Below are 55,991 nucleotides of genomic sequence, written 5' to 3' on the forward strand. Positions count from 1 at the left end.
CGGGCGGGTGGTCGCTCCCGGGGGGGGGGGTGCTTTATTTGTATTTTTTTTTTTTTCTTTATTTTTTAACTTTTTGGCTACAAAATTCCCCGCGGCCCCCCCCGGGGGGGGCCCCCGGGGAGGTTGGGGGGCAGTCAGGCCGTTACTGACTGTTCAAGGTCCAGGGTGGCCAGGTGTTTGACCATGGCATCGCGGATGGCAGGCAGATCGCAGGCGCGGTACAGCTTGGATGCCTTCTCGGTGGCCACATGGGGGAAGCCCAGCTGCGCCAGGCCGGCGGCGTCGATGCTCAGCGGCGCGATCAAGGTCTTGATCTGGCCCAGGGTGACGCGTGTAGCTGGATCCACTACGGCGGCCGGCGCGCAATCCGTGCTGCTGGCAGGCGCTGCCGGCGCCGCAGCGGCGGCGTGAGCGGCAGATTGCGACATAGCGGCAGGTGCTGGGCGCGCGACGGCGGCGGGCGCCGGCGCAGGTGCCGCCACTGGTGCCGCTTGCGGCGCGGGCGCCATGGCCTCACGCTGGCGGGCCAGCTCGGCGGCTCGTTCGTCCAGCAGGCGCTGCTGCGCGGCCAGCTCTGCCGCCACGCGCTCGTTTTCCACCCGCTGAGCCTCGGCCGCGTCAGCTGTGCGGCGGTCGGCCGCCATCTGCTCCAGGCGGGCGATGGTCGCGGCCTTCTCGCCAGCAGCGCGCTCGGCGAACTCCTCAAACACCGCAGCGCTCACGTCGATGCCGCGCACGTAGGTAATGCCCGCCTCAATGCGCTCCACCGCCAGGCCGCGCGCCTTGTCAGAGTAGCCCGCAATCGTGGCGATGGCATCGGTGTGTTTCTGCAAGCGCGCGGCCTCGGCCTTTTCCTTGGCGGCTTTCTCGTCAGCCAGCTTCTGCTCATGGGCCTTGATCTGCTTGTCGATTGCGACCTCTGCGGGCTCCACGATGGCAATCAGGCGGGTAGCCTCAGTCTCGATCACCGTCTTGCAGTCGTTCAGGTGCCCCTTAGTCTGGTCGCGCAGGCGCTGGATGGCGAAGCGGCCAGACTCGCGCAGCTCCAGGCGCGCATCGCGCGCAGCCTTGGCTCCCTTGGTGGTGGTCATGTCGTAGGCCACGTTGCGGTACTTGGCGGCCAGGACGGTCATGTCCGCCTCCAAGGGCGTGAACAGGGCCAGGGCGGCGTCGTTGATGCTGGGGGTGCCCAGGGCGGTGGTGGTCAATTCGTTGCTCATGGCGTCCTCATGCGGCAAATGGGTCGGCGATCACGGCGTTTCGAGCCTCATGGGCTTCAGCCGGTGTCACGGGGGAAGAAATCACGCTCGTTTTGATGTCGCTGGGCCGCCAGATCATGCTGGTAGTGCTTGTGGGGCGGCGCAGGATATTGAGGTTTGCGTCAACCATGTGAAGAAACTCGACCAGGTCAGATTCAAGCTCTTCAATAGCGTCTTCATCGCGGAAGATCCGTTTGATGAACAGATCCTTGCCTACGGACTCCAGCCAAGGGCAATACACCACCAGATCACACCATTGGCGGCCCGTAATCCAGAGGCCGCCGTTGATCTGGTCGATGTATTCGAGGTGGGCGCTTTCTGGGTTGGCCCATACCTGGCCCAACTTGTCGCATGCCATTGGGCACTTGATTTCGATCAGGCCATCACTGTCCACGGTGCCGTCAGCGCTGTATCCGAAGCGGGAGTCCTCGGTCAAGATAAGGCTGACTTCTTCAACCAACGCCCCGGTCCTGGTTTCATAGATCATGCGGGCCTGGGGCTCAAGTTCGCGCCCTCGTCGCATGGCATAGGTGACGAAGGAATCGTCCAGTGGAGTGCCGCTGATAGTCTCCATGGCGATCAGCCAGGCATACTTCACTGCTTCGGATCCAGGCTCGTCAGTGCGCTCCCCGGCAAGCGCTTTGCTTATGCTTCCCGCGCTTGGCTTGGCCTTGTAGCCCGCCTTGGTGCGCGCTTCGAGTTCGGGCAGACCTGCTTTGAGTGCATCGACATAGGTGCGCTGTTGTTCCGTGAGTCCACCGATGCGCTGCCGAGCATCGGAAAAGCGCGAGGCGGTGCAAACACCCGTCCGTGCACGCAGCCAATCATCGGAGCCTTGGGGGTAGTTGAGGGTGATCATTACTGCAGACCTTTCCGATGTCCGATGATTGCGGTTTTGAGGCGCTCGTACAGATCGCGCCGCTTGAAGTTGGCCAGCACCACCGATCCCTCTTGCCACAATCCTGCGGCCTCGGAATCGCTACAGCCGCTGATCCTTTGCATGTAGCCGTCAAATGCGATCTGTGCTTCAGAGGTGCGGGTATCGGTGTAACCAGCAGCGTTGCCGTCGTCGTCGTCTTCGCCCACCGCCACGTTGAAGATGTCCTTGAGCAGGTAGCGCTTGCCGTAGCTCTTGCCCGAGCCCACGGCGTGCGTGCGGGTCATGACATCGCCGCCCTTGGCGCCCTTGCCATCGGCAGGGATGTCACAGTGGTAGGTGCGGGTGTGGCCGCCGATGTGGGCCACGTAGCAGACCACGCGCACAAAGCCTTCCGCTGCGCCTTCGCCCTCGTCAAAGCTGAGAGAAAAGCCCGAGGCCGTGTACAAGGGGCGCAGGTAACGGTCCAGCTGCGCGTAGCTGGCATACTGGCTGCGCGTCTGCGGGTTCACTGCGTCTGCAGCGATCCGGCCCATCTGCGACTGCGCGCCCACCATGGCTGTGTTGAATTGCTGCTCGGCCTCCTTGGCCGTGATGCGTTCGTGCAGGTCCAGCAGGCGCTCCATCTTGTCCATCTGGATTTCTGGATTCTTCGCCGCGGCGATGATGGCTCGGGTCAGCTTGGCGGCTTCACTGTTGTCCTGCTGCAGGGGCAGGGCAGGGGCTGGGGGGCGGGTGGTGACTTCGTTCATGGCGTTACAGGAATGCGATGTTGGTTTTGGCGATGAGGTGTACGGCCGCGATGGCCGTCACGTTGACCGCGATATAGAGCAGGACCCAGAGGGGGAGCTTCATTGATCGGTTCCTTTCTTGGTGCTCAGCGCCACCTGCTGGGCGGTGTGCACGGCGTCCTGCACATCGGCAGCCGTGGCTTGTTCGACGGCCAGGTCAGTGCCTGGGTCGGAAAAGAAGATCACCGCCAGCAGGGCGGCCAGCATCCAAGCTGTGTGGATTGCGTTTTTACGCATAGCGGCTCCAGATAAATGCGATCAGGACCAGCGCGGCGGCCAGGCCCAGCCAAAAGAAAGGCCGCTTGTGCAGCGGCCTGGTGTAGCGTTCAAACGGGTCAAAGTAGGCGGCGCCCCGGCCCCATGCTTCTTCCATCGTTCGAGGGGTGGAGCGGTTCAGTGGATGACGCACGCGAGATCCTCCTGCAGCTCACCCAGCACGCGGCGTACACGGTGGCCGCCGGCCGGCGTCACGCGGTCCAGCTTGTCCGCTGCTTCGGTGCCAATTTCCTGGTAGGCCTTGATGATTGCCAGCAGCTGGGCATTTTGTTCTTCCAGCCGTTCACGCTCTGGATCAGTAGGTGGATCGTCGGGCAGCATTCCGTCATAGCCGGCCTGAGCGCGGGAGAGTGCATAGGTCATATGAAAGCCCCAAATAAAAAAGCCCGCTGGAGGCGGGCAAGGCGCTGAATGTTCCGAAACAGCGCTCCTTGGACAAAAAAAAGCCACCGGTGAAAGTGGCTTAAGCGCCTGTGGGGTCACAGGCGGGAGGGTCTTGGTTCTTTAACTGGACGATGTCGTTCAATCGTAACAGAGTATTTCTTGGATGAAATCAGAAGCACCGGCATCCGAAGCTTTTGATTTGCCCCTGTCGCAAAGGGCAGTGCGTTTTCACGCTGGGATTTCCTTTTCTCGGCAACCCTGTTTGCCTCACCCCGTACACACCCAGGGACCGGTGCCGCAGCTGCCATCTCGTTCGTTTGTTTCCCCGTATCCACGGTCCTATCTGGTTTCTCACCAGCCTACTAGCCTTAGCTGCGTGATCCTTTCGCCCCCATGCGGGTTCTAGCCCGTCTCTTAGAAGCCCGGGCGATCCCCCCGGGGTCTTCGGGGGCTGGTGATCCTGGCTCCCTTCGCCGCAGTTACTGCGTCGATGGGTGAACTTTAGCAAAAGGCTAAAAGTCATGTCAATAGCTTATAGCTACATTTCTTGAAAATTTGCTATCAAGACGTGAAAAAGCCGCCTTGGAAGGCGGCTGGGACGGCTCAATAGTTTTCGCAATGCTACCGAGGTCTCATTGTTGGCATCTAGGCCTATACTTTAGAAATCATGCAGTTGTTTAGCTTATATATGGTTGTTTTTAATAGGTAAATGAGTGATTTTAATTTTTCTCGTGACCCAAAGACGGAAAGATCTGGCTGAGGATGCTGACAGCTAACCAGGAGGGGACCAAAAAACAAACTCCCGCAATGGCAGCTAACAAGAGATCGCTACGATCGCAAAAAGCACCCGCTTGAACGCAGGAGGCTTCCCCTGAAAAAACGAATGAGAGAACGAGCCAGACTATTCCAGCTACAACGATTCCTCGTTTGGAAAGTGCGATCATTTGTAGTTAGGTCCGCCGGAAACGACGACGATGCTCGGTCATCGTTCCAATGACAACTAGATGATGCTCATCACTTCTTAGGATTGGGTAGTCAGGATTGAGTGGTACAAGCTCGAAAATCTCTTGTCCACTTTCATCGATACCCCGTACCCGATACTTTTTAAAGGTGGCTTCCTGCTTGGTGTTGCGGGCGGCTACGAAATCGCCGGGTCGTGGAATCACGTCCGGGTCGATTCGCACGCGATCTCCGGGTCTGAAATCAGGCAGCATAGAGTCTCCCTCGATTTGCAGGAAGACTGCCCAAGAAGAGGCGTCGTCATCACCGTACTCTATATCGAATCCATCACCTGGGGCATAGGGGTCAGAAATCTCTTTAAGTAGACCAGCCTGTATCAAGGAAATTACAGGATAGCTACGTACGCCCACTGGAACCATCTTCACGTTGCTATCGAATTGTCGTTTCCGATCCTTGTCGGATAACGCTTCATTAGAGTGATCAGTGTCAAGCCAACCGGGGCGCACTCCGGATTTCTCCTCAATGAACCGTGCGGTTTCAGTGCGCATACCGCGTGGCTTGCCTGTAGCGGAGTTGATTGCACCATTTTTCCATTGAGAGACCTGTGATTCGCTTCGCTCCAAGGCGTCAGCAAGATTTTTCAAGCTTCCGAACTGGCGCTCCAGTGCTTGGAGATTTTCACGGCGGATGTCATCAATGCTCTTCATGGCTAGATTAAATAGCATTTGGCTAACAAATTGAATGAGCAAAAAGCTTGAGTGACATTTAGCATAAGGCTACAATGCACTGCATGACCCTATCCGACTACATCAACGCCCAGGGCAGGGGCGCAATTACCGCCCTCGCAAAACAGATCGGCGCACCGACCCCCGACGTGTCACGTTGGGTGTCTGGGGAACGTCCCGTACCAGTCGGGCGCTGTGTAGCCATTGAAGCTGCAACCTCTGGCGTGGTGACGCGGAAGGATTTGAAGCCCAGTGACTGGCCTCGCTTCTGGCCAGAACTTGCCAGCCAAGAGGAGGTGGTCCATGGCTGAGACAAGCCGTCCCAATATGAATGCCGACTTTGCAGTCAATGTCGAAGAGCATGGGATCAGTTTCGGTGCCTTGACAGATGACGAGGTATTGCTCACCCGCCTTCGCTGGCAGGCCTTTGAGGCAGCTCGCCTGCTGAGTGCGGTGCCAAGTGTCCGCCAGCAAATTAAGGATGCGCTGGTGCTTCTGCCAGCCATGCAGCGCTGGGCAGCAAACCCATTGCTGCGCTCACGTTTGGCGTGCGTACTGGTTCGAGCCTGCTCTGATGCTGAGTCTGCGCACCAAGCAATCGAGCTTGCTGAGCAAATTTTCAGTTTTTTGTCTGGCGAATCTGATCGACCTGCTGCTGGAGGTCGTTGATGGCTGCTTCTACCGCGTTCATGTATTGGGCCAGTCGCTCCCGAAGAAAGTGGTTGGCTTGTCCGGTCAGCTGTTGGTTGATGAGTGCATCGAGCTCCAACCTTGCTTGCGGAATCGTCAGTTTTTTCATGTCTGCCCCTCCTGGGGATGGTCGTTGTGGAACTTCCATTCTGCCCCAGGAGGTGGTGGGCACCCGCCTTCATAAACCGCCGCATTGACGGCGCATTCGACGTGAGAGCGCTCTACGGGCAGCGCTGCTTGCGGACACGTTCTCACCAACAAATTCAAACCGATACGCGGGCCGAGCTACGCCCGCGCTGTCCACAAGGATCACGCTATGACAGACGATTTCACCCCGATCCCATTCTCTCGCTCCCTCATTGGCGGCAAGAAAACTGAGAAGTTGGAGTCTCGGATTTCCGACGAGCTCAAGGAGCTTGCGCGCCGCAAATGGATGGACGAGGGATTCCAGTCCGAGTCCGAGTACCTCGAATTCGTCGTCGCTGTTGATGTGTGTGGTGTTGACCATGTACGCAGTCTGATCCAGCAACGCTACGGCCGGGTCTTCTCTTTGTCTGACAAGCGCCAGACCGGTGAGGGGAGCGGCCAACAATGATCGAAACTCCGTACCAAATACACAGCGACACATCCCGCTCAGCGGCCGAGGCCATCGCTGATGGCGCGCACACCTTCAAGGCCAAGGTGCTGGACGCCATCCAGAAGGCAGGCGTGCACGGCATGACTGACGAAGAGTGCGCCCACAAGCTAATGATCGGGCCGAACACCCAGCGCCCGCGCCGCGTGAAGCTGGTGGAAGAAAAGCTGGTGGTGGACAGCGGCCAACGCCGCAAGACCCTGGGCGGACGCAATGCGATCGTGTGGGTGTCGGCGCAGATCAAGGGGAACGCATGAGCACCCCTTTGCCATGGTTCCGTGCCTACACGGAAATGATTGATGACGAAAAGCTGCGTCTGCTGGCCTTTGAGGACCGCTGGCACTTCATGGCTCTGCTGTGCCTCAAGGGGCAGGGCGTGCTGGACGACGCCGGTCCGCTGCTGCTGCGCAAGGTGGCCGTAAAGATGGGCATCGACACCCGTACGCTCGAAGAGGTGGCGCGCCGCCTGGCCGAGGTCGGTTTGGTCGAGCGCGAGACGCTGCAGCCGCTGAACTGGAACGCCCGCCAGATGCGCAGCGACACAGACCCCACCGCTGCCGAGCGCAAGCGCCGCCAACGGGCCAAAGCTAAGACTGGTGCGGCTTCCGAAGGCGTCACGGACAAGTCACGCGTGACCGGTCACGATGTCACGCGTACAGATATAGATACAGATATAGATAAAGAAAAAGAAGAAGTAGTTAAAGAACTAGCAGATGTTGGTGGTGGTCCTGCTGCCGCTGACCCTCCGCCTGCAGCTCCGGCAAAAACGCCAAAGACCGCTACCGCTACCCGCTTGCCTGATGACTGGACCCTGCTCAAGGCCTGGGGCGACTGGGCACTGCAGGCACGGCCCGACATGACGCCTGAGGACGTGCGCCGGGAGGCTGATTGCTTCGCTGACTTCTGGCGCGCAAAGGCTGGTGCCGATGCCAAAAAACTGGACTGGGCAGCCACCTGGCGCAACTGGATCCGCCGCTGCGATGGACCTAAGCCCAGCTTCCGAGGCGCGGCCCACGGCCCCGCTACATCCCTGAACAAGCAAGAAGCGCTGGAGGCACGTAACCGCGCTGTCGGCCAGTCGTGGGTCGACAAGATGCGCGGTGGCCGGTCTATGGGAGGTGCTGCAAATGCGTGATTCCGAACTGGAGGGCTTCCGCGACCTCCTCACCGACGTGATGGCCTACTACGGCAAGGACTGCAGCGAGTTCATGCTCACCGTCTGGTGGGAGGCGCTGCATACCTTCGAGATGGCGCAGGTCAGCTCTTCGCTGCGCCGGCATGCGACGGATCCAGATCGCGGCCGGTTCGCGCCCCGAGTGGCCGACATCATCAAGGTCCTGCAGGGCACCACGACAGATCGCGCTGCGCTGGCCTGGGGCAAGGTGCTGGGCGCAATGTCTTCGATCGGCGCATACACCGACGTGGTGTTTGACGACCCTGCGATCCATGCCGCCATCGAGGACCTGGGCGGCTGGCCCAAGGTGTGCCGCACCGAGACGGCCGAGCTGTCCTACCTGCAGCACCGTTTCCAGGAAGCACACCGCGCATACACCGAGCGCGGCCAGTTTGAGTACATGCGCCGTCTGCCGGGCGACCGCTCGCCAGACCATGAGTACACCAGCCATGGGCTGAAGCTCCCTCGTCCTGCGCTGGTAGGGGTCCGTGAGAAGGCCATCGCAGTGCTGCAGCACGGCAATGCCGGCGGCAAGACCCTGATTTCTTCGCTGCCAGCGCATGCCATGCACTTGCTGGCCAACGCTTCCGGACAGGAGCTGCAGGCATGAAGACGATTCCCCCCCGCCAGCTGGAGGTGCTGACCTTCATGCGCGCCTTTTTTAAGGACAACGACCAGACCCCGCCGATGTCGGTGATTGCCCGGCACTTTGGCTTTCGCTCGCCCAACGCGGCGCAGTACCACGTCGACTGGCTGCTGCGCCATGGCTACCTGGAGCGCAACAGCCAGGGCAACCTGAAATTTTCCCGAGACAGGACAACCCAGCCATGACAACAGAAATCACCCTCAAAGAGATCCACGACCGCTGTGACGAAATTGGCACCTGCTGGATCTGGCGCGACGCTACCAGCAAAGGCGGCTATCCCATCATCAAGCGCGGCGGCCCGTGCCTGTATGTCCGCCGCGTGGTGGCGGAGCTGAGCGGAAATCCGCCGGCGCCCCGTCAACCCGTCATCACCACCTGCAACGACAAGTTGTGCTGCAACCCGCTGCACGTCGAATGCTCGACCACGGCGAAGGTAGGCCAGGCCGCTGCCAAGCGTCGCGCGTTTTCTTCGCTGTCGCGCCGCATGAAGGTGGCCGCCGCCAAGCGAGCCAGCCCATCGGCCAAGCTGACCATGGAAAAGGCCAGGGAGATCCGTCTGTCCACCAAGACAGGCAAGGAGCTGGCCAAGGAATACGGCGTGCACCTGAGCGTTATCAAGGGTGTCCGTCAAAACCGGATGTGGGTGGACTTCAGCAGCCCTTTCGCGGGACTAATGCGATGAACCAGAAAAATGACCGAATTCCAAAGGACACGCGATTGGCTGGTGACGCTGGCCATGACTCCGGGATGGTGGCACTACAGCAGGGAGCAGGCCGCCCAGCTGGAGAACGACGTGCAAGCGGCCGGGGCCTGGGCGGGGATGCGGGAGGCAGTGCGGGCCCAGCTCAAGGCCAAGGGGTTCCGGCCGCAGCCGGCGGAGCTGGAGCCGATGTGGTGATCGTCCGGGTCACGCTGCCCTGGCCGCCCAAAGACCTGAGCCCAAATGCGCGGGTTCACTGGTCCCGCCTGGCCAAGGCCAAGAAGGCCTACCGCGCGGCGTGCGCGCTGCAGGCGCAGGTTCAAGGCGTTCACCGTCTGGCTGTCGCCAAGCTGCATGTGCACCTCACGTTCTACCCGCCCACGCGCCGCGCCTTCGACCTGGACAACGCCCTTGCGCGCATGAAGTCCGGCCTCGATGGGCTGGCCGATGTGCTGGGAGTGGATGACAAGCATTGGAGCTTCGGCATTGAGCGTGCCGGGGAAATCGGCGGGATGGTGAAAGTGGAGGTGCGACATGGCTGAGCTTCTTTTTAGGACCGAGTGGCACAACGCCGAGCAGGGAAGGGCGAATTGCAAAGGCGCGTTTCTTCCATGGGTTGGGCAGCAGCTGGCGGCCGGGCGCGCGCTTGTGATCGAGGCAAGTCTTTGGGAGGACGCCAAGACTGACCGCCAGCGCAAGTACTACCACGGCGTGGTGCTCAAGACCATTGCGCAGCAGGCCAGAAATACCCTGGGCCAGGCCTACGACCTCAAAACTTGGAAGGAGTATTTCCGCAACGAATATCTGGGGCACAAGACCGTCACCACGGTTAACCCGCTCACCGGCCGCAAGTCTCGCCGCCGCCAGCGCGTCAGCACCGAAGACCTGGGCATCCGGGGCTACAGCAAGTTGATCGATCGCGTGCAGGCCTTCGCGGCCACTGAGTTGAAGGTGACCTTTCCGGCTACTTACGATCAATGGGAGGCGGCAATTGCTCGCGGCGATGTGGATCCGGATACAGGGGAGATTCTCGGATGAAGCGCAGCGGATTCAGGCAAACCGCCTGGGCCCCTGCGCCCAAGACCGTGCACCAGCCTCTGGCCAGCGCCCCAAACTATGCGAGCGCGGCCGGCGCCACGGTGCCACCGATCAAAAAGGGCGAGCATCTGCGCAATGAGGACTACCGCCGTGCCGTGGCAAGCCTGCCATGCTGCGCGTGCGGCATCGTGGGGTTCAGCCAGGCCGCACACGCCAATCACGGCAAGGGCGCAGGCCTGAAAACCGACGATCGCACCTGCTTTGCGCTGTGCTGCGACCGGCCAGGCGTGAAGGGGTGCCACCCGAAGTTCGACCAATACGAGCTGTACCCCAAGGCAGCCGCTGCTCTGGTGGCCGAGGCCTGGGGCGCGGACACAAGCCGCAAGATCCAGATGATGGGTCTATGGCCAAAGGATCTGCCAAAACTGCAGGAGGTGGCTGATGTGCTTGAACGGTGACGGTATCAGCTGGATGGCTGGGCAGTTGGGGTCGAGGGCCGAGCCCCCCAAGAGCCGCGCGCACAACCCCCGGCCGCCGGGCGTGATCCGGCCAGGTAGCGGGACCGATGTGCTTCTGCGCTTCCTGCGGGCCAGCCCCCATCGCAGCTTCTACCATTCCGAGCTGGTCCTAGCTCTGGGCCGCTCCAAGGGGGAAGTGGATTGGGCGTTGGTGTATCTAAAGGAGAGTCGGCTGATCGTTGCAGTTGAGGTTGAGTTGCCGGGTCGCAAGCCGGTGAAGCGGTACCAAATTTCTGACCAAAAGTAGTGCAAAATGTTTCAATTAGTATTTTGAAACTTACAAGTCATGAGTGTGCAAATTTCGTCCATCGAGCCAAGTGTTTTGCATAAGAAGGTGAGTGATGTAGGCGCCAGTGCAGGCGGGTTGAATCTGGTATTGGCCATTGAAAAGAATGATTCTATTCAAGATTTTTCATATAAATACCAAGAGCTACGTAATTTGATTTCTGGTTTTGAATCCATCAATTCTATATCAACCTTGAATCATAATGCTTTGGTGATGGCGGATAATATTGCTGATCTTGGACTTGAAATGGCAACAATTCTAAGTAGGTCACAGCTTTTTAGCGGCCCAAGATTCAAGGAAATCGCATCCCTTGCTGAATTATCCAATGACTTAAAAAGCTACTGCGGTAGTGGCGCAAGACTTCCAAATTCAGCTGGTTATAGGATTAGAAATGGGTTTATAGCTAGCGAAGGTAACGAGGGTGACGACGAATCTCGATTAGCAAGATTGAGAGCACAAATCGAAGATATGGACCGCTCGTTCATTGCTATGGATGCAAGGCTAAAAGCGATGAGCGAAAGTTCCGATAGAGCTGTGGCGCGGATAGAGGAATTGACAGGGCAGCAAGCGGATGCTATGCGGGCTGCTCTCACGCGAGAAGTTTCGAAACTCCAAGAGGAATTCAACAACACTAACGATGCGCTAAAAAAGCGGTTAGAGGAATTTGATGGTTATAAAGATCAAGCTATTGAGCTAGTAGGGCAGTTGGCATCTGAAGTGTTATCCAAAGGGCATATTGGTAGCGCGCAGACGGAAGAGAAGTCGGCAGATCGACATCGAATAGCTGCAATGGTATCGATGGCGGCGGCAATAATTATAATTGGATTAATGTTTTATTTCTATAGAAACCAGCCATTTACATGGGAGAGTTCTGCGAACAAGGTGCTTATCGCTTTATTGTTCGCAGTGCCAACAGCTTTTTTAGCTAGAGAATCCGCCAAACATCGGGCTCAAGCGATTGAATTGCGGCGAACCTCATTAGATTTCGCAGCTCTAGATCCATTCCTAAAAGGCCTCGAAGGGGAAGAAGGGCTGAAGGTCCGCGCTGAACTTGCGCGTCGGGCTTTTTTCGCTGGTAGCCCCGCAGATTCATCTTCTTCTTATGGAGTGGATCTGCAGCCAGTGCTGGTGAAGCTTGTAGACACATTGGCAGATGTTGCAAAGAAAAAGACTTGATAGTTTGGTCAGAAGTTGAGGACATGAAGCCTGGGAATTTTGCCCAGGCTTTTTTTTGAGTTCGTGCCAAGCATGCCACTCTCAGTTCATGAAGAATACGCATGCAACGCAGGAAAAACCGGATTGGGAGCGCATCGAGCTGGACTATCGAGCTGGGATCAAGAGCCTGCGCGAGATAGCGGATGGGTCAGGGGTGAGCCACGTCACCATCAGCAAGCACGCCAAGAGGAATGGCTGGGTGCGCGACTTGTCCGCCAAGATTCAGGCCAAAGCGGATGATCTGGTTAACAGGGCATCGGTTAACAAGCCTGTTAACAGTGCGAGCGCTGTTTCTGAGCGTGAGATGGTGGACGGTGTGGCGAAGGAGCGCGCATCAGTGCAACTGGCTCACCGCAAGGACATCGGCCGGGCGCGGAAGTTGACGAATGCACTGCTCGATGAGCTGGAAGGCCAGACCGACCCTGCGACCTTGGAGCTGCTGGATCAACTGGGCGAGCTGCTGTACAAGCCAGACGACAAAGGCCGCGACAAGCTGAACGACCTGTACCAGGCGGTTATCTCCCTGCCTGAGCGGTCCAAGACCATGAAGGTTCTGGCCGAGAGCCTGGCCAAGCTGGTGGACCTGGAGCGCACGGCGTTCGGCATGGATTCAAAGGAGCTGGTCGGCGTGGCTGCCCGGGCCGGCGCGCGCATCGCCGTCGAGTTCGTCAAGCCTGGACCGGTGGAAGATGACGATGATTGAGCCGCCACACGCCCGGCTGCAGCTGCCGGAGAAGATGGCTGACATCTGGCTGCCGTGCCGCTACAAGGTGATGTACGGCGGCCGGGGTGGCGGTAAGTCCTGGTCGGTGGCCTCGGTGCTGCTGGTGATGGCGGCCGAGAAGCCGCTGCGCATCCTTTGCGCCCGCGAAATTCAGAAGTCCATGCGCGACTCGGTGCACCGGCTGTTGAAGGATGCCATTGTGCGGCTGGGCCTGGAATCGTTCTTTGAGGTGCTGGACACAGAGATCCGGGGCGCCAATGGCTCCCTGTTCCTGTTCGGCGGCCTGCAGAGCCACACCGTGGACTCGATCAAGTCCTTTGAAGGTGTGGACATCGTCTGGGTGGAAGAAGCGCACAGCGTAAGTAAGAAGTCCTGGGACGTGCTCACTCCCACCATCCGGAAGGAGGGCAGCGAGATCTGGCTGACCCTCAATCCGGACATGGAGACGGACGAGACATACAGCCGCTTCATCAAGACCAAGCGCGATGATGTCTGGCTGTGCGAGATCAACTGGCGGGATAACCCGTGGTTTCCCCATGTGCTGGACCTGGAGCGCCGCCAGTGCAAGCTGCTCGACCCCGACAACTACTCGAATATCTGGGGCGGGAAGCCCAAGCGGACTGCGGCCGGCGCGATCTACGCCAAGGAGATCGAAAAGCTCTACCAGCAGGGCCGCGTGTGCCGCGTCAGCTACGACCCGCGCTTGCCCGTGCATACCGTGTGGGACTTGGGCTGGGCCGACTACATGGCCATCTTGCTCATTCAGCGCACGCACATGGACTTCCGCTGCATCGCCTACTACCAAGACAGCCATCGCACGGTCGAGGACTATGTGATCCAGCTGGAGAACGAGTGGGATGTGATCTGGGGTACCGACTTCCTTCCGCACGACGCGCGCACCGGTGACCACAAGAGCGGCACGACCGTGGAGGGCATCATGCAGGACATGGGCCGCACATCGCATGTGCTGCCGGTGTCTGGCATCGAGGCAGGCATACGCCTGGCGCGATCGCTCTTCCCCAAGGCCTACATCGATGAGGAAGAGTGCGATGTGTTCCTGGACTGCATGAAGCGCTACAAACGGATGATCGACCCGCGCACCGGTGAGCCAGGCGCGCCGCTGCACGATGACGCCAGCCACGGCGCCGACGTGTGGCGCTATGCCGGGCAGGCCGTGCCGCTGATGGACAACGGCGTCACCACCAGCGCAAAAGCACTGCGCCGGCGCGGCGGTGCAATGGCTCGATAGCGTGCCAAGCCTGCCACTGTGGCGGGCATGCCTGCATGTATCGACCTGCGCAAAGCGCACATTCACCGCCAGCACGGGGACTTGCTCGCCGTGTACACCTGGATCAACGCCGAGCGGGCGCTGGTCCTGATCCCTGCTTACCGCTCGAAGTCGCCGTGGTACGTGCTCATGGAGAGCGCGGCCTACAAGTACGACGACCCCAAGTACCTGGCCAGCCAGTGCAAGGTCGCCTGCGATGTCCTGGGCATCGAGCCCAGCCGGGCAAACTGGGTTCGAGTAGCCACCATCCTGAACGAAGGCCTGCCCGATCTGTACCGCATGCCGTCTGAGCCTGTCTGGAGCAAGCCAGAGTCCGGGCGCGAGTTCGGTGAGCTGATCGTCAAGCAGGACGGAAAGGAAGTGGCCCGGGAAGCTCTGACCGTGCCGGAAGACAAGGGGGCGGAATATGCCTGACTTTGAATTCCGCCCTAACCGCGCCTATGCGCCTGGTGAGAACGTCGTCAACGTGGACGAGGGCGCCACAGAAGAGGGCAGCGAGCAGCCGGCACACGTCCTGGACCGCCCCGAGGCCCGCAAGTGGCACCAGAAGCTTATGGGCTGGTACTACCGTGAGCGCGAGATTCAGGCCGAGAACCGCATGCAGATGGCGGTGGACCACGATTTCTACGACGGGGACCAGTGGGACTTCGCCGACGCGGCCGAGCTGGAGGAGCGCGGCCAGGCCCCGCTGGTGTTCAATGAGGTGGCCCCCATGGTGGACTGGCTCATTGGCACCGAGCGCCGGGCACGCGTGGACTGGAAGGTGCTGCCGCGCACCGAAGACGACGTGGAGATGGCCGATGTGAAAACAAAGGTCCTGAAGTACGTCACGGACCTGAACCGCAGCCAGTACAACCGCTCCCGCGCATTCGAGGATGCTGTCAAGGTGGGCATCGGCTGGGTGGACTCTGGCGTGCGCAACGACCCCACCAAGGATGTGATCTACGACAAGTACGAGGACTGGCGCAACGTCATCCACGACTCGTTCTCGCTGGAGCCCGACCTTTCCGATGGACGATATATCTTCCGCTCCCGCTGGACGGATGAAGATGTAGCCATGGCCATGTACCCGGAGCGGGCAGACATCCTGCAGCGCGCCTCGATGCACGATGACCAGTACAGCGCCACGCAGTGGACTGAGGACGAGTTTTACTACCAGGGCGAGGTGAAAGGCTCGCACACCAGCGATACCACGGGCAGATTCCTGTCCTCGGGCCGGGGCAACCTGGGCGGTGAGCCGCGCAAGCGTGTCCGCCTGATCGAGGCGCAATTCCGCATGCCGGTATCGGCGCGCGTGGTATCCAGCGGCCCATTCAAGGGCTCCTTTATCGAAGAGTGGGACAAAGCCCTGAATGCGGTGGTGATGGCCTTTGGCGGCTCGATCACTGACTGCGTGGTGATGCGCATGCATGTGGCCGTCATGACCGAAGAGCGCCTGCTGGCCATGGGCCCTATGCCCATGCGCCACAACACCTTCACCCTGACACCAATCTGGTGCTACCGGCGCGGCCGGGACCGCATGCCCTATGGCGTGGTGCGCCGTGTGCGTGATCTGCAGATGGACCTGAACAAGCGCGCCAGCAAGGCGCTGTTCACGCTGAGCACCAACCAGATCATTGCCGAAGAGGGCGCGGTGGCGGACATCAACGAGACGCGCGAGGAGGCGAATATGCCCGATGGCGTGATCATCGTGAAGCCAAACAAGAAGCTGGAGCTGCACCGCGACAGTGAGCTGGCTGCCGGCCAGGTGCAGATGATGACCCTGGACGCGCAGGCCATCCAGAAGAATGCCGGCATCTCTAACGAGAACCTGGGCCGCCAGACCAATGCCAGCAGCGGCGAGGCCATCAAGGCCCGGCAGATGCAGGGTAGCGTGGTGACCACCCAGCCATTCGACAACCTGCGCTTTGCCGTGCAGGTGCAGGGCGAAAAGCTCCTCTCCCTGGTGGAGCAGTGGTACACGGAAGAAAAGGTCATCCGCCTGACGGGGCACCGTGGCGCCTTGGAATGGGTGAAGGTCAACCAGCCCGAGCAGCAGCCTGATGGCTCGGTGCGCTACCTGAACGACATCACCGCCAGCCTGGCCGATTTCGTGGTGTCTGAGCAGGACTACTCGGGCACTCTGCGCCAGGTGATGTTCGATGCGCTGAACCAGATGGCCGGCCGCATGCCACCAGATGCGGCCATGCGCCTGCTGACCATCGCCATGGAGTACAGCGACCTGCCCAACAACGACGCGATCGCGGACGAGCTACGCAAGCTGACGGGCGAGCGCGACCCCAATAAGCCGCTGACGCCCGAAGAGCAGCAGCAAATGCAGGAGCAGATGCAGGCCCAGGCCGAAGCCCTGCAGCTGCAGCAGCAGCAGGCGCGCGCGGCGCTGGAGGAGCAGGTGGCCAAGGTGCGCGAGGTCAATGCCCGCGCCCAGAAGCTGGAAGCCGAGGCCGAGCAGCTGCGCACGGGCGGCGGCAATGCCGAGCTGGCCCAGCAGATGGAGGGTGTGGCCGCCACTGTGAAGCGCGATGCCGACCTGGAGCTGGGCCAAGTGCAAAAGCAGCTGGCCAAGGCACAGGCTGACCTGGCCAACAAGACCCTGCAGATCAAGAGCGACGGCGATGTGCGGCTACAGGTAGCCCGCATCGAGGCGGATTCGCGCGAGCGTGTAGCCGAGATCCAGGCCGCCAGCCGTCAGCGCATGGACGGAATGAACAAACAACTGAGCCAATTCGAGGTAACACCCAAATGAGCAATGCAGTGGAAACAGGGGCGATTGCCTCGGGCAAAGCAGCCGCATACGGCGGCGCGGTCGGGGCTGTGGTCAGCGGCCTGACCATCTCTGAGTGGGGAGTGATCGGCGGTCTGATCATCGGTGTCATGGGCTGGTTCTGCACACAGTATTGGTCCTGGCGCAAGACCAAGCGCGAAGAGCGCGAAATGGAGATCCGGATGGCCCACGAATTCGGCACGGAATGGGACAAGGTATGACCGTACCAATGCCAAAGGCACCAAGCATCCCCGCATCGGTAGCGCGCAAAGGGGTGATCCCTGCTGCACTGCTGGCTGCGCTGACAAGCCCGCTGGCCTACAACACGTTGGAGCGCTGGGAGGGGAACATCCTGCGGGTGTATGCCGACAGCCTGGCCCGGGGCCTGCCCACCTTCTGCGCCGGCCGCACGGACTGGCAGGCCACGGTGGGCGACAAGCTCACCGATGACCAATGCCGGGAGGTGAACAAGACCACCCTGCTGGAGTATGGGTTTGCCGTGCTGGGCTGTGCCAACTGGGACTACCTGACGGCCAAGCGCCTTATTGGCCTGACGATGTTCGCCATCAACGTCGGCAAGACAGCCGCGTGCGGCTCCCAGGCCGTGCAGAGCATCAACGCCGGGCGGGTAGAGCAGGGCTGCAACCTGATCGCCCGCACGCCCTCTGGCGCGCCCAACTGGTCGACCGCTGACGGCAAGTTTGTGCAGGGCCTGCAGAACCGCCGCCAGGCTGAGCGCGCACTGTGCCTGGAGGCTGAATCTTGATCGGCGGCCTGTACACCCACCTCATCGCTGCCGGCGTGGCCTTAGCAATTGGCGCGACCGGTGCCGCCTATGTGCAGGCCAATCGCTACGAGCTGCAGATTGCCCAGCTGAAGCTGGATGCGTCTGGCCAGGATCTGCAGGAGGCCCGGAAGGTGCTGGGCGACATGGCCGGTTTTCAGAAAGGTTTTACTGATGCTCTCTCCAACTTCCAAGCGGGCAACAGCGCCAATGCGAAAGCGCAGCAAGAGCTGGGCACTCTCATTCTTGACGTGCGCGGCACTGCTGCAGGGCTGCGGGGCGACTTTGCCAAGCTCCCCCAGCGCATCACTGACGCTGCCCGACCCGCCCTCGCAGAGTACGCCACAACCTGCACAGCCGTATTCGAAGCAATGGCAGCTGCAGGTGGAAGACTGGCAGAAGGTGGTGCAGGAATCGCGCGCCAAGCTGAAGGGCACGCTGCTGATGCGCGACTGATGCAGGAGGCCTGGCCTCGTACCAAGCCTGCCATTGTCGTGACACCGTCCGCGACTGAAAGACTGAGCAACGCGGCAATCGCAAACCAATAGGAGCGCACATCATGACCACCGAAGATCGCAACCGTCTGCTTTCCGCCGAAGAGCTGGCAGCCATGGATGACAACGACTACGACGCCGACGCGGACAACGCCGCTGCGCTGGCGGCCCTGGGCCAGGGTCCGTTGGACGGCGACGACAAAGACGACGACGATAACGACAACGACGACGATCAGAACGACGATGACAAGGCTGGCAAGGGCAAGCCTGATGACGGCGACGACGCTGACAAGGGTGGCAAGCCTGATGGCGGCAAGCAGCCCGAAGCTGACAAGAAGCCCGAAGGTGGCGAGCCCGAGAAAAAGCCTGAACCTACCGACAAGCCCGACGAAGATGCTGGTGCAGCTGGCAAGGATGCGGCGACGCCAGCGACGAAAGCCAAGGGCGGCTACTCGGTCACAGTCCCGGATGACCTGGACACGCAGCTGGCCGACAATCGCAAGGCCATGCACGCCCTGCGCCGCAGCCTCAACGATGGCGACATCGATGCCGATGAGTACGAGGCGAAGCTCGATGAGCTGGAAGACAAGCGCGACAGCCTGCGCGACCTGAAGAACCGCGCGAGCATCGCCGAAGAGATGCGCCAACAGTCCCAAGCCGATGCTTGGCTGGACGCCATCAACACCTTTGTCGCCGATGCCGCCAAGTCTCCCGAGCTGGGCATCATCGACTACACCAAGGACACGGCTAAGCAGGCGGAATTCGACACGTTCCTGCGTGCCATCGCGGCCCAGCCAGGCAACGAAAACCGCGCCTCGCGCTGGCTGCTGGAAGAAGCGCACAAGCGCATGGTGGTGCTGCACAGCATTCCGACCACGGCGGCGAAGCCCGGCGCAGCCAACCGCAAACCCGACACCTCCAAGGTGGTGAACACCCTGGCCGATGTGCCAGGCGGTGCAGGTGATGCAGATCCGATCAGCAATGAGTTTGCCGAATTGGACAAGCTGGAAGGCCTGGAATATGAGCGCGCGCTGTCGGACTTGAAGACCCGTTCACCCGAGAAGCACGCGCGTTACCTGCGCTCGGCCTGAAGGGTGCAATGACTTCGGCTGACAAGACCCCCCAAACCCGGCGCATCTCCATGGAGCTGCGCACGGGTGACGTGCTGACCATCGGCGGCGTGCGCATCGAGCTGGAATACAAGAAGGGCAAGACCGCCCGTATGGCCATCTCGGCGGACTCTGACACCGTCATCAAAAAGAACACAGCAGCTGCAAGGCCCGTGCCAAGCCTGCCATCGTAGCTTCTGTCAGGCCCCGCACCATGGGGCTGATGAATTTCAAACCGGGGCGCTGGAGTGCTCGCAACCACTAGGAGCAATCCATGGGTAAAACCATTGTGGGCGTGAACAGCCCCCGTGCCGTCAAGCGCTTTTCCGGCGAGTTGACCCTCGAAGCTTCGCAGGCTTCCTACTTCGGCAAGAAGTTTTCTGCCGTGGGCCAAGGTGCCCGCGTGCCTATCCAGGTGCTGACCGATCTCGAATCGGAACAGGGCGACCTGATCACCTATGACCTGCTGGCCGAACTGCGCATGGCGCCGGTCGAAGGCGATGACACGCTGGAAGGCAAGGAAGAGGCGCAGCGCTTCTACACCGACCAGCTGTACATCGACCAGGCGCGCGGCGGTGTGAACACCGGCGGCCGCATGACCCGCAAGCGCACGCTGCACAACCTGCGTGAGCGCGCCAAGACCCAGCAAGCCAGCTGGTGGGGCCGTTTCCACGATGAGCTGAACTTCACCTACCTGTCTGGCTCGCGTGGCGTGAATGAAAACTTCCTGCTGCCGCTGGGCTACCAGGGCCGGGCCGGCAACCCTCTGACTGCACCCTCGGTGTACGCGCACTTGTTCGGCGGCGATGCTACGGCCGTGGCCAACATCGACGCTACCGACAAGATGAGCCTGAAGGTGATCGGTGCTGCCAAGACGCGCGCTGATGTGCAAGGCGGTGGTGCTACCAACGTGCCCGTAATGCAGCCTTGCATGGTGGACGGCGAAGAAGTCTATGTCATGGTGATGCACACCTGGCAGGAAGACGACCTGCGCAACAACTCCGCCACCGGCGAATGGATGGACCTGCAAAAGGCCGCCGCTGGTGCGCTGGGCTCCAAGTCGCCCCTGTTCAAGCAGGCGCTGGGCATGCACCGCAACGTGATCCTGCACAGCCACCGCAACGTGATCCGTCACAACAACCACGGCGCTGGCGGCAACGTCGAAACCGCGCGCGCACTGTTCATGGGTGCGCAGGCTGGTGTGATCGCGTTCGGCTCGCCTGGCACTGGCATGCGCTACGGCTGGCACGAAGAAACCGCCGACCGTGGTAACCAGGTGATCATCACCACCTCGTCCATCTTCGGGGTGAAGAAGTCCACCTTCGACTGGGACGGCACTGCGCACGACCAGGGTCTGTTCGCTGTGGACACTGCGGCTGCCCGCCGCTAATCCGGCCACCCCCTCAACCAAGCAAGGAGAAAGAAATGCCTGCTTTCAAGCAACTGAGCGCGGTGGCCGCCGGTCACCAGAACCCTATCACCCCTGGCGGTCCAGAGCTGGTGCGCTCCCAGTTCGGCCAGCCTATCGCGGTGGCAGACCATGCAGTAGGCGTCATCGGCCAGATTGGCACGCTGCCCGCCGGCACGCTGCCAGTCACGCTCTACGTGCGCGCCCCTGCCGCTCTGGGTGCTGGCTTCAAGGCCTCTGTGGGCCTGGCCAATGCCGATGGTTCCGACTTCAGCGCTGATGCTGCTGACGGCGGCGCAGCCTGGATCGTGGACAACGACACCGGTGTGGCCGGTGGCTATGTGCAGTTGGTGCCGGCCGCCTTTGGCAAGGTCACCCCCAGCCAAGTGGATCGCAAGATCCTTCTGAAGATCACCGGCGCTGGCACTGCCGATGGCATTTTCGGCATCGACCTGGTGTACGCCAACGCCTGATGTGCGCGGCCCTGTGGGCCTTCCTACCCCGGCAGCTTGACACCTGCCGGGGCTTTTTGAACCGCTGGAGAAGAATATGAAACTGCTTACAACGCTGCCCGCGCGCAAGGATGGCACCCTGAATGTGGTGCTGAATGACGGATCTGCCTACAAGTTCACGGGCGAGCCCCTGGCTTGCGAGGTGGAGGACGAAGGCCATGTGGACGAGCTGAAGGTGCTGGGCTTTATGGACGAAGAGGAATTCGACATCGAGCAGAAGTTCCAGAAGCAGCGTGCAGAGCGTCAAGCACGTCTGTCCGCCCGTACCGGCAAGGCAGCAGCCAGCGCACCCGCTGACTCTGGCGACGGCGAAGACGATGACTTCACCACCGGCACCGGCTTGCCTCAAGAAGAGCAGTCCAAGCCATCGGGCCGCGTGCGCCGCGCACCCAAGTAAGGGGCAGTCATGGCGTCATGGGATAACTGGTTGCCTGAGCTGCAGCTGGTGGCACCAGCTGCGCCAGTGCCGCTGATCTACCAGTGCATCAACCGGGCTGCGCGCTCCTTCCTGCGCCAGACCCGCGCCTGGCAAGAGTGGCTTGAGCCCGTCGATGTGACGGGCGAGGCCTTCAAGGAATACACCTTCGATTTGCCCCAGGGCTCGGAACTGCTGCGCATCGAGCGCGCCACCGGCGACGGTCGCCCCATCACTGTGGCCAATGGACGGGATCTGCCGTCCGATCCCTGGCGCCACGCCCAGCGCGGCTGCGCCTACCTGGTGTCGACCGACCTCCGGAACTTCACGGTGGGTGCATCCGGCGTCTCCAGCCCTGTGCAGGCCTATGTGTCCCTTGTTCCCACAACGCGGGCCACCTCGGTGCCCGATACCGTGGGCACGCTGTACCACGAAGCGATTCGGGACGGGGCCAAGGCTGAGCTGCTGAACACCCCCGGCACCACCTATTACCTGCCCGACCAGGCCGCCGTCGCCGTAGCGCTGTTCCAGCGTGCGGTTGAGCAGGGCTCCACCGATGTGTGGCGCTCGAGCACTGGCCGGGTGTCACGCGGGAGAACGCGATGGCTTTGACCGTTGCCCAATTGATCAGCGATGTAGCACGCGAGGTCCAGGACGAAACGCATCTGCGCTGGACCCGTCCGGAGCTGCTGGACTACTTCAACGCCGCGCAGCGCACCTTCGCCGAGCAGCGGCCCGACCAGTTGGTGCAGGAGCTGGATCTTTCCATTTCGGGATGGCGGCACGAACTGGCGCCGAACGTCCACACCCTGATGGACATAACCAACAACGGCAACACGGCCCGCAAGCGGATCACCAAAACCGATTTGTGGGTGCTGGACGCTACGGTGCCGGGCTGGCGTGCGCAGGCCCCGCAGCGTGAAGTCCTGCACTTCATGCACGACATCCGTAGCCCGCGCGAAGTGCTGTTCTACCCGCCTGCCGTTGCTGGGACCGTTGTTCGCTCTGTCGTGCAGCTGGCTATCGCGGACCTTGCTGACGAGAGCGAAGCGCCCTCGATCCCGGAGCGCTGGATGGACGCGCTGCGCCACTTCGTGCTGTTCCGCGCCTGGAGCAAGGATGCCGAATACGGCGGCAACAAGGAACTGGCGGCCAGCCACCTCATGCTGTTCAACCAGATCCTGGGCGTGCAGAGCAAGGCTGCAAACGAAATGGCCCCGGCCATGTAGCGTGCCAAGCCTGACACGCTGGACGCATCACTGTAATTGGGGCGCTGGAGTGCTCGAAAACCTAAAGGACTGTCATGTCTGGATTTTCGACCTCCATGGCGAACGCGATTATCAATGCCACGCTGCGCGGCCAGGCCTTCCCTGCGATCCGCACGCCGTACTACGCCTTGTTCACTGCTGACCCCACGGACGCCTTTACCGCTGGCACGGAGGTGGCCGCAGCCTGGTATCAGCGAGTGCCCACCGGCGCATTCGCGGCACCTGGCAATGGCGCCTCTTACAACGCCACGCGTGCCGAGTTCCCGCCCGTGACTGGTGCGCCTGTCACCGTGACCCACATCGGCATTGTTGAAGGCGACTCGGCCGGCGATGCTACGGCAACGCTCATGTACTCCGAGCCGCTGGCAGCGCAGCGCATTTTGCAAATCAATGATGTGTTCGTGGTGGACAGCCAGGCCCTGACAGGTGACTTTGTCCTGCAGCTGCTCTAACGGCGAGGAGTAGGGCGTGAACCGAGGGCTCATCAACGGCGTAATGATCAACGGGCGCAAGGCCGACCCGGTGGTGCGCGTGCGCGTTGACGCCCGGGGTGTTGCCCGGATCCGTACTACCGACCGGGTGCTTGCATATTGCAAGCTCACGGCCCAGGCGAAGGCGGCTGTAGTCGGCAATCTGGGCAGGGTTGAAGGGCATTTGGCGGTCGCCGCCCAAGCGCGAGCTGTTGTCGACGGGGTTATTGGCCGGGTGGATGTTCGGTCGTTGATCGCGGCGACTGGTCGTGTGGTGATTGAGGTAACGCTTCCAGCGGTGCGTGGACGTGCCAAGGTGGTGGCCAAGGCCAAGAGCACCATCAAGGCGCATGTGCTTGCCCGCAGTGCTGTTCAAGCCCAGGGCATTGCCAAGTTCACGCCTGTCACTCGCCGCGTAATCCGCGGCCCTGTGAAAAGCAAAGGTGAAGTTCGGGCCCGAGCCGATGGGACTGTCTATGTGCGCCGATGGCTTCGCTCACCGGTGCAAGGTAGGGCACAAGCCTTCGTTGTCAGCGCCAACCGCATCGAGGCCCGCTTGCACGCTCTGGTGCAGGCCAGGGCGAAAGGTGTCCCCACGGCTCGCGTGCTGCGCAGGGCGCTGGTGCACAGCCAGGGCATTGCCCACATCGACATCAACCCCGAGATCCACAAGCGTCTGCCATTCGATGAGCCGGCGCCGGACTCCCGCGTTTTCATCGTGCAAGCCAGCCAGCTTGTTTTCTATGTGACGGAGTAACAGCATGACCATTTTAGGAACCGTCACCCAACAGCCGGCGGACGTTCAGGACTACGACATTGAATTCGGCGAGTGGTTTCCACCAGGCGACGAGATTGTGGACTGCGCGATCAGCGTCAAGCCAGCGATGCCCATGCCACCCAGCTATGCGATCCAGGGCCAGCGGGTAAAGGTGTGGATCTACGAGGGCGGGACTACTGGCGTCAAGTACCAGGTCAGCATCTGCCCGTCTACCAATGACGGGCGCAAGAAGGAGGTTGAGCTCTTCGTCCGGATCAAGGAGCTCTAAGACATGCCACAGCTATATCTCAACAATTTTCAGACGGTCTTCATTGCGGCCGTCAAGGCTGCACCAGCTTCTTCAGCGCCGGCAACCGAGCTGGACTATGGTGTGCTGCGTGTGTCGGATGGCGCTGCAGGCCAGCTTGTCTCGCCGGCAGCCGGTGACTGGTACGTGCTCACGGCGTACAAACGCGAGGGATCGCTTGAATCCAACATCGAGGTGATGCGCGTCACTCTGGTGGACAACTCAGTGGTGGGCGAATGTCGCCTCACCGTCTTGCGCGGTCAAGATGGCACCATGCGACAGGCCTACCTGCCTGGCGACATGATCGAAATGCGGGTAACAGCTGGCGGCATGCGGGAGTTTGTACAGAATGCCGACCCTCGATTGACGAACTCACGGCCACCTACCGGCGCCGCTGGTGGGGTGCTTTCAGGCAACTACCCCAACCCAGGCTTTGCTCAGGCAATGGCCACAGCTGCAGACCTGACAGGGAAAGTCGACAAGGTGGCGGGCAAAGGGCTATCCGCTAACGATTTTGCCAACGCGGATGTGGCGAAACTGGCCGGGATCGCCGAGCAGGCCACCAAGAATGCAGCTGATTCACAGTTGCGCGATCGCAGCACGCATACAGGCGTCCAGGCAATCTCCACGATCACCGGCTTGCAGACTGCGCTTGACACCAAGGTTGACAAGGTCGCGGGCAAGGGTCTGAGCACCAACGACTATTCCGCAGCCGAGGTCGCAAAGCTTGCGGCCATTGCCGAGCAGGCCACCAAGAACGCGACAGACGCGCAGCTCAGGGACCGCAGTACCCATACCGGCACGCAGCCAATGTCGTCGGTTGCCGATCTGCAGACGGCTCTCGATGCAAAGATCGATAAGACTACGGGCAAGGATCTGAGCACCGAAGACTACACAACAGCAGAGAAGGCCAAGCTAGCGGCCGTGGCAGCAGGTGCTACCGCCAATGCCAGCGATGCCGCACTGCGCAGCCGCGCCACGCATACGGGTGTGCAGGACATCGCTACTGTGTCTGGGCTGCAGGCCGCGCTCGATGCAAAGATGACGGCGACGGGCGGAGCCTTGGGCGGCCAATTGATTGGCCAGAAGCGCAGCTTGATCATGTCTGGAGCTGCTGCAGACGGCGGTGATGGCAATGGCAGCATTGTGGTGCGCTCTACGGCGACCGGAGGCGATGGAAACCTGGCGGGCATGACTTTCTGGCACGACTCCTATGCAATCCGCATGGGGGTGCGCGGCGATGGCTACTTTGGCCTCGGAAGTTACTCGCGTGCTGCCTGGTCCTGGTATTCAGACTCTTCCGGAAATATGGTCGCTGCCGGCAACGTGCAGGCTTACTCCGACCCGGAACTTAAAGACAACGTGGTGCCCATTGCCAACGCTCTGGACTTGATTTCAAAACTCGATGGCGTGCGCTTCGTCTGGAACCACAAGACCCACCTGATCGGCAAGCCCGGCAAAGCTGATATTGGCGTGCTGGCGGACCAGGTGGAGGCCGTGATGCCCGAGGCCGTTGGCCGCTCAATTCCCGATGAGGACAACGGAGGCCATCAATGGCGAACGGTTGACTATACGAAATTGGTGCCAGTCCTGATCCAAGCCGTTAAAGAGTTGAGTAATGAATTGGATATTTTGAAAGCGAGGGTGGGCTAATGGTTATGCCGTCCTCTGGACCCATTTCAATGGCCCAAGCACATGCTGAGTTTGGACTAGGCTACAACCTTAATGCGTATTACGGCTGCGACTCAGGCGTGCCTACATCTGGCGCTATCTCTCTTGCTAATCTCTACGGAAAACAGAAGCGGGTCGCGTATCCGGCGTATCGTCTAGCTTTCCAAAGTGGCGGCGACTTCTCCATAAGAATTGCAGAGATTGAATTGCGAGAAGTACCCGGGGGTGCAAGTTTGATTTCTTCAACTTGGAGCGCCCAGGCCGGATACATTGGCGCCATAGGTGGCGATTCATACGATTCAATCGATAGAAATGTGAGCACATTTATCGCGCTTGATGCTCGAACAGCCGTGCAAAAAGCAGGATGGTTTGGGCTTGCCACCAATACGCCAAAAGTAGTGCGGCAGGTAGCAATACAGCCGCCAACCAGTTACCGGAATGAGGTTACGGGGTTCACGCTGTATGGCGCATCCTCTCAATACAACGCGCAAAACAGCATCGGCCTGACGCTGCTTAAAATAGTAACCGGCATCCCTCAGGTTCAAGGTTGGATAGTCATCGATGTGTAGTTGAGATTTATTAGTGAGAAATATATGACACCCGAAGAATTGAAGCCATATAAGCCAGCCATAAATCCTGGGGCAGCGCGAATTCGTGTGCGCACAGCCATGCTGGACAACACCTATGGCAAAGACCCGTCCATCCTCTGGCAGCGGGAAGAACAGATCATGGGCGATGACGGGGTGTACCGTTACGTGCCCATGCCCCCGATCTATACGGCGGTGACCCCTGAAATGCTTGCATCGAGCATTGACCTCATTGACCTGGATACCGGTGAGCCACTAGGCCAGCAGCTGCCCTCAGTGATCTTAGTTGCAGGGCTGGGATCCTTGTTCATAAAAGAGGACTTCGAGCAGTCCAGGCCAGTGCTTGAGCCGTCTGCAGATCGGCCCGCCGCTGCACCTGAAGAGCAATAGGTTTTGGGGGAAGACTTCGCAGGCTGCATGCGAGGCGTGCCAAGCCTGCGAGCATGGGCGCATGACGACATACAAGCTGTCCGCCTTTGCTGGGGAAGCGCCCAGCGTCTCCGACCGAGCCCTGGGCGCAAACTACGCCCGGGCTAATTTCAACCTGTTCTTGCCGAGCAATGAGTTTCGGCCGCTGCGCACGGACCGCCGGCATTCTGCCTGTGTGCAGGGTGCGTTGAGCTTGCACCGCTTCCACCGCAACTCCAGCGGTGAAGTCATCCAGGACCCGAATGCGGCTATTCGCTCCTACGCTCAGGAGCTGTCATTCGTCAAAGGGCAGATCAATGACGAGGCCACAGAGCGCACCTACCAGACGACGAACGATGGCAGCGCCCGGCCGCGCGCCATAGACACGCGCGGGAATGACCGGCTGCTCGGGGTGGTCCGCCCAGTCAAGCCGGTGATCGCCGCGCAGGTGGTGGACGAGTTCACGCCCGAGGAGGCGGACAACTGGATGTACGGCGATTTCGCGGATGCCATTCGCGCCGACATCCTGGCCACCGTGATCCAGCACGAAGGTAACGCGCTGAAGGTGCGCTGGGGAGATGATGGCAAATCCTATGCGGGTGTCAGTCAAAACTATGACCTGACGCTACCAGCTGGCATTCCCGGTAGCAATCCATCAATGCTCTATGCCGTGGTCACGGCTGATCGGGCCAGCAAAACAGGCATGAACACCACAAAGCTGGGCGCCCTGAGCCATGCGGGCGGCTGGGCCATCCCGGTGTCGGCTGCGCCCTATGCCTACCCGTTCCGCTGGGAGGAGCTTGAGCAGGCCCTGGTGCTGCACCAGTTCCCAGATACCTCTGGGGATCGCTCCGGTGAGGCCGTTTTCACGGCGGCACAGGCCGGCAAGCTGGTCGATGCGATCAAGGGATTTGTGGCGCCCAAGGCATCGGCGACCAAGCTGCGGGATGAGCTGGACTCGCTGGTGAAGGAGTTTGCCGCGCTGGCTTTGACGAAGTCCTGGGATGTACCAGCGTCGGCCCCAGTCCGGCCCACTACACCGACCGAGCCCCAGTGGATCAGCTCCGGCGGTGATTCCGATCTATCCAGGGAGAACCCCGTATGGATCGAGTACCGCGCAGCCATGGACCGCTACAACGAAGCGCTGCAGGAATATGTGAATGCCGACAGCAATGCGAAATCTCAAGCCGACAGTCTCAACGCGCGCATGGTCGAGATCCAGCAGAAGGCAGCCACCATCGTGGCCAGCATTGGCACGCAGCTGGGCAACCAGTTCACCGACTTGATCGATGGCACTGAGGTGGTGGGCGACCTGCTCACCGGCCAGGGTGGCGTCTCCGGCATCGTGGGCGATGGCCTAGTGGAGAGGGTGGTGGATTCGCGGTTCTACGTGGTGGCTTTCGTGACCGACTGGGGCGAGGAGTCGGAGCCGTCACCGATCACCGACATGGTGGAGGTTGACGCGAACGACACTGTGACCATCACCCGTCCGGGTGCCATGACGGGCGAGGCCTTGGCGGCGCGCAATGTGAAGCTGTGGCGCATCTACCGCAGCAACACTTCGACCACTGCTGCGGCCTGGCAACTGGTCGCAGAGCTGGATGTGGGTGTGGGCCAGTTCCTGGATGACAAGGCCAGCGAGGAGCTGGACAGCTTGCAGCCGCAGTTCACCTGGACGGCGCCGCCTTACCGCATGGATGCGCAGTACGAGAGCGAGAACAAGCCCACATCTGGCGTGAACCCGTTCCTGCGCGGCCTGGTCGGTATGCCCAACGGCATCATGGCCGGGTTCATCGACAACACGGTGGCATTCTGCGAGCCCTACGTGCCCTATGCCTGGCCCGTGGACTACCAGATCACCACAGAATACCCGGTGGTGGGCTTTGGCGTCTTCGACCAAACCTTGTTTGTGGGCACCACCGGCAACCCCTACCTGATCACCGGCGCACACTCGGCCAGCATGACGGCCATCAAGCTGGACAGCAATCAGTCCTGCAGCGCGCGCCGGTCCATCGTCGGGGTGCAGGGCGGCGTGCTCTATGCCTCGCCGGACGGCCTGTGCCTGGCCGGCCAGGGCGGGGTGGAGGTTGTGACGCGGACCCTCATCAACCGCGACGAGTGGCAGGCACTGCAGCCCGCCAGCATGTTCGCGGTGGAGCACGAAGGGGTTTACTACCTGTTCTACAGGGGCAGCGGCGGGGGCTGCCTGGCCTTTAGCCTGAAGGACGGCTGGAAGCTGGGCCATGTGGATCTGTCTGGCACTGCGGCATGGGTCGACAAGTTCAATGACCTGATGTACGTAGCCAGCGGCACCGATCTGATTGAGTGCTACACGGGCACGGCCCAGCGCTTGGGCCGCTGGAAGACGGGCGTAGCCACTCAGGGTGCGCAATCCATTCTGGCCTGGGCCAAGGTCTACGGCGATCAGACGCCCGCCAACCCTATCACCGTGAGGCTTTGGGGGGATGGGGAGCTGCGGCACACGGCCACCTTCACCAATCTGCAGCCGCAGCGCCTGCCGCCAGGCCGCTGGCTGGAGCACCAGGTAGAGGTCGAGGGCGCGTCCCGCGCAACGACGGTAGTGCTTTGCTCAACCAGCGATGAATTGAAGGCCATATGAACAACCGCGTGAAACGAGATACTGGGCCCGCCAAGCTGCCGGCGCTGCCACGGCTGAGCCTGGCCGACAAAGGCCTTAGCAACTGGGTAAGCGCCGTGACCGAGCACCTGCAGGTGCGTAGCGGTGAGCGCGGCAACGAGATGGAGCGCGCTGTGACCCTGCGCGAGCTGAAGGAATTCACAGGCTCGGAAGCCATCACCATCCTCAAGGAAGAGAAGGTGGCCGGGCCCGGCGAGGCGGTGATAGACCTGGGCGGCGGCCTATCGGCCAAGGTGGCGATTGAGCGCTTTGCTCAGTCCATCATCGACTCCAAGCTGTTCAAGAGCCTAATGAAAACTCTGGATGACCCGACGCGCTTCGACCACCTGGCCGAGGAGATGCTGGAAGTGCTCCTGCGCAATATCGCCGATGAAGCGGCCAAGCGCGGTGCGGCCATCCAGGAGGTGGAAACCATCGTGCAGAACAACCAGCGCAGTCTGGCCATGTTTGTGCGCGAGACGACGGCCAGCTTGGGCCAGGCTGCTGCCGGCGTGCGCCAGATGCAGGCGGCCTGGTCGGACGGCCAGCGCGCTGTGGCAACCAACATCTTTCAGCTGCAGGCCTCCCTGGGCAACTACTACCAGGACGGAAGCCCGGGCCGTGCCAGCCTGGAGCAGGAGATGACGGTCATTGCCGATTACACGGAAGGTCTGCGGGCGCAGTACACGCTGAAGGTGCAGGCGGGCGGTGCTCTGGCGGGCTATGGCATAGCGGCCGAGGAGGTCAACGGCAAGGCCTCCAGCGCATTCATCATCATGGCGGACAAGTTCGCCGTCGTCTCCCCCAGCTATAGCGCCGGTCAAATGACGACGCCCCGGCCGCAAGATGTGGTTTTTGGTGTGGATGCGGATGGGATCTACCTGCAGAACAATGTCTACCTGAAGGGCAATCTGCGGGTGGATGGCACCGGACGCAAGCTCAGCGACGGCATGCGCGGCTCGGTGATGCTGTCGGCCAGCGGCTCCAGCTGGAGCGATGCCACCGCGCGGCACGCGGTGTGGACCAGCCTGGGCAACTCCGGCAGCGCGCCGAACAGCAACCACCTGGTGATTGGCGATGCTGTGACCATCACCAATGGCGGGAGCTTCACCCAAACCCGGCACTGGATGGGCTCATCGTGGACCATCCCTGCAGCTGTGTACAACGGCGATTTGCTAGTGGACGGCACTGTGGCCGCGCGCAAGGTCAATACCAACGGCCTCACAGTTCGGGACGCCAACGGCAACGTCATTTTGGATGCCAATGGCTTGGATGCGACCTGGATCCGCAATCTCAAATCGACGCAGGTAAGCGGCCTGGGGCCTCTGGCCACTGCCCCCGGCGCCATCATTGGCAACACGGTGAAGCTGCCCGATGGCACCACCATGAATACGTGGGATTTTGTAAATCGGCTCAATAAGATGGGCTCCGGGAACATCGCAAACTTCATGGATGTGGCAGCCATCACGCGAGCCTATATCGGGTCAGCGGCCATTGGCACTTTGGAGATCGGCGGCAATGCGGTCACGGTTCCGACAGCGGCGATGGTGCGCGGGCCAATTGCTGGAGTGGGGTGGGGAAGTTGGCGGGATGTCCTATCTATGGCCATCAATCTCGATCTGGCCGGTGTTGTGACGATCCTGGTGACCGGCTATGTCTCCTACGGTTCAGGGTGGCGCACTGCAGGCACGCGCCTCTGGGTGGACGGTGTGCTGATGTCAGAACATGCCATTGACCTAGCCTATACAACGGTCTGCCACGGCTATTCCGCCCCTATGGGCCCTGGCCTGCATACCGTCACCCTGCAGTTCTCCGGTGAAACGGGCTGCAGCGTTGGCAGCCTCAGTGGATTCATGACAGGAGCCAAACGATGAAGTCCTATTATGTGGTCGACGACGAGGGCTATATGGTGGCTTCTGGCCATTACAACCATGACGCCGAGCTGAAGTTTTACCGGGCGCGGCATGGGGCATGCCTTCGGCTGGGGCTGCCCCGGAACTTCGTGCCGGCTGATGCACCCTCGATGTCGCATCGATGGCACGTTGACCGGTGTTGCTGGGATGGCCCAGCTATTGACATTGCAGCCGAGTGGGAAAAGGTGCGCTACCAGCGGGACAAGCTGTTGACAGCGTGCGATTGGCGGATCTTGCCGGATGCTCCGATTTCTCTGGAGGAGCGCCAGGTCTGGCTGTGGTATCGCGCATCGTTGCGCGATATCACCGAGCAGCTGGATCCTTTAGCAATAATCTGGCCTGAATCGCCTACATAGGATAAGGTTGCAATTTTTGACGTATAGCGGATTTTAGCGCAAATGCGCAGATCTATAGAGGTTCAGTGAAGAAGTTGACTATGTAGTAGGCGAAGTAAACATAAACCGCTCAAAGGCGGCGTAAATTGGCTGCTACTCGCAAAGACATGATAGATTTATCGTCTAGTTACTAATTTACCTTGTTTTTTTGCAGAGCGAATGACTGTCTGATTTGCGGTAAATAGAGTTATGTCATCAATGCAAGCAAAGTCTGAATCATCTGTAATTATCTGTGTGATATTATTTAAATGCATAACTTTCAGGTTAAAGAAGTCATAACCATCTACTTTACATATATCAAACTCTCTAACAAGAGATTGCGATTTTTCCAAATCGATATTTGCTGATAATAATTCAGACGTGGATGTGACATATTCACAGGCTAACTTAATTTCAGTGTGAACTTTGCAACGTTCGATAGGGTAGTTATTTCTAAAGGTTTTAATTTTAATTTTTTGGTCTTCAGATTTGTTGCTGTTGAATATTTTCAATTCAGAATATTCAATCAAATGGACCAATTCGCTAATGCAAAGCCCAGTGTGAAATAACTTGCAATCCTTGCCAATGGCCAAATCAGTATAATTTGGATAGTCATTTACTTGATACTGCAATGGATTAAATGCAAGATGGCTTGCTTTGGAATACCCCATCCAAAATAATACATTCGTATCTACAAAAAATCTGTCGCTAGGCTTCGGTGTGTCGCTATTTATGTCTACAACACTAGCCTTTATGGATTTATGAATAGGCATATGCGATTAATTTATTCTTGATCTTTTAATATCTCATCAATTGCGGCTTGAATATTGGAATTGGTTTTAAAACTTTGAGAGTTTTCTATAACCTTCGCGACGAGCATATTTCCATATTCAGTCAAATTATTGAATTTTATCAATCTGTCTAAATAATCTTTTGGGTATGCTGCGTAAAGTCTTCCAATTGAGTTGTTGAAAAAAGGGGAGGCAAAAATATTTACCCCCGCAAAATTGAGTTCTATTACTTCATTTTTGCTGAGCAAAACATTTAGCAGGTTGAACAATTGGAAGCCGGAAGTTGCTGAAATGCAACGTGCTCCAATAGTTTCGGTAATTAATATTTTTGTCATGAAGGTGTATCGTTTTCAGATTTGAATCGATAGTAACGTCCGTCACACATCATTTTCAACTGAACGCATGTGCCTGGGAAGAAGCTTGCACACTCATCATAGTGTAGGCCTTTGTCGTCAGCTTTGACGTAACCTGCACCGCTCCGAAGTTCGAGTGCACCTTTGTTTATATACACGAATTCGCGCAATAAGTCAAGCCCCAACCCTCTCGGCACGGATCGATCAGTTGAGTTCCCTGGTTTAAAGGCCCATTGTAGACAATTGGAGTCATTCAATTGTGTATACCTGTCGTCTGCAGTGGAGAAATGCCTTCTCACCTTATCTGGAATGCCAACGCCAAAATCCACCACTGATAAAATCACTTCATTTTTCTTCATGTAATGTTGGCCGCAGGAGAATACACCAACTTGAGAATTGGAATGTTCAAAAGAATTTGTGAATATCTCCCATATGGTGCCGGCTATTTTAGATTTTAATTCTTCACTGAAATTGATCCAATTTTTATTTAAAAATTCATCGAACAAATGATTAAATATTGCGTCAGCATTGTAGGCTCTTGGTATATCTTCTCTAAACGGAATATGGTGCTTAGTTATCCGTGAACTACTTCTCTTGAAAAAATGTGAAAATCCATTTTGATTAAACTCGTTTTGAAGTTTACTGTTCAAACTTTTCCAATCTATTATCACCGGTCTCCCTCTACTTTCTAGATCTCTAATTATTCCAGCTAGCACGGAAATGGCGGTCGGACCAAGAGCTTCGCAGTTAGCAAAATCGATTTTCCTAAGTAATGAAGGAGATTCCAATTGTTTTTTTAGTATGAGAAGTTTTTCAATGTCGTCTAACCCCTCATTTAATGTTGGTAAATAGCATGAGACAAGTGCTGCAATAGGTGTACGTGAATGACTGGGTAAATCAATTGGCATGTGATTTTAGTAATTAACGGTAAGGTATATATTTATATTTAAATGAGGTAATTGTAAGTTTATTTCAGTATGTGCATGATGAGATTATTATATTTCGCATTAGAGATATAAATTAATTCAAAAGATTTAGTTTTTCAATAGTTATTGAATGGATCAATAGTTGGATCTCCATCATATCAGATGAAATCTTACAAAAACTTACATCTGATGATCTCCTTCGCATTTGAAAAATTGTGACTGACAGTGCGCCTTGTGGTTTGACTTCGCAAACTATTGCGCAGAACGGGTATTTTGGAGGTTTCGTTTGGACTTTGGAGGTTACGCTCTACCAAGGTCCCTTCGATATGTTTTGGCTTAGTTGTGCGATTCTGATGATTCGAAAATCTTCATCAGAAACTGCATAGTCTTGCACCAAGAGCTTCGTGCCAAGCCTGACACCCTCCAAACATGTTGGTGTTTGAAGCAGATCAGGTCTATGACTATCTGAAATCCCGTATGCCGGGCCTTCTGCGCTTGGAGGGCGGGGTAGGTATTGGCTGGTCCCGTGGAGGGGAGCTAGTAGCCGGGGCAGTGTTTGAGCAACACAACGGCGTCAGCGTCTGGGCCCATGTGGCCATTGATGACGGCCATCTCCCTCGCACGTTCCTGCGCGCCTTTCTCGCCTATCCCTTCAAGGTGTGCAAGGTGCAGGCCGTGCGCGGATATGTGGAGGCCTCGAACCACCGACTTCGGAATCTGGCGCGCCGGCTTGGCGCGCTGGAAGAGGCAACCTTGAAGCAGGCCACGCCCAGCGGGGACGTGGTGATTTGCACCCTTTGGAGAAGCAACTATGGCGCGCTGGCATAAAACTGAATGGGACATGCTGCCCGAGCATGCGTTTCGCCCGCGCCCGGGCGGTATGACCTTTGAGGGCGGCACTTCCACGCCGGCGCCTGACCCGCGCCTGGTGGAGGCCCAAGTTCGGAACCTCGGTGTTCAGGATGACATGATCCAGCAGATCATCCAGAACTCCAACGACATGGCGCCAGTCCAGAAGGAGCAAACGCAGTTTGCACTGGATACCGCGCGCCAGTCCTGGGAGCAGTCGCAGGCCGACCGCGAATATGCAATCGGGCGGCGCGATCAGCTGACCGGTTTGCAGGACACGATGATCCAGGACGCGAAGACCTTCAATACGGAAGCGAAGCGCGAAGAGCTGGCAGGCCAGGCTGCGGCCGACGTGTCCCAGGCGTACACCAGCGCGCAGCGCACCCAGGCGGCCGAGATGGCGCGCATGGGCGTGAACCCGGCCGATGGCAAGTATGGCTCGATGTCCAATGCGCTTTCAGCCACCACGGCACTTGCCTCCGCCTCTGCCAAGAACGGCGCGCGCACGGCCGCGCGGCAGGAAGGCCAGATGCTGACCGACCGTGCGTCGAATGCGCTGGCCGGATACCCGGCGATGGGGATGCAGACCACGGCCGCCACGGCAGGCTATGGCGGCATGGGCCAGTCGGTGGCGAACACCGGTTTGGCTGGCTTGAACTCCGGTTACGGCCAGGCCGCCGGCATGGCAGGTAATGCGGGCAACAGCGCGGCGAATATGTGGGGCCAGCAGTCCAATGCCTATCAGCAGTCGCAGGCCTCGTCGGGCGCGACGACGGGCACGCTGCTGGGTGTCGGCGTTTCTGCTGCGATTGCCATCTGATGCGAAACGAGCAAATCCTGGGTGCGCAGGGCGTCAACCTTCTGGCCTACTGGCGGCTTGCCGCGACTGAGCAGGACCATGCAGCCACGCTGCTGCAGATACTGAACCTGTCGACCGGGGTCCGAGTTGTCGATTTGGGCTGCGGCACCGGTGAGCTTACCCGCCTGTGCCAAGCTATTCGGCCAGATCTAAGCTGGACCCTGGTCAATGTTGATGCGTGGCAGCTGGCCCAATGCCCAGATGGTGCACAGCTGGTTGAGGCCAGCATGATCGACACGGGCCTGCCGACTGGCACATTTTGCGCAGTCATCGTTGCATATGCCATGGGGTATTGCAACGTCGCGCAGGTGCTGAAGGAAGCCGCGCGCCTTTTGATAGACGGCGGCAAGCTGGTGCTGCATGAGCTTTATGCATCCTCGCAAAGCGTGCAGCAGCTGGGCGCCCAGGTATTGGGCTACCAGGTGCACGATGCCAAGGACGTGAAGCTGCTGGCCGAGCTGGCAGGCTTCGATGTTCTGTCCCAGCACGAGGACTGCTACCAAGCACCAGGTGCGGTTGTGGATGAAGCGGCCCAGGTGTTTCACCAGTTCGACCACGGGTTGGCGGTATTGACCAAGACCAGGCCTTGTCAGCTGTCACGGCGCGCGGCGCTTCAGTTTTCCGGCGGCAAGGATTCGCTGGCCTGCCTCTACCTCCTCAAGCCCTGGGTGATGGCGGGCCTACCGGTCTACTGGACGCACACGGGCGACACCATTCCGGAGACGCTGGCGGTGGTGGAGCAGGTGCGCCAATGGGTGCCGGATTTCCGCGTGATCGAGGCCGATGTGCTGGCCTGGAAACGCACCCACGGCATGCCCTCGGATGTGACCACAGCGCAAGCCACCTGGATGGGGCAGCAGTACGCCATGACCGACACCCAGCTGGTGGGCCGCTTCGATTGCTGCTGGCACAACCTTATGAAGCCTATGCACGATCGCATGTTGGCCGATGGCGTGGACTTGGTGATCCGTGGAACAAAGCTGGCCGACACCGGCAAGGTGCCCGCGAATGGTGCCACCGAACATTACGACGTGCTGCTGCCGCTGCTGAACTGGAGCCATGCCCAGGTGTTCGACTACCTGCAGGAGGTCGGCGCTCCCATCAGCCAGGTGTACGAGCATTTCAAAGCCATCAGCGCCCCCGAGTGCCTGCACTGCAGCGCCTGGTGGGATGACGGTAAAGCGCAGTACCTCAAGCAGCTTCACCCGGAAAAGGTGCAGCAGTACCAGGTCAGTCTGCAGCAGATACGGGCAGAGCTGAGCAAGCGTCTGCAGGAATTGGACAGTGAATTGAAGGAGTGCGAATCATGGCATTAGGCGATGCATTTGGGCGCGGTTTCGCGCAAGGCCAGTCAATCTTCAGCGGAATGCAGAAGCAGTTTGAGGACGCGGAACAGCGCAGGGAGCTAGCGAAAATTGCCGAGGCCAAGCCGGAAACCTCCACCGGCTACACGGCTGACACCGGTGCAGAGCTGGAAAAGCTGGCCGGGCAAGGCTACAAGGTGGACTTTGACCAGGCGAAAAACTCCTATGTCGCCACCAACGACGCCGGCGACACCAAGACTTTTGGAATGCAAGGCATCACTGATTTCATGGGCCAGCGCAGCGCGGGCACCATGTCGCAGGCGCAGGTCGACAACAGCAAGATGCTGGCCATGGCCGATGTGATCGGCAAGAGCGACCCCATGGCTGCGCTGCGCATGAAGCGTGAGGTGCGCGAGGGCGACCATCAGGCAGCCCGCCAGGCGCGCGAGCAGAAGACCTGGGCGAAAGAGGATGCGGTGGAAACCCTTGATACCAAGCTTGGCCAGGAGTTCGATGCCAGCCTTGTGGGCGAGGATGGGAAAAAGCGCGCGCCCACTGCTGACGACTACATGAAGGCGAACCAGCAGCGCGCTTACGCCTACGCTGCAGCTGGCCACATGAAGGAGGCGCAATCTGCCTTCAAGGAAAACCTGGCATCGGCATACACCAAGATCCAGATGGATGGAGCTGAGCGCAAGCAGGCGCTGGGCCCAGCCATGGCTGCACTGTCCAGTGGCGACTATGGCGCGGTGGCGGACTTCTACAACCGGTTTGTCCCAAGCGGTGCCAAGGTGACTGGCATCGAGGCGGGCAAGGATGGCGGGCTGGTGATGCAGCGCACCGGCATTGATGGGCAGCCCATGTCGCCCCTGCTGGCCAAGGACAAGCGCGAGGCCATGGCCATGCTGCAATCCCTGGAAAACCCGTCTGCCTTGTACCAATACTCCCAGGACGAATTTAGCAACCAGCTCAAGCTAAAGCAGGACGCTCGGGCCGACCATGCTGACAAGCGCGCCGACGCGCAGCTGGAGCTGAGCCGCAGAGCAGATGCGCGCGCTGGTGCAGCAGCTGGGCGGGCAGCATCCAACGATTCGCGTGAGCGATCGGAGAATCAACAGCGAGCCGAGGCGCGCGTGCAGTTGGCCCTGGAGCAAAACCCCAAGCTCTCTGATGCGCAAAAGAATGCGATCCGTTACGGCGTCATGGATCTGCCAAATCAGGCTGACAAGGGTGAAAAGCACACCTACAACCCGGTGGAGATCCAGAAATCTTTTGGGGAGGTGCTGAGCGATCCGCTTTCGGGTAAGGAGTCGATCAAGCGTAATGCCGCCAAGGAACAAAAGTTCATTGATTGGTGGGCCGACAACCCGCAGTTTAAGAATCAGGACCGTGCTCTACAGGAGTTCAATCGCGTGGACTCAAAGCAACGCCGAGCGGGTGAAGCCACAAAGCAACAGCCTCCAAGGATTGCCAACAAAGCGGAGTTCGACAAGTTGGCGAGCGGCAGCCACTACACCGATCCCAATGGGGTCGTGCGCATCAAGCCATAGTTATGGGGCAATGCCAAGTTCTTTGCGAGGCATTTTGTTAGCCTGAAGGGTTGTGCTGATTTCCGTCTGATCTTGGTTGACCGGATCAGCAATCACTGCATTGATTTGCCTATGCGCCGGCTTGGTGCCAAGCCTGCCACCCTCCTTGGCAGACAAGGAGTGAAGCATGGCTGATGAAAAATGGTGGGAATCCTCGCCAATGGCGTACACCCAGCAAGCAGATGGGGATAAGTGGTGGGAATCTTCACCATTGGCCGAGCCAGCCCAGGCGCCGGTGAAGAAGCCCAAAGAGCAAGGGCTTCTCTCGACCATTGCAGAAGGCGTAACCGATGTGGTCAAGCGTGCCAGCGGTGCAGCAATCAGCGGGGTTGCAAGCATTCCAGATGCCGTGCAGTCTTCGGCGCGAGCAGGTGTACGTAGCGGTGCGTCGGGTGAGCCGACAACTGTTATTCCAGGTGGCGTGTTCATTCCTGGGATTGATACTGACGAAGCAATCAACGGGCCCATGGATGACGCTGCCAAGGCCAAACGCGAACTCGGCGCAGAGCGTTTGGCTCTGAACGTGAAAGTGCCCTTTGCAGGTGCCATTGCCAAAGCAGGCAAGGACACCCAAGAGGACATCAACAAAACCACCAGCCAAGCCACGCAGGATGCGGTGGCCAACTCCCAGATAACCGGCAATTTGCTCAAGGGCGAAATCGACTTCGGCAAAGACCCATCGGTACGTGGCCTGGTGATGCAGGGTGCCGACGTGTTCGGCAGCATGTTCCCTACGGTTGCCACTGCGCTGATTACGCGCAGCCCCGGCGCTGCCGGTGCGGTGGGCGGTGCAATGGCCGCCGGTGAAGGTGTTGGCAACGCACGCGACTTTATTGCGAAACAGTCCCACGAGCAGCTGATGGAGAATTCGCCCATCTATAAGCGGATGGTCGATGCAGGATCGAGCCCCGACGAGGCGCGCGCCATCACCAGCGCGCGGGCTGAGGACACGGCAGCCCTTATGCAGGGTGCTGTGGCTTCGGTTGGTGATCGATTCACCGGCAAGCTTGTGACTGGCGGCTTTGACAAGCTTCTCACGCGTGCAGTGGGCCAGTCCGTCGTGGGACGTGCCGCAGCGGGCGCAGCGGTTTCAGGCTTGGAGGAGGGAACGCAGGAGCTGAGCGAAGGCATTGCGTCTGATCTGGGCATCAAGAGTGTGGCCGGGAACAAGGAGATAGGCGAGGACTCGGCTGCAAACTTTGTGCTGGGCGCGCTGGGCGGATCTACTCCTGGCGCTGGTCGCGGTGTGGTGTCGGGTGTAAAGGACCGCTTGGCCGACTATGCCGCCGGTAAGCAGGTGGACAATGCTGCCCCTGCACCAGGTGCATCACCAGCACCACCTGCAGATACCGGTGGGAATGTGGCCGCGCCAACGCCGGCCCGCACTGAGCCAGGCAGCCCAGCACCTGCACAGCCCCAGGCTGAAGGGCAGGTGGCAGGCAAACCTGATAGCCAAGCGCAGACTGCGCCCGCTGGCGTGCTCGAGGATGTCGTGCGAGCGCGGAATCCAGATGGTGCACCTGAAACCATGTCGGCCGAGCTGGCTGAAACGCGCCTGGCTGAACTGGAGCTTGAAGCCAGCACCACGGGCCTGAATCCTGCGCAGGACGCAGAACGCCAGGCACTGGCCGAGCGAGTTGCTGTCGATCGCGCCCAAGAAATGGACACCGAGGCCATTGGTGTGCCCGTCGATGAGGCGGCAGCACCAGGGACAGAACAAGGCTCAGCGCGGGCTGCAGCGGAAAGTGTGACCGCAGCAGCACCAGCTGCCGGCGTCGATTCCGCCGCCAAGGAATCGACGGCGCGCACCTGGCCGCAGTTTGTGCTGGAGCAGGGCGAGCGAGTATCCGCGCTCAAGAAGGGCACCCCTCGCTGGAACGAGCTGAAGGCATCGTGGGATGCCCTCAAGATCAGCCGGGCCGGTCAGGATGCGGAAGGCACTGGCGCAGCGGGCGAGCCCAAGGCTGAGATTCAAAACCGTGATCGCAGCCGCCCGGCCTCTGTTATCCAGATGCAGGGCATGGCCGCCAATCCTGATTACATGCGCCTGGGCGTCTCCCGTTCGCCAGAGTCTGGCGCACCCATGGTGTTTGCTGTGGGCGACCAAGCGCAGGCAGCGGTGGCCACTGGGCGCGGTGACACTGCGGTGATGAGCGACGGCCAGCGCGTGCCCTTCCAGTACGCGGTGATGGAGGCGGCGGATGTGCAGCCGTCCAATTTCGCGGACGGCGCCGTCAACCCGCTGTTTGATTCTGTCCATCCTGGCACCGTCAAGGCTCTGAACAACGGCCGCACTGCGGGCCTACGCGCGGCGTATGAGCGGGGCACGGCCGAGGGCTACAAGCGCGAGCTGATGGCCGACAGCGACATGCACGGCATTGATCCGGCGGTCATCGAGGGGATGAAGGCCCCCATGCTGGTGCGGGTGTACAGCGAAGGGGACAACCGCACGAACATGGGCGCCAAGAGCCAAAGCCAGGCTCTCGGCCTATCCGCGTCTGAGCAGGCGGCCACCGATGCCGCGCTGATGGATAACTCGGTGGTGGATGCGTTCGCCACTGGCGCGCTCGACAGCGCGGCCAATCGAGACTTTGCCCGCGCATTTATCGGCAAGCTGCAGGCAGCTGGCCAGGATGTAGCCGGGATGATGGACGCCAATGGTGCGCTCTCGCCCGCCGGCGTGACCCGGCTACAGGCCGGCCTGGTGCATAAGGCCTACGGCGATGGTGACCTGGTTGAATCCCTGTTTGGCTCCACCGATAACGACATTCGTGCCATCGGCGAAGCGCTCAAGGACGTGGCCGGCGAATGGGCCAACCTGCGCAGCTCGGTCGAGGCCGGGGCCATCAATCCCGAAGTGGACGTGACCGCCAATCTGCTGCAGGCTATCCGTGTGGTCCAGAAGGCGCGGCGCGAGCGTGGCTCGCTCCATGACGCGATCAATCAGGTTGACATGGTGACGGGCGATGTCCTGGACCCTCTCACTGTTGGCATGCTGCGCGTGCTGTACACCGGCCACTATCTCACCCGCGCAACCGGTCGGGAACGTCTGACAGAATCGCTGCGCGAATACATGGCTGCCGCCTTGGCCACAAGTGTGGGCGGTGATATGTTTGGTGAACAGGTCGGCCCTGCCGATATTCTCAACGCTTTGAGCGCGGCGCCCGCGCAACCCCAAAATGAACCAACCCCAGCACGACAAGACCAGTCCCCAACCCCGCAAAGCGAGCGAGTCGCCACTGGCACCGACCCTGCTGGCAGCCGTGCTGATGAAGCAGGGCAACCAGCACCAGGACAAGAACCAGGTGGAGCAGGGCCAAGCGTTGCTGAAGCTGGCCGACGCAGCGAAGGGCAAGATGCCCAAGATCCCGGCGGACAGCCAGATCGGCAAGGCGCTGAAGGACCTGGCAAAGACGGCAGTGGCACCGTAGCGCCCGAACTGGAGCTATCCAGCCATTCGGCAAAAGAACTTAAAGCCCGCCATGACGCAGAGGAGCAGGCTGCAACAGCTAAAGTCAAGGCAGAGGCTGAAGACAGCAACCGGGCTCAAGCTGATGCGGAGCGCGATCGCTTCGCGCTGACGGGGAGCGATCGCGCTGCCGACACCCTTGCGGCGCAGGGCCAGGCGCCGATGTTCAGCCGCAGCGCGAACACACAGCAGTCCTATGAGGCGCGCATTGATGCGCTGTTCTCTAACGGAAAGGCCAACCGCGTTGGTGTCAAGCTGCTGGATTCTTCCGACATGCTGGGCCTGTTGGGGCACTCGAATAAGCCGGTGATCTTGCAGGAGAGCAAGGTTATCGCGGGCCAGAGCAAGCACCCCAATATGCAGGCTGCGGACTGGAAGATGGTGCCGCAGTGGCTGGAGACACCAGCAGCCGTTTTCAAGTCGGCGACTGTGACGGGGCGGCTGGTCTTTGTTGCTCCCGAGCTAGTGGCTGGTTCGCCAGTGCTGATCGTGGTGGAGCCTGATGCGCAGGTGAGCGGTTCGTTGAATGCTCACCTGACAGTGAATGCGTATGACGCAGAGGGCGGGACAACGCCTTTTGGCCGCTGGGCGCGCGATGGGCTTGCGCTGTACGTCGACCAAAAAGAATTCCCGGCTGTCTTGGATCGTGCTGGGCTGCAATTGCCCAGGAAAGAATTCCAAAATAGACCGGGAACGAAGAAGATTCTAACGGAAAAGCAGCTGGGAGGCTACCGCAAGGCGAACCCACCCGCCGCTGTCGAACCGGCGCACACGACCAGCCACCAAAGTGACGAATCCGGAAATCAGAAGTCCCCGGCTGCCTTAAAGGCCTCTGGGCTCCGATTGCCCAGTACAGCCCTACAAAACCAGCCGGGAACAGGCCGGATAGTAACCGAAGGGGAAAATGCTGAGGCTCGTAAAGCAGATTCCACAGATGGGCCGGTGTTGAGCCGTGGCGAAAATGCCGCCAGTGCGCAGGACACATCGCGCGTGCAGCGGGTGGTTGACGGGTTTGTCAAAGGCTGGGCCAATGCGCCCGAGGTGATTGTCACCAGCGACATGCAAGACGCCAAGGTGCCCAAGGCCGTGCGGGACTACGACGCTGCCATGCGTAGCGATGGCGCAGAAGGGGTGCCGGAGGGCTTCTACTACAAGGGCAAGGTCTACCTGGTGGCAAGCCAGCTGCACACCCCCATGGACGTGGTGCGCGTGTTGTTCCATGAAACCCTGGGCCACCACGGGCTGAAGCACGTATTTGGTGCACAGCTCGACCCGATCCTGCAGCAGCTGGCCAGCCAGCGCGCGGCGCAGGTGAAAAAGAAGGCGGCAGAGTACGGCTTGGACATGACCGACCAGGCGCAGCGCTCTATGGCCGCCGAGGAGGTGCTGGCTGAAATGGCCGAAACGCATCCTGAGCTGGGCTACGTGAAGCGCGCGATTGCCGCCGTCCGCCAGTGGCTGCGCAAGAACGTGCCGGCCCTGGCCAAAATGCAGCTCACCGATGCGGACATCATCCATTCCTTCATCCTGCCGGCGCGTGATTTCGTGGTGCGCGGCGAGGCCGAGGCCTCTGGCCAGGTGAAGGCGGGTGCGGCGCCGGCATTCAGCCGGGCACCAGCGCCTGCAGGTGCACCGCAGGGCGGCAACGGCAAGCTTGCCCAGCTGCAGGCCAAGGCTCGCAGCTTGCTGGATCCGTCGAAGGTGGATACCTGGCTCTACCGCTGGCAAGACAAGTTCATCGATCTTAAGCGCATTCAGGAGCAGATCAAGGCCTTGAATGGCACGGTGTCCGAAACCAACGATGCCTACCGGGGTGAAGAGCTGTACCACAAGCGTGTTGCAAAGCGCGCGGCGAATTTCCTGCGCGACGAGGTGCGGCCGCTCATGAAGGCCATGAACGACGCCGGCGTGGGCATCGAGGAGCTTGAGCGCTACCTGCATGCCCGGCATGCTGCCGAAGCCAATAAAGCGATGGCAGAGCGCAACCCGAGCCAGCAGGAGTTGGTAGCCAAGCGCGCGACAGCGGACCAAACGGTGACCGATCTGCGCAACCAGCTGCAGCGCGCGCAGGCGCAGGGTCTGGCCACAGTCGCTATCCAGAAGGCACTGGGTCTGGCGCTGATCGAAAAAGCTGATTGGGATGGTGCACAGGCCTTCAACGGCACGGAAGACCAACGCCTATCGTTGTCAGGCATGAGCGATCAGGAGGCGGCCAAGATCCTGGCCAGCTACACCGGCGACGCCAAGAAGGCCATCGAGGACCTGGGCGCGCGCATCGACAAGATGAATGAGGGCACGCTGCGCACCCTAGATGACTATGGCCTGATGGACAAGGCGACGCTCAACGCCTGGCGCAACGCCTACCAGCACTATGTGCCCCTGCACCGGGATGAGGCGAACCCAGACAGCAAGGCCCATCCTATTGGCGAGGGCTTCAGCACCAAGGGTGATGCGGCCAAAAAGCGCACCGGCTCGAATGAGAAAGTGACCAATATCCTGTCTCACATCGTGATGCAGCGCGAGGCTGCGCTGACGCGGGGGGAGAAAAACAACGTGGTCAAGCGCCTGTACCTGCTGGCGGCCCAGAACCCAGATGCAAGTCTGTGGGGCCTGGATCTGCCAAAGAAGAAGGTGCTCGACCAAGATACCGGCCTGGTGCGCACGGTGGCGGATCCGGCCGCGCGCCTCAAGGACAACGTCATAACCTTCCGTGTTGGCGGCAAAGACAAGTACCTGGTGTTTAACGAGCGCAATGAGCGCGCCGCCCGCTTGGCGCTGGCCGTGAAAAACATGGATGCGACCGAGCTGGACTGGCTCAGCCGCACCATGGGGCACGCCACGCGCTGGATGGCGGCCGTGAACACGCAGTACAACCCCGTGTTTTCCGTCTTCAACATCGTGCGCGACCTCCAGGGGGCCAGTCTGCAGCTGTCCGACACCAAGCTGGCCGGCAAGCAGAAGGACGTGTTGGCCAACATCGCCAAGAACACCGGCAAGATCTGGGCCGAGCTGCGGCGCGAGCGCAGGGAAGAGGGCGTTGGCGCCGGGCCATGGGCCCAGCTTATGGAGCAGTTCCAGCTGGACGGCGGTACCACCGGCTTCCGCGAGCTGTACAGTGATCCGGCGGACCGGTTGAAGGCTCTGCAAAAGGAGCTGCACAAAGGCACCCCAGGTGCCGCAGCCAAGGGTGCCAGTTTCGCCTTGGGTGTGCTGTCCGATTTCAATGAGTCGCTGGAGATGACCACCCGCCTGGCAACCTACAAGGTAGCGCTGGATAACGGCCTGAGCAGGCAGGAGGCCGCGAGCCTGGCCAAGAACATCACGGTGAACTTCAACCGCAAGGGGCGCGTCACCAGTGTGCTGGGCAGCCACTATGCGTTTCTGAATGCGGCGATCCAGGGCAATGCCCGGCTGCTGCAGACCATGACGGGCCCGGCCGGCCGCAAGATTGCGCTTGGCGGGGTAGGCCTGGGCGTGATGATGGCGCTGATGGGCCAGCTCATGATGGGAGGCGGGGATGGTGCTGACGATGAATGGAAGAAGATTCCCGAATTCGTCAAGGAGCGCAACATCATCATCCCGCTGTCGCGCACCCAATACGTGACGATCCCCATGCCGCTGGGCTTCCATGTGCTGCCCAACCTGGGCCGCAAGATGGTCGATGCCGCTTTCCACAACGATCCCACCATCAGCCGGGCAAAGTATGTGGGCGACATGGCAGCCATTGCCCTGAACGCCTACAACCCATTTGGCGGATCGGACAACATGATGCAGATGTTCACCCCGACCTGGGCGGATCCTGCTATTGCGCTGGCCACCAATAAGGACTGGATGGGCAAAAGCATCTTCAAGGAAGTGCGGGACATCAACCATCCCACGCCAGGCCACGCCCGGGTTAAGGACGCTACGGCGCTCCCATATCGCTGGGCAGCCAGGGGGATCAATGCCGCCACGGGCGGCAGCGAATGGGAGCAGGGCGCGATCAGCCCCACGCCAGAAGCTATCCAGTACCTGGTCGAGCAGGCTTTTGGCGGCGTGTTGCGGGAAGCCAATAAGCTGGGCGCCACGGCCACGGCCGCAGCCACCGGGGAGGAGCTGGCACCGCACCAGTGGTTCCTGGCGGGCCGGGTCTATGGCAACACCACCGGCATGAACGGCCAGAGCGGCACCTACTACGACAACGCCAAACGTATCAACGTCGCGCTGGCCGAGGCTAAGGCCCGGGTTGAGCGCGGCGAAAACGTGGATGCGGTGCTGAAGGATGTGCCCCTGGCAAAGGCCGCCGGCGTAGAGAAGCTGGCGGACAAGCGAGTGTCTGACCTGACAAAGCTACGCCGCAAAGTGCAGGCCAGCGACTTGCCGGACAAGAAAGACCAGGTCAAGGCCATCAACAAGGAGATCGAAAGCACCATGCGCCTGCTGAATCAGGCCGTAGCCGAAGTCGTGAAGCAGCCAAGCTGACAGGCTAAAGGTTTAAGTTCTCTTCAACCCATGCCTTGATAACGAGGTATGGGTTTTCTTTTGGCATGGCCGGTATACGGGCAGGCTGCCGAAGTCGCCGCGCTGTGCGACCAGGTGAACATCGAGCGCCGACTGAGTGGTGACGATAGCTTCCAATCCTGCCGCGGGCGTTAAAAAACCGCCCGGAGGCGGTTGGACTTATTGCTTGCGGCGTCTAGAGAACCCAACTAACCCTGCCACTAACATTATAGGGGACAAGGAAAGTAAGCTTAGCAGTCCCAATGTGGGCACTGGTGTTGGGGCACCAGGAGGCATTACTTCGTCATCATTTCGAATCTCAACGCTATCGCTTCTGACACCAACGATATACGAGGCAGAGTCCAAAATTGACAGAGTTGCAGTCACATTGCCATCACCCGCCACTGAGTTGGCTACAGCTTCGATCATACAACTGGCATTTGTGCTACCTGCGGGTATAACAATAGCATTTTGACATGTGCTCGTATAGCGGGGATTTCCGACTGGCGGCTGCAGATTTACAATCAAATCCGCTGATTGAGATACATTAACCGTAATTGCGCAGGATGAGATTTGGCCTGGCGCATCTATAAGAATGTTTGGCGTGCAGCTCACAGACACTTGGGGAGGAACAGGAGGAGCAGGGCAGGCCAGCGTGGCTTCTGCATTAATGCCGGCCGTAGTAGTGCTGCCGACCGTGAAGTCAGTGCCATCTACAATAGTGTTCGTCACAGGCGACCCTGAGCACTGAGCAGCAGCAGTGGAGGGCCACTGTACCTCCAATTGAAGCTCACATCCCGTAGCAGGAAGAATTCCGTCTGTTAGTTGAATTTGATTGCTGCCCACACTGGCGACCAACGTACCACCACAAGTATTTGAGATAACTCCCCCCGCACCCATAACGATTGGCGTCGGCAAATTATCGGTAATAGCTAATCCATTTACAGGACTAATACCATTTCCAGTCACATTGATTGCTAATGTTGTGGATTGACCTAGATTGACTTGAGGTGCTCCAAAACTCTTTGTGATGCTTGGGGGATTTGCTGGAACATCATCTGATGTGATAACCAGATTATCGAACACAATATAGGTCAGGTTTTCAATCACAGTTCCTACTATCGCAAGCCGATCTCCAGGACCAAAGTTACTTGTGTCAACTGAAAACTGATGTGTTGACCAATCCGCTGCATAGCGCGAATAGCTTGCATTTTTGGTCACATCTACTATTCCCGACTCGGGAAGTGGAGTTTGAGTAACACCAGCGATCACTACATTAGCTGGGTTTGCTGGAGATGCTACGGGAGTAGCTGTGCCTGCAATAAGATTGAAAGTGCTGCCAGATGGAATGCGAAAAAATCGCAGGCCCATCTGAACACTGGTCGCAGTACCTGGATAGTTTGTAGGCACTGCGATACCGTTGAGATTGCCCGGTGTCACATGTGCAAGGTCGAGCTGGCCGTTGATGAATGGCTTTCCCTGAGGGTCAAAGGCAATTGCCCACGATTCAACAGTTGCGCCATTGCGAGCGAATCCGCCAGAATAAGGCGTCGCTGTACCTTCTGGATCTGTGTTTAGGGCAGTGTTCCAGCAAACGCGATCAGCAGTTCCAACCTGTGTGAACGTTGCCGATCCAATCTGCCCTGATCCGTTGTAATCGCTGGATAAGCTACTGTCAGACCCAGATCCACCCCAAGCTGTGCAGGATGTTGTGGCTGGGCTGTTGAAATTTTGGGCGTAGAGCGTAGTGGTTTGCGAATAAGCTCCAGCAGACAGCAGCAGCGGAAGTAACGCAAGAGCTCTGTGAAATTTGGCCATGGATCCCCTCGTTAGGTTTGATGTTTGCCAATCATCTCTTAAATCTTCAGCTGACTAGTCAGGGAAAACACAACCATTGCAAACTTTCAAGCAGCTTTGCTAAGCTTATAGGTATATCCTAATTTTTTGAGAATGCGTTTCATGATCAGCTTCACCCTCATCACTTAAAAGTAGCGATTGGTGCGCGTTGGGAGAGAAATGGAAACGTTAAACGTTGTCTAGACAACACAGAAAAAACTCTCACGTCGCCACTACGGCAGTGGGGGAGGGTTTTCGTTTGTGGGGCAATTCTAAGTGGAGGAATACGGGGCCCCCCATTTATAAGTTAGGCAGCGTCGTCCAATGCCGCTTGCCTCTTGCCGCGGGGCAGTTCGTAGTGTTGACCCGGAAAGAAGGCTCTCTCGATCTCGCGAAGCCTGTTCACACCGAGGCCTTTGATCTTGAGAAGCTCAGCTGCCTCCACCGCCTTCAGCTCCTCAGGAGTAGTGATTCCAGCATCGAACAAAACCTTAACTGTGGCCGGGTCGAGGGCGCCGTTAAGAGATGAGCCGCGGATGTGCCGCACTGGTGCATAGACCCGCGCCGGCGTAAATGATTTGCCTGGGAAAAACGCTTTCTCAATCGTTCGGAAGCGGAACATGCCCAGTCCCCACATCTTCACCAGTTGATGCGGATAGGCGCTGCGCAGCGCTTCCACCGTATGAATCCCATTCCTTTCGAGAATTCGCTTCACTCGGGGTTGAAGTACGTCGCCCAGGGGTGTTTCGGGTTGCGGCGGGGTTGTGTCTTCTTGCATGGTGCACACATCATAAATTTGAACGCGGAGTCATCCTAGCTCCTGGACACAGCTTGTGCCGACTCCTTATCTTCCCTCTGCAGTTCCATGAGCGCGCGCCATAGAGCAGGGCGGTACTTTGATTTTCCATCCAGGGCATCGTTCTTCAGATCATCCCGGAAGTGAGGCACGTAATACTGACCAGGGAAGAGAAGGGCTTCTATCTTTCTGAATGCTCGGGGGCCTATATCGGTCATTTGCAGCAGTTCTTCCGGGTAGAGCCGTCGTACCTCTTCCATAGTCTTAAGCCCGTTTCTTGCAAGGGCCCTCCAAAGTCTGGGGGGCAAAATTTCCTTCAGCAATGCGCTTTCTTGATCGTGTGTTTCGTTGGTCATCCAATTCATGAATAAGATCATACAAATCAGAACTGACGAACTCTTACAAACCCATGTTTTTAGTTGTTTGTGCAACAAAATTTCAGAGAGGATGTGACAGATGACCATGAAAAAGCCCTCCGAAGAGGGCTCCCAAATCAGCTAGTTTTCCGTCGGCGTATGAGACCTGCCATACCAGCAACTAGACCAGTGAGTAGCATCGCTCCCATACCGCCAAGTCCCGGCACTGGTGTTGGAGTCACAGGCGTCGTGCGTATCAAGGTGTTGACGAAGGAGGCTGTGTTGCCATTGGCTGCGGTGACGAGCGTCACTGGCGCGGGCAGGCTGGTGCTCCAGGTGTAGCCTGCCGGCGCCTCGGGCATGGTGGGCGCTTCGCTCACCGTGCAGCTGGCGCCCTGGGGCACGTTGGTGATGGCGATGGCCCCTGCGTTGCTGCCGCTCAAGCTCACTGCCGTAGTAAAGCTGCCGTCTGCACCGCAGTTGGCGCTAAAGCTGAAGCTGCCGCTGATGCCCGCTGCCGGGCCGCCGGCCACGGTCTTGCTGATCGTGATATCGGTGTTGGCGCGTGCCAAGGTGTTGACCAGCTGCGCGCTATTGACCGCTGGGGGCGCTGCCATCGTGACGGAGACGCTGGGCGCAGGGTCTTCCACCCAGAGATGGTTGGCGGGCGGTGCGGGGCGCGTGCCCTCGGTCACCACACAGCTGCCGCTGGCGATCACCGGCGTGACGGAGACGCTGCCGGTGGTGGCCGTGTCCAGCGTGATCGAGGTATTGATCGCTGGCGCGACCACGCCGTCGCTGCCGGTGCAGACCACCGAGACGGGGAAGCTGCTGCCCGTCAGATCCACGGGCGTGATGTTGGCCGGCCAGACCACCTGCTTGGAGATGGCAAGCTGCGCAGCATGGCAGGCGAGTGTTGCGGTCGCTGGCGTATTGACCTGGCCGGTGGGCGAGACAAAGTCGGTACCCGGCGTGATGGTGTTGGTCACCGATGGGGTGCTGATACAGGCCTGGCGGCCGACATCGGTGTTGGGCCATTGCACGGGCACGGTGATGGTGCAACCGCCGGAAGGGATTGTAAAGGCGTTGTCGCTGATGGTATTGGAGCCGACCGCGGCACTGAGGTTGCTCGCGGTGCAGGTGTTGCTCACCGCACCTGCAGCCACTACCAGAGGAGCGGGCAGGTTGTCGGTCAAGTTGACGTTGGTGATGGGGGTGGGTGTGCCGTTGGACAAGGTAATGGTCAGCAGCGTGCGGTTGTCGCTGCCGCCCAGGTAGACATCGGTCTTGTCAAAGCTCTTACTGACCTTGGGCAGGCCGCATGCGCCATTTTCTGAGGTGGCGGCATTGATGAAGGCTGGGCCTACTTTGCCTTGGTTTTCGGTCCATGGGGTGTAGCCGGGCGCCGCGTTAATGAACGGCGAAACATCGACTACCGCGAATACGCATGCACCATTGCCTGAGTTCGACTGAACAGTAGGAATCAAAAGGCCATACACGTTGTTGGTCGGCGTCGACCCAGCGGGAGGAAAGCTAGCCGTAGGTGTTCCTGCAGCTAAATAAAGTGCATTGTTTGCGGGAACGTTGTTGATGTAAGTGATGTCTCCTCCAGCGAAAGGATTAAGCGCGGCAAAAGTTGGTGCATAGGGAGAGTTAGTGTTCAACGGAAATCTGGCGAATCCGGATAAGCTGCTGCCCAATGAGAATGAGGTCGCTGCCCCTGCGTTTAATGCGCTTACCATCTTGGCGGCATTAGCACCGTTAGTCGCCTCACAGCAGCCATCCACAAAAAAGACGATGGAGTTGGCCCAACGGTTCGCTATTGCGCTTTGCAGGATCGTCCAGTTGGTGTCATCGATGGGCCGGTAGGTGCTTGCAACAACCACAATGTCGTATGGACCTGGAGCGGATGTGAATGTCGCTTGAGAGATCGCATTGGGACTGGTGAGGACGGTCATACGCGTCATGTTTGCAGCACCAACAACATTAACGAACTCCCCTTCCAGATTGTTGTTGGCTTGCACAGCGTCGCTCGCAACCTCATTGGTCGTCAGCAGCAGGACCTTTTGAGCAAAGGCTTGCTGACAACCTCCCCATAGCAATGTTGCTGTGAGCACAGCACCCAAAATCCGTAGGATGTTCCGCATGATCTCTCCAAAGCATTTAAAAAAGTTTGCTAAATTATGTTTGCATCCGATAGGGAATGTCCATTGATCAACAATGACACGAGGCTGATTGAACACAAATCTGACATTTGTTCTACGTTCGCTTCCATATCTTCATATCTTCGACAGATTTCCACTCATGTTTCTTGCAGTTGTCTATAGACAATGTTGATGAAATGTTTCTAAATGTCAATAGGCGAGATTCTTTGTAGGGTAAATGTGTGCCTTCTAGAGCCTTAAGGGACTTTTCCCGTTCTAGATTAGGCTTGGGATGACACCGACTTGGCGCAAGAGTCTGTACTTTGTCGTCAGGAGGCGCCGATGTGCAACCGCTACCATTCCCCAGACGAAGGCTACGTACAGCAGTACTGGCGGCTGAACCCCCGACAGCTTGGTTTGGGCGCCCGCGATGTGTTTCCGCGCTCTCGTGGCGGATTCATCCGGCGCGCCGTGGACGACCCGGGCTACAGCAAGGAGCTGGCAGTGGGGAGATGGGGCCTGATCCCTTGGTTCAGCAAGGCGCCCGACATCAAGTACAGCACCAACAACGCCCGGGCTGAGGAGGTCGCGGATAAGGCCAGCTTCAAAGACCCGTGGAAGCGCGGCCAGCGCTGCATCATCCCGGCGACCACCTTTGATGAGCCGAACTGGGAGAGCGGGAAAAATGTGTGGTGGAGGTTTGCCCGGGCCGACGGCGACCCTTGGGGCTTGGCAGGACTGTGGAATACTTGGAAGGATCCGGCAACCGGCGAACTGATCGAGAGCTACACCATGCTCACTCTCAATGCCGACGAGCATCCGCTGATGAGCCGCATGCACAAGCCAGACCCGAAGCTCACTCCCGACAAGCAAGACAAGCGCAGCGTGATACCTATCGAGCTGGCTGATGTGGACCAGTGGCTTGAAGGATCAATCAAGGACGCCAAGGCGCTGCTGACGTTGGCACCGGTCGAGGTGTTTGCGGCTGGGCCCGCCTAACCCTCGACATCCTCCGCAATCCACTGGTGGATCGTTTGATATGCCTGCCCTGGCATGTCGAGTAGGTGAGGGTGGCTGGCCTGCAGGTACTCAGAGAACAGATGGATCTGCTTGCCCGTGTCGTAATACGGGAACCAGCCGTCGCTAAGGTCGCGCATGTTCTGGCGCCAGGCCCGCCAAAGACCAATGACTACACCGCGGCGTTCAGAAAGGGACATCTGGCTCCAAGCTTTCATAAAGGGCCACCGCATCAGAAGACAGTGGCGTGCTGTGCAAGATCATAGTGCCCAAGACGGGCATAGCCTCTGGGAAGTCTGGCTTGATGCCATCCCATCGCTCGTGCTCGGTGGTCTGCGGCCACTCCTGGCCGTTCTTGATGTGCCAGCGCCAGTATCTTGATTGATCCATAGACACCTCCAAAAGACTGTATATTTATACAGTAAATGGAGCGAGCAATGGAAGCAGTCAGGAAATTTGCGGGTCAAGATTTGCCGGGGCTATACCTGGGTATGGCGACACCTGGCACTGAGCTAGATTTGGAGGGCAAGCGCCGGGTTGGGTGTGATGCCTATGTTCTTCGGCTGTGCTTCAATGGTGTCTACCTGCCGGCTGAAATCCTGGCCAGGAGGGCTAAGTCCACAGGAATGCTGCTCAGTACCGCAATGACAGATGGCAGCTTCCAAACTTGGCTGGTAGATCGCAATGAGCCTATGCGGCTCATCATTCATGGGCTGGAGCGTGTCGAGGTATGGCGGCAACGCCAATCGGGGACTCTCCTGTTACGAGGTTTCGAGTTTGACGAGGGGGAGCTTCAGCGCTGGCCGCAAACTTGGATGTGCGGCACCAATCTCCGAGAGATGCATGAGATCTTGGGGGAGATGTCGCACTGGCTCTCCGCGAGATACAAGGAGGTCAAGCGAGGGCCGCACCCTCATGTTCGACCAGGCTAAAACTCTACCCAGCCAGAAGCTTGGTCTTCCATTCCCAATTTTCGTATCTGTCTCCGACCTTCTTGAACTGGGTGTAGCGCTGCAAGCTCTGCCAAGAGCGATGCCCTGAAACTTGCGCAACATGAGGAATGTTCCAGCCCATCTCAAACAACCGGCTGATCCCTTCATGTCGAAGGTCATGGAAATGTAGATCTTCAATTCCGAGTAGCTTGCATGCTCGAGTAAAGCTCGTGCTGACAGACTCAGCGTTGTAGGGCCAGATGCGACCCTTTGCCACCTTGCGATTCTGAATGAGCTTGAGAGCTTCCGGCGGGAGGAGGGTGGTGACATCGTTGCCTATCTTTTCACCCGGGTTTTTCATGTCGCGAACGATGACCTCAGAGTTTTCCGCATCCACATCCTCTCCCAAGATGCGGCAGGTTTCCTCCTGTCGGCGCGTGGAGAATAGGCTGAACAGTATGATGTAGGTCATCGGGATAGAATCCTCCCGCTTTCGCTCATAGACCGAGTAGTAGGTCATGAGCTTGTTCAACTCCTCAAGAGTTGGGCGGCGTGTGCGCTGCTTTGACCTGGAAATGAGTCCAAGCTTTTCAGCCACCACGCGTGCGTCTTCACAAGCTTGCTTGTCTAGGGGGTAGCCCCAAGCAGGACGGGCCACAGTGAAAATCGCGGAAAGGTGGGAAAGGTAGTTGCCTCGGGTTTGGGGCTGACTGGTAAGGCCTTCTAGGTACTTGATGACCGTCGCACTGTCGATCTGAGAGCAATGTGTCTCACCAAGCCAAGAGTTGGCAATTGTGCGCAGAACCTGATCCTTGGTCTTCCCGTGTGGCTTGAGCTTATCCCCCAGGTACTTCTGGATGACGACAGATAGGATTGGGTCTTCAGGTTTATCAAGGGCGCCAGGTTCCGCAAGCTCTGTCTCGCGCTTCTTGATCCAGGTTTTGGCGGCTGCTTCGCGGTCAAAGGTCTGGGTTTCAGCGTGAACGACCTTGCCACCCTTTTTGACGCGGACTTGGGCGGTGTAGCCCACGCTTCCGTCTTTGCGCTCACGGCGGATTATGGTTCCCATAGTCTCGGTGCAACATTGAAAAATTGTTGCACTGAATGTAGCACCAAAGTGCTAAAAATGGCATGAAATTAGATCAAATGGCATCGAATCAGACAGTTGAAAAATCGTTAATTTCCATAGGGAAAACGCCTCTTCATTGGCCAGGTCGCATGTCTGTCGCGCCGATGATGGACTGGACCGACCGCCATTGCCGCTATTTTCACCGTCTGCTCACGCGCCAGACCTTGCTCTACACCGAGATGGTGACGACCGGTGCGCTGATCCATGGGGATGTGGCGCGGCACTTGCGCTTTTCTGCAGAGGAGCACCCGGTGGCCTTGCAACTGGGCGGCAGTGAGCCTGCGGACCTGGCCCAATGCGCCAAGCTGGCGCAGGACTGGGGCTATGACGAGGTCAACCTCAACTGCGGCTGCCCCAGTGAGCGTGTGCAGCGCGGTGCCTTTGGCGCCTGTCTGATGAATGAGAAGGAATTGGTGGCCGATGGCGTCAAGGCCATGCGCGATGTGGTGGATATCCCCGTGACAGTGAAGCACCGCATTGGCATCGACAAAAACGAGAGCTATGGCTTTGTGCGTGACTTCATCGGCACGGTGGCCGATGCGGGTTGCGAGGTGTTTGTCGTGCATGCCCGCAATGCCTGGCTCAAGGGCTTGTCGCCCAAGGAGAACCGCGAGATTCCGCCGCTGCGCTACGACGTCGTGGCCCAGCTGAAAAAAGACTTTCCGCAGCTGACCATCGCGATCAATGGTGGCATTGCCGATGACGCCACCGTGCTGGCACAGCTCGAACAGGTCGATGGGGTGATGGTGGGGCGCGAGGCCTACCACAACCCCTGGTGGCTCGCGACCTGGGATGCCCAGTTTTATGGCGCCGAGCTCAACAGCGGCATCAGCCGCGAATCGGTTGAAGAGGCGATGGTGCGCTATATGGAGCGTGAAGCTGCCGAGCATGGCACGCACTGGTACGCCATTGCCCGCCATATGCTGGGCCTGCGCCAGGGCATGCCTGGTGCACGCCGCTGGCGCCAGGTCTGGAGCGACCACCGCATGAAGCATCTGCCAGCGCATGAAGTCATGCAAGCGGCCCGCACCAAGCCCGAGCGCCAAACCGGCGCCCCCGTTTTGGTAAATATTTGATACGGCAATGCCGGCGGCAGCT

General features: G+C 59.1%; 60 protein-coding genes. 43 read left to right on the plus strand and 17 right to left on the minus strand.

Annotated features, from left to right (window positions below; translation table 11 throughout):
* Positions 1-134: 134 nt before the first annotated feature.
* From WH265_RS11965 to WH265_RS11995, 7 genes are all read right to left on the minus strand, one after another.
* Positions 135-1,220, minus strand: a complete 1,086-nt coding sequence (locus WH265_RS11965) for a hypothetical protein (RefSeq protein WP_339558405.1) — start codon at positions 1,218-1,220, stop codon at positions 135-137.
* 7 nt (positions 1,221-1,227) lie between these two features.
* On the minus strand, positions 1,228-2,118 hold the full coding sequence (locus tag WH265_RS11970) for a lambda exonuclease family protein (protein WP_339558406.1): 891 nt from the start codon (positions 2,116-2,118) through the stop codon (positions 1,228-1,230).
* Positions 2,118-2,888 carry an ERF family protein gene (locus WH265_RS11975; protein ID WP_339558407.1) on the minus strand — a complete coding sequence of 257 codons (771 nt, stop codon included), beginning with the start codon at positions 2,886-2,888 and terminating at the stop codon, positions 2,118-2,120. Before WH265_RS11975 ends, WH265_RS11970 begins: the two co-directional genes overlap by 1 nt.
* 99 nt (positions 2,889-2,987) lie before the next feature.
* Positions 2,988-3,164 (minus strand): hypothetical protein, encoded by a 177-nt coding sequence (locus tag WH265_RS11980; RefSeq protein ID WP_339558408.1) that lies wholly within the window; start codon positions 3,162-3,164, stop codon positions 2,988-2,990.
* Positions 3,157-3,300, minus strand: coding sequence for a hypothetical protein (locus WH265_RS11985; RefSeq protein WP_312463515.1), 144 nt, complete (start codon positions 3,298-3,300; stop codon positions 3,157-3,159). Before WH265_RS11985 ends, WH265_RS11980 begins: the two co-directional genes overlap by 8 nt.
* A 20-nt stretch (positions 3,301-3,320) precedes the next feature.
* Positions 3,321-3,566 carry a hypothetical protein gene (locus WH265_RS11990; RefSeq protein ID WP_339558409.1) on the minus strand — a complete coding sequence of 82 codons (246 nt, stop codon included), beginning with the start codon at positions 3,564-3,566 and terminating at the stop codon, positions 3,321-3,323.
* 971 nt (positions 3,567-4,537) lie between these two features.
* Complete coding sequence (locus WH265_RS11995; RefSeq protein WP_312531347.1) at positions 4,538-5,254, minus strand: S24 family peptidase; 717 nt, start codon at positions 5,252-5,254, stop codon at positions 4,538-4,540.
* 83 nt (positions 5,255-5,337) lie between these two features.
* Between WH265_RS11995 and WH265_RS12000 the strand changes: the two genes are divergently transcribed.
* Both WH265_RS12000 and WH265_RS12005 read left to right on the plus strand, forming a co-directional pair.
* Positions 5,338-5,583 (plus strand): transcriptional regulator, encoded by a 246-nt coding sequence (locus tag WH265_RS12000; RefSeq protein WP_339558410.1) that lies wholly within the window; start codon positions 5,338-5,340, stop codon positions 5,581-5,583.
* Complete coding sequence (locus WH265_RS12005) at positions 5,576-5,941, plus strand: hypothetical protein (protein WP_339558411.1); 366 nt, start codon at positions 5,576-5,578, stop codon at positions 5,939-5,941. Before WH265_RS12000 ends, WH265_RS12005 begins: the two co-directional genes overlap by 8 nt.
* On the opposite strand, the gene WH265_RS12010 is transcribed toward WH265_RS12005, so the two are convergent.
* Complete coding sequence (locus tag WH265_RS12010) at positions 5,892-6,071, minus strand: hypothetical protein (RefSeq protein ID WP_339558412.1); 180 nt, start codon at positions 6,069-6,071, stop codon at positions 5,892-5,894. The two genes, WH265_RS12005 and WH265_RS12010, sit on opposite strands and share 50 nt — an antisense overlap.
* A gap of 207 nt (positions 6,072-6,278) precedes the next feature.
* Here WH265_RS12010 and WH265_RS12015 point away from each other — a divergent pair, with 207 nt between their 5' ends.
* From WH265_RS12015 to WH265_RS12180, 34 genes are all read left to right on the plus strand, one after another.
* A complete protein-coding gene (locus WH265_RS12015) occupies positions 6,279-6,557 on the plus strand; it encodes a hypothetical protein (protein ID WP_339558413.1) in 279 nt (92 codons plus the stop codon).
* Positions 6,554-6,853 carry a hypothetical protein gene (locus WH265_RS12020; RefSeq protein ID WP_339558414.1) on the plus strand — a complete coding sequence of 100 codons (300 nt, stop codon included), beginning with the start codon at positions 6,554-6,556 and terminating at the stop codon, positions 6,851-6,853. Before WH265_RS12015 ends, WH265_RS12020 begins: the two co-directional genes overlap by 4 nt.
* Positions 6,850-7,731 (plus strand): hypothetical protein, encoded by an 882-nt coding sequence (locus WH265_RS12025; protein WP_339558415.1) that lies wholly within the window; start codon positions 6,850-6,852, stop codon positions 7,729-7,731. The genes WH265_RS12020 and WH265_RS12025 overlap by 4 nt, the downstream gene beginning before the upstream one ends.
* Entirely contained in the window at positions 7,724-8,380 is a 657-nt protein-coding gene (locus WH265_RS12030) for a DUF6475 domain-containing protein (protein ID WP_339558416.1), read from the plus strand. The genes WH265_RS12025 and WH265_RS12030 overlap by 8 nt, the downstream gene beginning before the upstream one ends.
* Positions 8,377-8,601 (plus strand): hypothetical protein, encoded by a 225-nt coding sequence (locus WH265_RS12035; RefSeq protein ID WP_339558417.1) that lies wholly within the window; start codon positions 8,377-8,379, stop codon positions 8,599-8,601. Before WH265_RS12030 ends, WH265_RS12035 begins: the two co-directional genes overlap by 4 nt.
* The gene (locus WH265_RS12040) at positions 8,598-9,098 is read left to right on the plus strand and encodes a hypothetical protein (RefSeq protein WP_339558418.1); all 501 of its coding nucleotides are present in this window, start codon (positions 8,598-8,600) and stop codon (positions 9,096-9,098) included. Before WH265_RS12035 ends, WH265_RS12040 begins: the two co-directional genes overlap by 4 nt.
* Before the next feature lie 9 nt (positions 9,099-9,107).
* A complete protein-coding gene (locus WH265_RS12045) occupies positions 9,108-9,314 on the plus strand; it encodes a hypothetical protein (RefSeq protein ID WP_339558419.1) in 207 nt (68 codons plus the stop codon).
* The gene (locus WH265_RS12050; protein WP_339558420.1) at positions 9,308-9,658 is read left to right on the plus strand and encodes an endonuclease; all 351 of its coding nucleotides are present in this window, start codon (positions 9,308-9,310) and stop codon (positions 9,656-9,658) included. The genes WH265_RS12045 and WH265_RS12050 overlap by 7 nt, the downstream gene beginning before the upstream one ends.
* Positions 9,651-10,154: a hypothetical protein gene (locus WH265_RS12055; RefSeq protein ID WP_339558421.1), complete on the plus strand. Its 504-nt coding sequence runs from the start codon at positions 9,651-9,653 to the stop codon at positions 10,152-10,154. The genes WH265_RS12050 and WH265_RS12055 overlap by 8 nt, the downstream gene beginning before the upstream one ends.
* Entirely contained in the window at positions 10,151-10,612 is a 462-nt protein-coding gene (locus WH265_RS12060; RefSeq protein ID WP_339558422.1) for a hypothetical protein, read from the plus strand. The genes WH265_RS12055 and WH265_RS12060 overlap by 4 nt, the downstream gene beginning before the upstream one ends.
* A 346-nt stretch (positions 10,613-10,958) precedes the next feature.
* Positions 10,959-12,134, plus strand: a complete 1,176-nt coding sequence (locus WH265_RS12065) for a hypothetical protein (RefSeq protein WP_339558423.1) — start codon at positions 10,959-10,961, stop codon at positions 12,132-12,134.
* 88 nt (positions 12,135-12,222) lie between these two features.
* Positions 12,223-12,876: a helix-turn-helix domain-containing protein gene (locus tag WH265_RS12070; protein WP_339558424.1), complete on the plus strand. Its 654-nt coding sequence runs from the start codon at positions 12,223-12,225 to the stop codon at positions 12,874-12,876.
* Positions 12,869-14,146 (plus strand): PBSX family phage terminase large subunit, encoded by a 1,278-nt coding sequence (locus tag WH265_RS12075; RefSeq protein WP_339558425.1) that lies wholly within the window; start codon positions 12,869-12,871, stop codon positions 14,144-14,146. The genes WH265_RS12070 and WH265_RS12075 overlap by 8 nt, the downstream gene beginning before the upstream one ends.
* A 90-nt stretch (positions 14,147-14,236) precedes the next feature.
* Positions 14,237-14,599 (plus strand): hypothetical protein, encoded by a 363-nt coding sequence (locus WH265_RS12080; protein WP_339558426.1) that lies wholly within the window; start codon positions 14,237-14,239, stop codon positions 14,597-14,599.
* The gene (locus WH265_RS12085) at positions 14,592-16,931 is read left to right on the plus strand and encodes a portal protein (RefSeq protein ID WP_339558427.1); all 2,340 of its coding nucleotides are present in this window, start codon (positions 14,592-14,594) and stop codon (positions 16,929-16,931) included. The genes WH265_RS12080 and WH265_RS12085 overlap by 8 nt, the downstream gene beginning before the upstream one ends.
* Positions 16,928-17,170 carry a hypothetical protein gene (locus tag WH265_RS12090; protein ID WP_339558428.1) on the plus strand — a complete coding sequence of 81 codons (243 nt, stop codon included), beginning with the start codon at positions 16,928-16,930 and terminating at the stop codon, positions 17,168-17,170. Before WH265_RS12085 ends, WH265_RS12090 begins: the two co-directional genes overlap by 4 nt.
* An 8-nt stretch (positions 17,171-17,178) precedes the next feature.
* Complete coding sequence (locus WH265_RS12095) at positions 17,179-17,715, plus strand: lysozyme (RefSeq protein ID WP_339558429.1); 537 nt, start codon at positions 17,179-17,181, stop codon at positions 17,713-17,715.
* Positions 17,712-18,281: a hypothetical protein gene (locus WH265_RS12100; RefSeq protein ID WP_339558430.1), complete on the plus strand. Its 570-nt coding sequence runs from the start codon at positions 17,712-17,714 to the stop codon at positions 18,279-18,281. Before WH265_RS12095 ends, WH265_RS12100 begins: the two co-directional genes overlap by 4 nt.
* An 11-nt stretch (positions 18,282-18,292) precedes the next feature.
* Positions 18,293-19,318 carry a hypothetical protein gene (locus WH265_RS12105; RefSeq protein ID WP_339558431.1) on the plus strand — a complete coding sequence of 342 codons (1,026 nt, stop codon included), beginning with the start codon at positions 18,293-18,295 and terminating at the stop codon, positions 19,316-19,318.
* A gap of 8 nt (positions 19,319-19,326) precedes the next feature.
* Positions 19,327-19,530, plus strand: a complete 204-nt coding sequence (locus WH265_RS12110) for a hypothetical protein (protein WP_339558432.1) — start codon at positions 19,327-19,329, stop codon at positions 19,528-19,530.
* A gap of 80 nt (positions 19,531-19,610) precedes the next feature.
* Positions 19,611-20,726: a N4-gp56 family major capsid protein gene (locus WH265_RS12115; RefSeq protein WP_339558433.1), complete on the plus strand. Its 1,116-nt coding sequence runs from the start codon at positions 19,611-19,613 to the stop codon at positions 20,724-20,726.
* Positions 20,727-20,761: 35 nt separating this feature from the next.
* Positions 20,762-21,217, plus strand: coding sequence for a hypothetical protein (locus WH265_RS12120; protein ID WP_339558434.1), 456 nt, complete (start codon positions 20,762-20,764; stop codon positions 21,215-21,217).
* Positions 21,218-21,293: 76 nt separating this feature from the next.
* Complete coding sequence (locus WH265_RS12125) at positions 21,294-21,653, plus strand: hypothetical protein (protein ID WP_339558435.1); 360 nt, start codon at positions 21,294-21,296, stop codon at positions 21,651-21,653.
* Between the two features lie 9 nt (positions 21,654-21,662).
* The gene (locus WH265_RS12130) at positions 21,663-22,283 is read left to right on the plus strand and encodes a hypothetical protein (RefSeq protein WP_339558436.1); all 621 of its coding nucleotides are present in this window, start codon (positions 21,663-21,665) and stop codon (positions 22,281-22,283) included.
* A complete protein-coding gene (locus tag WH265_RS12135; protein ID WP_339558437.1) occupies positions 22,274-22,900 on the plus strand; it encodes a phage adaptor protein in 627 nt (208 codons plus the stop codon). The genes WH265_RS12130 and WH265_RS12135 overlap by 10 nt, the downstream gene beginning before the upstream one ends.
* Before the next feature lie 74 nt (positions 22,901-22,974).
* Entirely contained in the window at positions 22,975-23,391 is a 417-nt protein-coding gene (locus WH265_RS12140; RefSeq protein WP_445228520.1) for a phage tail fiber protein, read from the plus strand.
* Between the two features lie 16 nt (positions 23,392-23,407).
* Positions 23,408-24,166: a hypothetical protein gene (locus WH265_RS12145; protein ID WP_339558438.1), complete on the plus strand. Its 759-nt coding sequence runs from the start codon at positions 23,408-23,410 to the stop codon at positions 24,164-24,166.
* A 4-nt stretch (positions 24,167-24,170) separates the two neighbouring features.
* Positions 24,171-24,455 (plus strand): phage fiber-tail adaptor protein, encoded by a 285-nt coding sequence (locus WH265_RS12150; protein WP_339558439.1) that lies wholly within the window; start codon positions 24,171-24,173, stop codon positions 24,453-24,455.
* A gap of 3 nt (positions 24,456-24,458) precedes the next feature.
* Entirely contained in the window at positions 24,459-26,126 is a 1,668-nt protein-coding gene (locus tag WH265_RS12155; protein WP_339558440.1) for a tail fiber domain-containing protein, read from the plus strand.
* Positions 26,127-26,155: 29 nt separating this feature from the next.
* On the plus strand, positions 26,156-26,713 hold the full coding sequence (locus WH265_RS12160; protein ID WP_339558441.1) for a hypothetical protein: 558 nt from the start codon (positions 26,156-26,158) through the stop codon (positions 26,711-26,713).
* Positions 26,714-26,737: 24 nt separating this feature from the next.
* Complete coding sequence (locus WH265_RS12165) at positions 26,738-27,121, plus strand: hypothetical protein (RefSeq protein ID WP_339558442.1); 384 nt, start codon at positions 26,738-26,740, stop codon at positions 27,119-27,121.
* A gap of 61 nt (positions 27,122-27,182) precedes the next feature.
* A complete protein-coding gene (locus tag WH265_RS12170; protein WP_339558443.1) occupies positions 27,183-29,759 on the plus strand; it encodes a hypothetical protein in 2,577 nt (858 codons plus the stop codon).
* On the plus strand, positions 29,756-31,651 hold the full coding sequence (locus WH265_RS12175) for a phage tail tip fiber protein (protein WP_339558444.1): 1,896 nt from the start codon (positions 29,756-29,758) through the stop codon (positions 31,649-31,651). Before WH265_RS12170 ends, WH265_RS12175 begins: the two co-directional genes overlap by 4 nt.
* The gene (locus WH265_RS12180) at positions 31,648-32,046 is read left to right on the plus strand and encodes a tail fiber assembly protein (protein WP_339558445.1); all 399 of its coding nucleotides are present in this window, start codon (positions 31,648-31,650) and stop codon (positions 32,044-32,046) included. The genes WH265_RS12175 and WH265_RS12180 overlap by 4 nt, the downstream gene beginning before the upstream one ends.
* Before the next feature lie 155 nt (positions 32,047-32,201).
* Here WH265_RS12180 and WH265_RS12185 read toward each other — a convergent pair whose 3' ends face one another.
* The 3 genes from WH265_RS12185 to WH265_RS12195 are packed head-to-tail and all read right to left on the minus strand — an operon-like array spanning position 32,202 to position 34,116.
* Positions 32,202-32,837 (minus strand): hypothetical protein, encoded by a 636-nt coding sequence (locus tag WH265_RS12185; protein WP_339558446.1) that lies wholly within the window; start codon positions 32,835-32,837, stop codon positions 32,202-32,204.
* A gap of 11 nt (positions 32,838-32,848) precedes the next feature.
* Entirely contained in the window at positions 32,849-33,190 is a 342-nt protein-coding gene (locus WH265_RS12190) for an STAS-like domain-containing protein (RefSeq protein ID WP_339558447.1), read from the minus strand.
* The gene (locus WH265_RS12195; RefSeq protein WP_339558448.1) at positions 33,187-34,116 is read right to left on the minus strand and encodes an ATP-binding protein; all 930 of its coding nucleotides are present in this window, start codon (positions 34,114-34,116) and stop codon (positions 33,187-33,189) included. The genes WH265_RS12190 and WH265_RS12195 overlap by 4 nt, the downstream gene beginning before the upstream one ends.
* A 447-nt stretch (positions 34,117-34,563) precedes the next feature.
* Between WH265_RS12195 and WH265_RS12200 the strand changes: the two genes are divergently transcribed.
* From WH265_RS12200 to WH265_RS12220, 5 genes are all read left to right on the plus strand, one after another.
* Positions 34,564-34,962, plus strand: coding sequence for a GNAT family protein (locus WH265_RS12200; protein ID WP_339558449.1), 399 nt, complete (start codon positions 34,564-34,566; stop codon positions 34,960-34,962).
* Positions 34,946-35,803, plus strand: a complete 858-nt coding sequence (locus tag WH265_RS12205) for a hypothetical protein (protein ID WP_339558450.1) — start codon at positions 34,946-34,948, stop codon at positions 35,801-35,803. Before WH265_RS12200 ends, WH265_RS12205 begins: the two co-directional genes overlap by 17 nt.
* The gene (locus tag WH265_RS12210) at positions 35,803-37,158 is read left to right on the plus strand and encodes a methyltransferase domain-containing protein (RefSeq protein WP_339558451.1); all 1,356 of its coding nucleotides are present in this window, start codon (positions 35,803-35,805) and stop codon (positions 37,156-37,158) included. The genes WH265_RS12205 and WH265_RS12210 overlap by 1 nt, the downstream gene beginning before the upstream one ends.
* Positions 37,149-38,696: a hypothetical protein gene (locus WH265_RS12215; RefSeq protein ID WP_339558452.1), complete on the plus strand. Its 1,548-nt coding sequence runs from the start codon at positions 37,149-37,151 to the stop codon at positions 38,694-38,696. The genes WH265_RS12210 and WH265_RS12215 overlap by 10 nt, the downstream gene beginning before the upstream one ends.
* A 166-nt stretch (positions 38,697-38,862) precedes the next feature.
* Positions 38,863-46,665 carry an LPD38 domain-containing protein gene (locus WH265_RS12220; protein WP_339558453.1) on the plus strand — a complete coding sequence of 2,601 codons (7,803 nt, stop codon included), beginning with the start codon at positions 38,863-38,865 and terminating at the stop codon, positions 46,663-46,665.
* A 198-nt stretch (positions 46,666-46,863) separates the two neighbouring features.
* Here the strand turns inward: WH265_RS12220 and WH265_RS12225 are convergent, their stop codons facing one another.
* From WH265_RS12225 to WH265_RS12240, 4 genes are all read right to left on the minus strand, one after another.
* Positions 46,864-48,501 carry a DUF7933 domain-containing protein gene (locus WH265_RS12225; RefSeq protein WP_339558454.1) on the minus strand — a complete coding sequence of 546 codons (1,638 nt, stop codon included), beginning with the start codon at positions 48,499-48,501 and terminating at the stop codon, positions 46,864-46,866.
* Positions 48,502-48,826: 325 nt separating this feature from the next.
* Positions 48,827-49,297, minus strand: a complete 471-nt coding sequence (locus WH265_RS12230) for a helix-hairpin-helix domain-containing protein (protein WP_339558455.1) — start codon at positions 49,295-49,297, stop codon at positions 48,827-48,829.
* Positions 49,298-49,332: 35 nt separating this feature from the next.
* On the minus strand, positions 49,333-49,680 hold the full coding sequence (locus WH265_RS12235) for a hypothetical protein (protein ID WP_339558456.1): 348 nt from the start codon (positions 49,678-49,680) through the stop codon (positions 49,333-49,335).
* A 128-nt stretch (positions 49,681-49,808) separates the two neighbouring features.
* Positions 49,809-51,158 carry a DUF5979 domain-containing protein gene (locus WH265_RS12240; RefSeq protein ID WP_339558457.1) on the minus strand — a complete coding sequence of 450 codons (1,350 nt, stop codon included), beginning with the start codon at positions 51,156-51,158 and terminating at the stop codon, positions 49,809-49,811.
* 999 nt (positions 51,159-52,157) lie between these two features.
* Here WH265_RS12240 and WH265_RS12245 point away from each other — a divergent pair.
* Entirely contained in the window at positions 52,158-52,814 is a 657-nt protein-coding gene (locus tag WH265_RS12245; RefSeq protein ID WP_339558458.1) for an SOS response-associated peptidase, read from the plus strand.
* On the opposite strand, the gene WH265_RS12250 is transcribed toward WH265_RS12245, so the two are convergent.
* A complete protein-coding gene (locus WH265_RS12250; protein WP_339535190.1) occupies positions 52,811-53,032 on the minus strand; it encodes a hypothetical protein in 222 nt (73 codons plus the stop codon). The two genes, WH265_RS12245 and WH265_RS12250, sit on opposite strands and share 4 nt — an antisense overlap.
* Positions 53,033-53,768: 736 nt before the next feature.
* On the minus strand, positions 53,769-54,794 hold the full coding sequence (locus tag WH265_RS12255) for a site-specific integrase (RefSeq protein ID WP_339558459.1): 1,026 nt from the start codon (positions 54,792-54,794) through the stop codon (positions 53,769-53,771).
* A gap of 116 nt (positions 54,795-54,910) precedes the next feature.
* On the opposite strand from WH265_RS12255, the gene dusA reads away from it, so the two are divergent.
* Positions 54,911-55,969 carry a tRNA dihydrouridine(20/20a) synthase DusA gene (gene dusA, locus WH265_RS12260; protein ID WP_339558460.1) on the plus strand — a complete coding sequence of 353 codons (1,059 nt, stop codon included), beginning with the start codon at positions 54,911-54,913 and terminating at the stop codon, positions 55,967-55,969.
* Positions 55,970-55,991 lie beyond the last annotated feature (22 nt).

This window comes from Comamonas sp. MYb396 (assembly GCF_037479555.1).
In the GTDB taxonomy this organism is placed as follows: domain Bacteria; phylum Pseudomonadota; class Gammaproteobacteria; order Burkholderiales; family Burkholderiaceae_C; genus Comamonas.

Excerpts from the sequence above, each read along its gene's own strand:
- WH265_RS12095 (WP_339558429.1), top strand. The coding sequence starts at position 17,179 with ATGCCAAAGGCACCAAGCATCCCCGCATCGGTAGCGCGCAAAGGGGTG.
- WH265_RS12125 (WP_339558435.1), top strand. The coding sequence starts at position 21,294 with ATGAAACTGCTTACAACGCTGCCCGCGCGCAAGGATGGCACCCTGAAT.
- WH265_RS12000 (WP_339558410.1), top strand. The coding sequence starts at position 5,338 with ATGACCCTATCCGACTACATCAACGCCCAGGGCAGGGGCGCAATTACC.
- WH265_RS11975 (WP_339558407.1), bottom strand. The coding sequence starts at position 2,888 with ATGAACGAAGTCACCACCCGCCCCCCAGCCCCTGCCCTGCCCCTGCAG.
- WH265_RS12215 (WP_339558452.1), top strand. The coding sequence starts at position 37,149 with ATGGCATTAGGCGATGCATTTGGGCGCGGTTTCGCGCAAGGCCAGTCA.
- WH265_RS12130 (WP_339558436.1), top strand. The coding sequence starts at position 21,663 with ATGGCGTCATGGGATAACTGGTTGCCTGAGCTGCAGCTGGTGGCACCA.
- WH265_RS12120 (WP_339558434.1), top strand. The coding sequence starts at position 20,762 with ATGCCTGCTTTCAAGCAACTGAGCGCGGTGGCCGCCGGTCACCAGAAC.
- dusA (WP_339558460.1), top strand. The coding sequence starts at position 54,911 with ATGGCATCGAATCAGACAGTTGAAAAATCGTTAATTTCCATAGGGAAA.
- WH265_RS12230 (WP_339558455.1), bottom strand. The coding sequence starts at position 49,297 with ATGCAAGAAGACACAACCCCGCCGCAACCCGAAACACCCCTGGGCGAC.
- WH265_RS12055 (WP_339558421.1), top strand. The coding sequence starts at position 9,651 with ATGGCTGAGCTTCTTTTTAGGACCGAGTGGCACAACGCCGAGCAGGGA.
- WH265_RS12195 (WP_339558448.1), bottom strand. The coding sequence starts at position 34,116 with ATGCCAATTGATTTACCCAGTCATTCACGTACACCTATTGCAGCACTT.
- WH265_RS11990 (WP_339558409.1), bottom strand. The coding sequence starts at position 3,566 with ATGACCTATGCACTCTCCCGCGCTCAGGCCGGCTATGACGGAATGCTG.
- WH265_RS12015 (WP_339558413.1), top strand. The coding sequence starts at position 6,279 with ATGACAGACGATTTCACCCCGATCCCATTCTCTCGCTCCCTCATTGGC.
- WH265_RS11995 (WP_312531347.1), bottom strand. The coding sequence starts at position 5,254 with ATGAAGAGCATTGATGACATCCGCCGTGAAAATCTCCAAGCACTGGAG.
- WH265_RS12075 (WP_339558425.1), top strand. The coding sequence starts at position 12,869 with ATGATTGAGCCGCCACACGCCCGGCTGCAGCTGCCGGAGAAGATGGCT.
- WH265_RS12245 (WP_339558458.1), top strand. The coding sequence starts at position 52,158 with ATGTGCAACCGCTACCATTCCCCAGACGAAGGCTACGTACAGCAGTAC.
- WH265_RS12030 (WP_339558416.1), top strand. The coding sequence starts at position 7,724 with ATGCGTGATTCCGAACTGGAGGGCTTCCGCGACCTCCTCACCGACGTG.
- WH265_RS12035 (WP_339558417.1), top strand. The coding sequence starts at position 8,377 with ATGAAGACGATTCCCCCCCGCCAGCTGGAGGTGCTGACCTTCATGCGC.
- WH265_RS12170 (WP_339558443.1), top strand. The coding sequence starts at position 27,183 with ATGACGACATACAAGCTGTCCGCCTTTGCTGGGGAAGCGCCCAGCGTC.
- WH265_RS12205 (WP_339558450.1), top strand. The coding sequence starts at position 34,946 with ATGGCGCGCTGGCATAAAACTGAATGGGACATGCTGCCCGAGCATGCG.
- WH265_RS11970 (WP_339558406.1), bottom strand. The coding sequence starts at position 2,118 with ATGATCACCCTCAACTACCCCCAAGGCTCCGATGATTGGCTGCGTGCA.
- WH265_RS12070 (WP_339558424.1), top strand. The coding sequence starts at position 12,223 with ATGAAGAATACGCATGCAACGCAGGAAAAACCGGATTGGGAGCGCATC.
- WH265_RS12010 (WP_339558412.1), bottom strand. The coding sequence starts at position 6,071 with ATGAAAAAACTGACGATTCCGCAAGCAAGGTTGGAGCTCGATGCACTC.
- WH265_RS12115 (WP_339558433.1), top strand. The coding sequence starts at position 19,611 with ATGGGTAAAACCATTGTGGGCGTGAACAGCCCCCGTGCCGTCAAGCGC.
- WH265_RS12210 (WP_339558451.1), top strand. The coding sequence starts at position 35,803 with ATGCGAAACGAGCAAATCCTGGGTGCGCAGGGCGTCAACCTTCTGGCC.
- WH265_RS12090 (WP_339558428.1), top strand. The coding sequence starts at position 16,928 with ATGAGCAATGCAGTGGAAACAGGGGCGATTGCCTCGGGCAAAGCAGCC.
- WH265_RS12190 (WP_339558447.1), bottom strand. The coding sequence starts at position 33,190 with ATGACAAAAATATTAATTACCGAAACTATTGGAGCACGTTGCATTTCA.
- WH265_RS12220 (WP_339558453.1), top strand. The coding sequence starts at position 38,863 with ATGGCTGATGAAAAATGGTGGGAATCCTCGCCAATGGCGTACACCCAG.
- WH265_RS12150 (WP_339558439.1), top strand. The coding sequence starts at position 24,171 with ATGACCATTTTAGGAACCGTCACCCAACAGCCGGCGGACGTTCAGGAC.
- WH265_RS12185 (WP_339558446.1), bottom strand. The coding sequence starts at position 32,837 with ATGCCTATTCATAAATCCATAAAGGCTAGTGTTGTAGACATAAATAGC.
- WH265_RS12110 (WP_339558432.1), top strand. The coding sequence starts at position 19,327 with ATGACTTCGGCTGACAAGACCCCCCAAACCCGGCGCATCTCCATGGAG.
- WH265_RS12250 (WP_339535190.1), bottom strand. The coding sequence starts at position 53,032 with ATGTCCCTTTCTGAACGCCGCGGTGTAGTCATTGGTCTTTGGCGGGCC.
- WH265_RS11965 (WP_339558405.1), bottom strand. The coding sequence starts at position 1,220 with ATGAGCAACGAATTGACCACCACCGCCCTGGGCACCCCCAGCATCAAC.
- WH265_RS12025 (WP_339558415.1), top strand. The coding sequence starts at position 6,850 with ATGAGCACCCCTTTGCCATGGTTCCGTGCCTACACGGAAATGATTGAT.
- WH265_RS12040 (WP_339558418.1), top strand. The coding sequence starts at position 8,598 with ATGACAACAGAAATCACCCTCAAAGAGATCCACGACCGCTGTGACGAA.
- WH265_RS12235 (WP_339558456.1), bottom strand. The coding sequence starts at position 49,680 with ATGAATTGGATGACCAACGAAACACACGATCAAGAAAGCGCATTGCTG.
- WH265_RS11985 (WP_312463515.1), bottom strand. The coding sequence starts at position 3,300 with ATGGAAGAAGCATGGGGCCGGGGCGCCGCCTACTTTGACCCGTTTGAA.
- WH265_RS11980 (WP_339558408.1), bottom strand. The coding sequence starts at position 3,164 with ATGCGTAAAAACGCAATCCACACAGCTTGGATGCTGGCCGCCCTGCTG.
- WH265_RS12175 (WP_339558444.1), top strand. The coding sequence starts at position 29,756 with ATGAACAACCGCGTGAAACGAGATACTGGGCCCGCCAAGCTGCCGGCG.
- WH265_RS12005 (WP_339558411.1), top strand. The coding sequence starts at position 5,576 with ATGGCTGAGACAAGCCGTCCCAATATGAATGCCGACTTTGCAGTCAAT.
- WH265_RS12065 (WP_339558423.1), top strand. The coding sequence starts at position 10,959 with ATGAGTGTGCAAATTTCGTCCATCGAGCCAAGTGTTTTGCATAAGAAG.
- WH265_RS12135 (WP_339558437.1), top strand. The coding sequence starts at position 22,274 with ATGGCTTTGACCGTTGCCCAATTGATCAGCGATGTAGCACGCGAGGTC.
- WH265_RS12085 (WP_339558427.1), top strand. The coding sequence starts at position 14,592 with ATGCCTGACTTTGAATTCCGCCCTAACCGCGCCTATGCGCCTGGTGAG.
- WH265_RS12045 (WP_339558419.1), top strand. The coding sequence starts at position 9,108 with ATGACCGAATTCCAAAGGACACGCGATTGGCTGGTGACGCTGGCCATG.
- WH265_RS12020 (WP_339558414.1), top strand. The coding sequence starts at position 6,554 with ATGATCGAAACTCCGTACCAAATACACAGCGACACATCCCGCTCAGCG.
- WH265_RS12180 (WP_339558445.1), top strand. The coding sequence starts at position 31,648 with ATGAAGTCCTATTATGTGGTCGACGACGAGGGCTATATGGTGGCTTCT.
- WH265_RS12200 (WP_339558449.1), top strand. The coding sequence starts at position 34,564 with ATGTTGGTGTTTGAAGCAGATCAGGTCTATGACTATCTGAAATCCCGT.
- WH265_RS12060 (WP_339558422.1), top strand. The coding sequence starts at position 10,151 with ATGAAGCGCAGCGGATTCAGGCAAACCGCCTGGGCCCCTGCGCCCAAG.
- WH265_RS12160 (WP_339558441.1), top strand. The coding sequence starts at position 26,156 with ATGGCCCAAGCACATGCTGAGTTTGGACTAGGCTACAACCTTAATGCG.
- WH265_RS12225 (WP_339558454.1), bottom strand. The coding sequence starts at position 48,501 with ATGGCCAAATTTCACAGAGCTCTTGCGTTACTTCCGCTGCTGCTGTCT.
- WH265_RS12105 (WP_339558431.1), top strand. The coding sequence starts at position 18,293 with ATGACCACCGAAGATCGCAACCGTCTGCTTTCCGCCGAAGAGCTGGCA.
- WH265_RS12155 (WP_339558440.1), top strand. The coding sequence starts at position 24,459 with ATGCCACAGCTATATCTCAACAATTTTCAGACGGTCTTCATTGCGGCC.
- WH265_RS12165 (WP_339558442.1), top strand. The coding sequence starts at position 26,738 with ATGACACCCGAAGAATTGAAGCCATATAAGCCAGCCATAAATCCTGGG.
- WH265_RS12140 (WP_445228520.1), top strand. The coding sequence starts at position 22,975 with ATGTCTGGATTTTCGACCTCCATGGCGAACGCGATTATCAATGCCACG.